Below are 54,173 nucleotides of genomic sequence, written 5' to 3' on the forward strand. Positions count from 1 at the left end.
GAGGGGAGACGGCATGACACCCGACCGACGGCGCGCCGCGCTGCGGGGCGTACCCGATCCCCGGTGGCTGGCCGCGGCGTTGCGCCGCGTCGCGACCGAACCCGCGGCGATCGCCCGGCTCTTCCCCGCCGCCGCGCGGCGCTGCGGGCGGGGGCCGCTGCCCGACCCGCCCGGCTGGACCGTGGACGAGGCCGTCCGGGCGCTGCTGCTCACCGCGCTCCCCGCCGACCGGGCGGCGACGACGGCCGAGACGCTCTACCGGCACGGCGACGCGGCCGAGAAGCGGGCCGTGCTGCGGGCGCTGCCGCTGCTGCCGATCGGCGCGGCCTGCGTACCGCTGCTGCACGACGCCGTCCGTACCAACGACACCCGGCTGGTCGCCGCCGCCCTCGGCCCGTACGCCCGGCACCTGGAGCAGTCGGCCTGGCGGCAGGCGGTGCTCAAGTGCGTCTTCACCGGCGTGCCGCTGGCCGTCGTCGACGACCTCGACGGCCGGGCCGACGGGGAGCTGGCGGCGATGCTGGTCGCGCTGGCCGCCGAGCGGCACGCGGCCGGCCGCACCATGCCCGCCGACGCTGCCGACCTGCTCGACCGGCTCGGCGCCGGCTCGGACCTGACCACCGCCAGGGAGGCGTGATGCGCATCTTCGACCCGCACGTCCACATGACCTCACGGACCACCGACGACTACGAGCGGATGGCCGCCGCCGGGGTGCGCGCGGTGGTCGAGCCGGCGTTCTGGCTGGGTCAGCCCCGCACCAGTGCCGCCACCTTCGTCGACTACTTCGACTCGCTGATCGGCTGGGAGCCGTTCCGGGCCGGGCAGTTCGGCGTCCGGCACCACGCCACGGTCGCGCTCAACCCGAAGGAGGCCAATGACCCGCGTTGCCACCCGGTGCTCGACCTGCTCCCGCGCTACCTGGACAAGGACGGCGTGGTGGCGGTCGGCGAGATCGGCTACGACTCGATGACCCCGGCCGAGGACGCCGCGTTCGCCGGCCAGCTCGCCCTGGCCGTCGGCCACGACCTGCCCGCCCTGGTGCATACCCCGCACCGGGACAAGGCGCGCGGCGTCGAGCGGAGCCTCGCGGTGGTCGCCGAGTCGGGCATCGAACCCGGGCGGGTGCTGGTCGACCACCTCAACGAGGTCACCGTGAAGCTGGTCCGGGACACCGGCTGCTGGCTGGGCTTCTCCATCTACCCGGACACCAAGATGACGCCGACCCGGATGGTCGAGCTGCTGCGGACGTACGGGACCGAGCGGATGCTGGTCAACTCGGCGGCCGACTGGGGGCGCTCCGACCCGCTGCTCACCCGGGCCACCGGCGAGGCGATGCTGCTCGCCGGCTTCACCGACGACGACGTCGACCGGGTGCTCTGGCGCAACCCGGTGGAGTTCTACGGCCAGTCGGGACGGCTTGACCTGACCGACCTGGACGCGCCCGCCCCCAGCTTCGCCGGCAACTCGATCCTGCGCGGGGGCGAGTGATGCGGCTCGGGCACGCCGACGGCAGCACCGTGCACCTCGGCTACTGCACCAACGTCCACCCGGCGGAGGACCTCGCCGGCATCCTCGCCCAGCTCGACCGCTACGCCGTGCCGGTCCGCCGGGCCCTCGACGCCGACCTGCTCGGCCTCGGGCTCTGGCTGGCCGCCCCGGTCGCCGCCGAGCTGGCCGCCGACCCGGCGCTGCGCCGGCGGTTGCGGGCCGAGCTGACCGTACGCGGGCTGGAGGTGGTCACCCTCAACGGCTTCCCGTACGCGTCATTCCAGGCGCCGGTCGTCAAGGGCGCGGTCTACCAGCCGGACTGGACCACCGCCGAGCGGCTGGCGTACACCCTGGACCTGGCCCGGGTGCTGGCCGACCTGCTCCCCCACGACGCGGCCCGCGGCTCGGTCTCCACCCTGCCGCTGGCCTGGCGGGAGCCGTGGGACGCCGACCGGGCCGACGCCGCGCGGCGGCGGCTGGCCGAGCTGGCGACCGGTCTCGCCACGGTCGAGCGGGAAACCGGCCGGCCGGTCCGGGTCGGCTTCGAGCCGGAGCCAGGGTGCATTGTGGAGTCCACCGGACAGGCAGGCGCGGTATTGTCAGCCATGGATACCGACCGGCTCGGGATCTGCCTCGATCTGGCGCACCTCGCGTGTGCCTGGGAGGAGCCGGTCGAGGCGCTCGGCCGGCTGGAGTCGGCCGGGCTGCCGGTGGTCAAGGTGCAGGTCTCCGCCGCCGTCGAGGCCGCCGACCCGGGCGGCTCGGCCGAGGCGCTGCGCCGCTGGGTCGAGCCCCGCTTCCTGCACCAGACCCGGGCCGCCGGCTGCGGGTCCGCCGCCGACCCGGCCGACCCGGCGTACGCGGCCGACGACCTCGACGTGGCCCTCGACGCGCGGCTGCCCGGGCCGTGGCGGGTGCACTACCACGTGCCCCTGCACGCGCCGCCTGAGCCGCCGCTGACGTCCACCCTGCCGGTGCTGCGGGCCGCCCTCGCCGGGCTCTTCGCCGGGCCGGCCGCCGGCTGCGACCACCTCGACGTGGAGACGTACACCTGGGGGGTGCTGCCGGCGGCGCGGCGGCCGCGCACCGACGCGGAGCTGGCCACCGGGATCGCCGCCGAGCTGGCCTTCGCCCGCGACGAGCTGGTCGCCGTCGGCCTCGCGACCCCGGCCGGGACGGGGGTCCGGCGGTGAGCCGGCGGCTGGTGGTGCTGGACGTGGTCGGGCTGACCCCGCGGCTGCTGGCGCACATGCCCCGGCTGCGGGCGGTCGCCGAGGCCGGCTTCGCCGCCGAGCTGGGCACCGTGCTCCCCGCCGTCACCTGCTCGGTCCAGGCCACCTTCCTCACCGGCGAGCAACCGTCCGGGCACGGGATCGTCGGTAACGGCTGGTACTTCCGGGACCTCGGCGAGGTGCTGCTGTGGCGGCAGCACCACGCGCTGGTCGGCGGGGAGAAGCTGTGGCAGGCGGCCCGCGGGGTCGAGCCCGGCTACCGGGTGGCGAACGTCTGCTGGTGGTACGCGATGGGCGCCGACGTGGACTGGACGGTCACCCCGCGCCCGGTCTACCACGCGGACGGTCGCAAGGAGCCGGACTGCTGGACCGACCCGCCCGAGCTGCACGACGTGCTCACCGACGCGCTCGGCACCTTCCCGCTCTTCACCTACTGGGGGCCGGGCGCCGGACTGCCCTCGTCGCGGTGGATCTGCCGGGCCGCCGAGCGGATCCTGGCCGACCACGCACCCGACCTGACCCTGGTCTACGTGCCGCACCTCGACTACGACCTGCAACGCTTCGGCCCGAACTCGCCGCGGGCCGCCGCGGCGGCGGCCGAGCTGGACGCGGTACTCGGCCCGCTGCTGGACGCGGCCCGCGACCGGGACGCGACGGTGGTGGCGCTGTCGGAGTACGGCATCACCGACGTCTCCCGGCCGGTGGACGTCAACCGGCTGCTGCGCGCCGAGGGGCTGCTGCGGGTCTACACCCAGGCCGGCATGGAGTACCTCGACCCGTGGACGTCCCGGGCCTTCGCGGTCGCCGACCACCAGGTGGCGCACGTCTACGTCCGGGACCCGGCCGACGTCCCGGTGGTGGCGAAGCTCTGCGCCGGGCTGCCCGGGGTGGCCGAGGTGCTCGACGCCGACGGGCAGGCCGGGTACGGCCTGGACCACGCCCGCTCCGGCGAGCTGGTGCTGGTGGCCGAGCCGGACGCCTGGTTCACCTACTACTACTGGCTCGACGACGCCCTCGCCCCCGACTTCGCCCGGCTGGTGGAGATCCACCGCAAGCCCGGCTACGACCCGGCCGAGCTCTTCTTCGACCCGGCGGCGCCCGCCGCTGCGAAGCGCCGGGCGGCGGTGGCGCTGGCCCGCAAGAAGCTCGGCCTGCGCTATCTGATGAGCGTGGTCGGGCTGGACGCCGGCGCCCGGGCGGTCCGCGGCTCGCACGGTCGACTGCCCACCGACCCGGCGGACGGGCCGGTGCTGCTCTGCTCGGACCCGTCAGCCGCCCGCGACCGGGTGGCCGCGACCGACGTGAAGGGACTGCTGCTCCAGCTCGCCGGACTGGCCCGGGAGGCGCCATGACCGTGACCGTCGTGCCGACCGACCCGACCCTGCTGCGGAAGCGCTTCGACGCGGAACTCGCCGCGTTCCTGGACCGGCAGGGGCCCGGTCGGTCGGACGCCGTTCCGGGGGCCGTCCACGCCGTTCTGCACCGGTTCGTCCTGGCCGGTGGCAAGCGGCTGCGGCCCCTGTTCTGCTACTGGGGTTGGCGGGGCTTCGGCGGCCCGGACGGGGAACCGATCGTGGCCGCGGCGGCCGCGCTGGAGCTCTTCCACGCCTTCGCGTTGATCCACGACGACATCCTGGACGGCAGTGACCGCCGGCGCGGCCGGCCCACGGTGCATCGGCACTTCGCCGACCTGCACGCCCGGTCGTCCTGGCGGGGGGACCCCGAGGCGTACGGGCGCGACGCCGCTCTGCTCTGCGGGGACCTCTGCGCCGCCTGGTCGCAGCAGATGTTCCACGGTTGCGGGCTGGGCGCCGAGCGGCTGCGCCGGGGGTACGCGGTCTTCGCGCTGATGCGCGCCGAGGTGATCGCGGGGGAGTACCTGGACCTGGTCTCGGCCGTCGGCGACGGCTCGGTGGCGGCCGCGTTGACCGTGATCCGGATGAAGACCGCCCGGTACACGGTGACCCGGCCGCTGCAGATCGGCGCCGCCCTGGCCGGCGCGGGCCCGGCCGCGGTGGACGCGCTGGCGGAGTTCGGCGACCCGCTCGGGGATGCCTTCCAGCTCCGCGACGACCTGCTCGGGGTCTTCGGCGACCCGACCGTCACCGGGAAGTCCATCGTGGACGACCTGCGTGAGGGCAAGCCGACGGTGTTGATCGCGTTGACCCGGGCCGCCGCCGGCCCGGAGGGGTCGGCCCGGCTGCGGGCCCACTTCGGCAACCCGGCGCTGGACGCGGCGGGCGCCGCCGAGCTGCGGGAGGTCATCGAGGCCACCGGGGCCCGGGGGCAGGTCGAGCGGATGATCCGGGTACGCGCGGCGCAGGCGCGGGCCGCGCTGGACCGGCAGCCCCTGGCGGAGCCGGCGCGGTCGGCGCTCGCGGCTCTGGCGGCCCGCGTGGTGTACCGCCGGCACTGACCGCTCGGTGCGGACCGCGCCTCCGAGGGCCGACACGCCGTACGTTCCCCACGGGTGCGCCAGTCCCGGGACCGGCCGGCTGCCGTACCTTGGGCCGCATGGGACGCCTCGCGCAGTGGCGCCGGATCGCCCGGGCGCACCCGGCGCTCGCCGACGCGCTGCTGGCCGCGGTGCTGTGCGTGCTCGGCGCGGCGGCGGTGCTCACCCTCGACGTGCCGTGGCTGGACGCGGCCGTCGTGGTGCTGCTGCTCTGGTTCGGCGTCGCGGTCGCCGTCGGCGACGCGGCCCACCACCTCGACCTGATCAAGACCGACGCGCCCACCGAGCCGGTGCCCAGCCTCAACCGGCTCGACGCCCTGGTGGAGGAGTTCGGCACCGGGCAGCCGGTGCGCTGGACCCTCGCCGGGCAGCCCCGGCCGCTGCCCAGCGCCGTCGACGTGGCGGCGTACCGGATCATCCAGGAGTCGCTGACCAACGCGCACAAGCACGCCCCGGGCGCGGCCGTCGCGGTCCGCCTGCGCTACGACCCCGAGGGCGTCACCATCGAGGTACGCGACGACGGCCCAGCCCGCCCGGAGGTGGTCGGCACGCGCGAGCGGGCCGAGAATGTCGGCGGCGTCTTCTCCGCCGGGCCGCGTCCGGACGGGGGCTGGCTGGTCCGGGCCGAACTGCCCGCCCCCGAGGAGGAGGCCGAGTGACCGTCCGGATGCCGGAACGCGGACCGGTGCGACTCCGCGCCGGTGCCGGGCCTTCCCCGAGGGTCCCCGCCGACCTAGAGTGAGGGCGGCGACCGCGAGGTGGCCGGTGACCCGACGGGAGGCGCAACCCGTCGGGCCCAGGCGCGGACCCGCGCCCACCGGTGCTCCGTCGGGGCCGCCCGTATACCCGGTCGCCCTCGCCCCGGTCCGCTACGGAATCCCCCAATCACGACAGGGGAGAAGGACAATGGCGCGACCCATCACGCTCTTCACCGGCCAGTGGGCCGACCTTCCGTTCGACGAGGTCTGCCGGCTCGCCGCCGAATGGGGCTACGACGGTCTGGAGATCGCCTGCTGGGGCGACCACTTCGAGGTCGACAAGGCTCTCGCCGACGAGTCGTACGTCGACCGGAAGCTGGCCACCCTCGCCAAGCACAACCTGCAGGTCTTCGCCATCTCCAACCACCTGGTCGGCCAGGCGGTCTGCGACCACCCGATCGACGAGCGGCACCAGGACATCCTGCCCGCGCGAATCTGGGGCGACGGCGAGCCCGAGGGGGTACGCCGGCGCGCAGCAGAGGAGATCAAGGACACCGCCCGCGCGGCGGCCAGGCTCGGCGTGAAGACGGTGGTCGGCTTCACCGGCTCGTCGATCTGGCACACCCTGGCGATGTTCCCGCCGGTACCCCCGGCGATGATCGAACGCGGCTACCAGGACTTCGCCGACCGGTGGAACCCGATCCTGGACGTCTTCGACGAGGTGGGGGTCCGCTTCGCCCACGAGGTGCACCCCAGCGAGATCGCGTACGACTACTGGACGACGAAGCGGACCCTGGAGGCGATCGGTCACCGCCCGGCGTTCGGGCTGAACTGGGACCCGTCGCACTTCGTCTGGCAGGAGCTGGACCCGGTCAACTTCATCTTCGACTTCGCTGATCGGATCTACCACGTCGACTGCAAGGACGCCAAGGTCCGTACCGGTGACGGCCGACGTGGCCGACTCTCCTCCCATCTGCCCTGGGCGGACCTGCGCCGCGGCTGGGACTTCGTCTCCACCGGCCACGGGGACGTGCCCTGGGAGGACTGCTTCCGGGCGTTGAACGCGATCGGCTACACCGGACCGATCTCGATCGAGTGGGAGGATGCCGGCATGGACCGGCTGGTCGGCGCGCCCGAGGCGCTCCAGTTCGTCCGCCGGCTCGCCTTCGACGCCCCGGCGGCCGCCTTCGACGCCGCGTTCAGCAGCAACCGGGACTGACCCGCGCCGACCCGAGCCGACCTCGCCGACTCCGGTCGGCGGCTATGAACCTGGTGACGTAGACGATTCACCGCGGGCCCGCCCGCCAACGACGCATGTGCCGCCCGGGGCGCGGGATGGCAGGGGCTGTCCGGCATGGTGATTCACTCACGTCATCAGGTTCATAGCGTCCGCGCCCGAGGTTGGTCGTCGAGGCCGGCCGGTGCCCGCTTCCGGCACCTGAGCGCCGTGGCGCACCCCAGGTCAGCGGGCCGCGAACACCTGATCGCTGATCAGGCGGGCCGCGCCGACCAGGCCGGCCCGGTCCTCGAGGTCGGACAGGACGATCGGCATGCTGCCGGTGGCGAGCGGGGTGGAGCGTCGGTAGACCACCCCGCGGATCTCGGCGAGGAGAATCGGACCGACGCCGGGGGCGGCGCCCCCGATGATCACGATGGCCGGGTTGAAGAAGCTGACCAGGCCGACCAGCACCTGCCCCAGCCGGCGGGCGCCGGCGCGGACCAGGGTCTGCGCGGTCGGATCCCCGCCCGTCGCCGCCCCCGCGACGTCGGCCGCGGTCAGCGTCCCGGCCTCCGCCACGCGGTCGCCGAGCGCCGCCGACCGGCCGGCATGCGCGGCGGCCAGCGCCTCCCGGACCAGGGCGCCGTCCCCGCAGTACGCCTCCACGCAGCCGGTGTTGCCGCAGCCGCAGAGCGGTCCGTCGTCGCTCAGCCGCAGGTGCCCGATGTCGCCGGCCCCGCTGGTCGCGCCCCGGTAGAGCGCGCCGCCCAGCACCAGCCCGCACCCGATGGCGCTGCCGAGCTTGACGAAGAGGAAGTCGTCGAACGCCCGGCCGGTGCCGGCGTGCAGCTCACCCAGCGCCATGACGTTGGCGTCGTTGTCCACCTGCACCGGACAGCCCAGCTCGGCGGCGATCGCGTCGCGGACCGGGAACTGGTGCCAGCCCGGCAGGGCGGGCGAGGAGACCGGGGCGCCCTCGCGCACCGCGACCGGCGCGGGCAGGGCCACGCCCACCCCGGTCAAGCGGGACAGCCCCGCCTCGGCGCGGAGCTTGTCGAGCAGCTCGACGGCGCGGCCGACGACCGCCTCCGGCCCGACCCGTACGTCGACCGGCTCGCCGACCCGGGAGAGCACGGTCAGCTCGCCGTCGGTCAGCGCGACGTCGAGCCGCCCGGCGCCGACGGCCACCGCGCCGAAGCGCAGCTGCCCGGCGAGCCGGAGCAGGGACGAGCGGCGCCCGCCCCGGGACGCGGCCGGCCCGGCCGTCTCCACCAGGCCCTGGGCGGTCAGCCGGTCCACCTCCGCGACGAACCGGGCCCGGTTGAGCCCCAGGGCGTCGGCCAGCTCGACCCGCGAGCGGGGGCCGTCGTCGCGCAGCAGGCGCAGCAGCCGCGCCTGGTCCGGGTTCTCCGGTCCGATCAACGTCATCGCGATCACCTCCCTCCGGAATCTGCCACACCGGCGTCACGACGCGTGACGCGAGGGGGCCGCGCCCGGTGCCCGGGCGCGGCCCCTGCGGTGCTTCGGTCGGGTCCGTCAGCCCCGCAGACCCGACATGTGCTGGTAGCTGATCTCCGCGTAGCGCAGGGACCGGCCCGGGTCGGCGGCACCGCCGGGCGCGTTGTCCTGCTCCCACATCGGGTTGTGGTAGCCCTTCGCGCCCATGTTGGCGAAGAAGGTGCCGTAGTCGATGTCGCCCTGGCCGAGCGGCACCATGTCGTAGCCGGCGGAGTTTGCCGGGTTGAACGCGCCGTCCTTGGCGTGGAACAGCGGGAATCGCGTGGTCCGGGTCGCCACCGTGGCCAGCGGGTCGAAGACGTTCGTCTGCGTCACGCCGTCCGGGTCGACGTAGCTGCGGTACCGGTACTGCGCCACATGGGCCCAGTAGATGTCCATCTCGAACCAGACCCACTCCGGGTTGGTCAGCCCGAAGAAGTACTCCAGCTTCCGGACCCCGGAGGACCGGGTCGGCCGGCCCAGCGCGTCCAGCGGGCCGCTGTCCAGCAGGAAGTTGTACGCCGCGTCGTGGTTGTGGGTGTAGAGCTTCAGCCCGCGGGCGGCGGCCATCTCGCCGAACGTGTTCCACCGGTCGGCGGCGGCGTCCCAGTCGGCCTTGTAGTTGCTGCCGGTCGGGTCGTTGCCGGTGCCGATGTGCGTCATGCCGAGGATCTCGGCGGTGTCCAGCGTCCGCTCGAAGGCGGCGATGGTGTCCGGGGTGACGGTGCTCGGGACCGAGGCGTGCGAGCCGTTCGCCCGCAGCCCGTTGTCGTCCAGGACCTTGCGGATCTCCTCGGGGGTGATCTGCCGGCCGAGGATCCCGGTGTTCTGGGTGTATCCGGCGAACTCGACCTCCTTGTAGCCGATCTCGGCGAGGCGGCCGAGCACCCGCTCGAAGCCGTACGGCACTCCGGAGGTGTCCGGCGCGGCGCCGATCCGGTCGCGGACGCTGTACAGGATGATGCCGCGCTTGCCGGTGGGGACGAGCAGGCCGTTGCCGGCCGCCGCGGCGGCGGAGGGCGCCCAGCCGGCGGCGCCGACGGCGACCGCGCCGGCGGCCCCGGCGACGGTGCCGAGCATCCGGCGACGGCTCATTCCGTGCTGTGTGTCGTTCATGTCCTGGCTGCCTTTCCGTGCTGGCTGGTGATGGACGGTGGTGCGGGGGCGCGGGTGGGGCCGCTGGCGGCGGCCCCACCCGGGCCGGTCGTCACGGGGTGACGCCGATGCCCTGCCCGGCGAACTCGACCCAGTTGAGGTTGCCGAAACCGCTGGCCGGCCCACCGGGAACGGTGGTGAAGACCAGGTAGAGCCGGTGCGTGCCGCCCGGGTCGGTGATCGGCACGGTGGTGCTGGTGAAGGCGTTGTTGCCGCTGGTCGCGTTGACGCCGGCGGTGGTCAGCAGCGGGCCGGTGGGGGAGTCGAGCCGGAACTCGACGCCGAACCGGGGCTGCCCGGCGGTGGCCGCGCTGCCACCGGAGGTCCGCAGCGTCACCGACTGCATGTTGGTCAGGTTCACGGTGTTGTTGATGGCGATCCAGTCGCCCGGGTCGAGGCTGCCGCGCTGCTGCCCGCCGCCGGTGTCGGCGCTGGTGCCCACCGTGGTGCCCGACTCGTCGGTGGCGAACTCGACCTCCTGCCGTTTGGCCTGGATGATCTGCTGGTCCACCGTGGTCAGCGCCGGCTGCCCATTCGCCCCGCCGTCCGTGTACGACGCGCTCACCACGCCGTAGATGTAGCCGCCGTGCGAGGCGTCGTCGGGGTCGGTGGACAGCACGCCGGAGCAGCCGAACTGGTTGGCCTCACCGTGACCGTGCTGGTCGTGGCCGAGGACGAAGGTCACCTCGACCTTGGCGCAGTCGACCGGCCCGTCCTCCGGGTCGGTGGCGGTCACCGACCACGGGATGTCGTCGCCCCAGCTGAAGAAGCCGCCCTCGAGCGGGGTGGTGACGGTGACGGTCGGCGCGGTGTTGCCGACGGTGATGGTGGTGTTCGCCGACGCGGTCTTGCCGCTGGAGTCGGTCACCGTCAGGCGGGCGGTGTAGACGCCGTTGGCGGTGTAGGTGTGCGTCGGGTTCGGGTCGATGGAATCGGTGGTGCCGTTGCCGTCGAGGTCCCAGGCGAACGAGATAGAGTCGGCCGGGTCCGGGTCCTTCGAGCCCTCGCTGGAGAAGGCGACGGTGAGCGGCGCGATGCCGTTGGTCGGGGTCGCGGTCAGCACGGCGCTGGGTGCCCGCAGGCCCTTGACGTAGCTGAACTTCAGCATCGCCGCGTCGGGGTTGATGTTGAAGAACCCATCGCCGTACGTGAGCAGGTAGAAGTTGCCGTCCGCGCCCCAGCGCATGTCCATCGGGTTGTCGCAGAGGAATGGCTTGGCCGGCGTGGTGGGCGCCTGACCGCAGTTCAGCACGTTGTTGATCTTCAGGATGTCACCCTTGTCGTCCAGTCGGATCTCCTTGAGGGTGTCCCGGGTGAACTCGCCGAAGAAGATCGCCCCGTCGTAGTACGCGGGGAACTTCGTCTCCGACTTCAGGTTCGGGTCGTAGTCGTACTTCGCCGCGCCGTGCGGGCCGACACCGCCGGTCCCCAGCTCGGGGAAGAGCACCGGGCAGGTCTGGGTGGGCGTCGACAGGTAGGACTCCGGGCACGGGGTGGGTGCCTGGAACGAGTACCACAGCTCGGACTTCTCCACCGCCGGCAGGTCGGTCAGGCCGGTGTTGTGCCGGGAGGTGTTCTTCGGCGCCGCGCAGTCGAACGGCGCGACGGGCGAGATCGGGTTGGTGGTCCAGTTCATCTCGATGTACGGCAGGTTCGGCTGCACGCACATCGGCCAGCCGTAGTTCGCCGGCTTGTCGACCACCATCATCCGGCCGGTGCCCGCCGGCCCCCGGCCCACCTGGGCCGTCGAGGAGTCGGGGGAGTAGTCGGTGATGTAGGCGACGTCGTTCTTGTCGAGGGTGATCCGGAACGGGTTCCGGAAGCCCATCGCGTAGATCTCCGGCCGGGTCTTCGCGGTGCCCGCCGGGAACATGTTGTCCACCGGCACGGAGTACGACCCGTCCGCGCCGACCGTGATGCGCAGGATCTTGCCGCGCAGGTCGTTGGTGTTGGCCGAGCTGCGCCGGGCGTCCACGAAGGGCGCCTGGTAGACACCGGTGGCGCTGACCGAATCGTTGTGCGGCGAGAATCCGCCGGAACCGCCGCCGCCGGCCGGGGTGTCGTCCCCGGTGACCAGCCACAGGTTGTTCTTCGAGTCGAAGGCGATGTCACCGGCCACGTGGCAGCAGGCGCCCCGGTCCACCGGCACCTGGAGGATCTTCTGTTCGGTGGCCGGGTCCAGCGAGGGCGTCTCCCCGTCGACGAACTTGAACCGGGAGAGTTGGAAGTAGCCCTTCCACTGGTCCCAGGCCGCCGGGTCGGTGCTGGTGGTCGGCGCGCTGCCGGCCGGGGTGCCCAGCGGCGGCGCGTAGTAGAGGTAGATCCACTTGTTGGTGGCGAAGTCGTTGTCGATCGCCGGGCCGTACATCCCGTCCTCGCTGTTTGTGTAGACCGGGATCTGCGCCAGCACGGTGGTCTCGTTGCTCTTCGGGTTGTGCAGGCGTACGCCGCCGCGCCGGTCGGTCTGGAGCACCCGGCCGTCGGGGAGGACGTCGAAGCCGATCGGCTCGCTGACGTTGGGCTGCGCCCCGACCACCGTCATCTGGTAGTTGGCCAGTACGGTCGCGCCGCAGTCGCCGTCGGTCACCCCGGCCGCCCACTGGATCGCGCCGCCGAGGTGGGCGCGCAGGTCGGTGCTGCCGTAGCTCTCCGCCGTGGCGCCGAGTCCGGTGTAGAACGACCGGCCGCCCTGGTAGTCCTTGCACCAGGTCACCGGGTGGTCGTAGCCCATCGTGCCGCCGGGGTACGTCTTCTCGTCCACCGTGGCCAGCACGTGCGACACGCCCCGGACGTTGGCCGCGAAGTTGTACCACCGGTCGGTGGTGGTCCACCGCTGCGGCAACGTCTCGGAGGCGGGGTGGACCCGGTCGGCGACGGTGACGGTGGCCCTGCTGACTGCGGAGGCGGCACCGGTGGCCCGGGTGCCCAGCACGTTGGTGAGGAAGGACCAGCTCGGCTCGGCCTCGATCGCGGAGTGGATGCCGACGAAGCCGCCGCCGTCGCGGTAGTACTGCTCGAAGGCGGCCTGCTGGGTGTCGGTCAGCACGTCGCCGGCGGTGTTCAGGAAGACCACCGCGCGGAACTGCTTCAGGTGGGGCTCGTCGAACTTGCGGGCGTCGTTGGTGACCTCGACGGTGAAGCGCCGCTCGCGCCCGAGTTGCTGGATGGCCTGTACGCCGGCCGCGGTGGCGGCGTTGCTGCCGCTGGCCGACCGGGTGAAGACGAGCACCTTGTACTCGATGCCGTTGCTGGCGGGCGCCGGTGCGGCGAGTGGCGGCGCCGCCTGCGCCGGGGTCGGCTGCCGCTCCGCCGTCGCGACGAGTGTCGCGCCGACGAGGGCGAGCAGGCTCAGGTGGATGGCGGCCCTGCGGCCGAATGGTCTGCGCATCGAACCTCGCTCTGGTCAGGCGGGTCCGCCTCAGCCGGGACGAGGCTGAGGAGGTCGCTGGGGAGGTGACGAGAGCCTGGCCAGGTTCTACGCAGGACGATATTGGCGTACGGGAAGAAAGAGAAGGGGTTCCGGGCGAAAGTTTTAGATGAACCGCTCCCACTTTTGTTCGTCATCAGCAAAAGTGATGGGATCCGGTCCGGACAGACGACAGCGGGCCGGCCACCCGAAGGTGGCCGGCCCGCTGTCGTCGGTGCGGGTCAGAGGGTGGTGGCGTTGGTGCCCGTGCTGGACGGCTTGATGCGCGGGGTGGTGGTGGTCGACGACCCGGAGGTCGAGCCCGTGCCGGTCGAACCGGCCTTGGCGCCCACCGTGGCCGGCGTGCCGGCGAACGGCTTGTCGGCCGCGGTCAGCTCCTGCGTGTTGCCGTTGCTGCCGAGCTTCTCGCCGAGCTTGGTCTGCCCCAGCTTGTCCTTGCCCTCGCTGTAGAGCCGGGTCGCCTGAGCCTGCGCGACACCCGCCGCCTCCTGGACGGTCGGGTGGTCGAGCACCTTGCGGCCCCGGACCACCAGCTCCTCGTACTTCTCCCGGCCGGCACGGGCGCCCAGGACGAATCCCGCAGCCAGCCCGCCAAGAAACATGATCTTTCCGCGCATGGCGGCTCCTCTCGTACCTGACGCGCTGCCGTTCCCGACCGGGTGGCCCCGACGGGAGCGACCAACTCGCGCCTGTGTCCTCTGTCGGCAGCTAACTACCCATCCTGCTCCATGCTCATACCTCATTGCGCCGGGATAACGATTTGTCCCGATTCTGGATGGCGCCCCGGGTGCCGAGCCGGTGGGGTAAACCCCCTGGACCAACACCCCCGGATGTCCTGTACTCTTGTCCCGTCGCACGGCGCCAGGGAGATCCGGAGTCGGGCGGTCTACGGTCCCCCGTAGCTCAATTGGCAGAGCAGCCGGCTGTTAACCGGCAGGTTTTTGGTTCGAGTCCAAACGGGGGAGCTTCGCTCCACAGCACGCCCGCCGGCCCCGCCGGCGGGCGTTTCTCGTTGCCGGAGTCCGGCGTCGGCCGGGTGGCCTCCCCCGACCCCTCGGCGCGCTCCTTTGCCCGGCCCTCACCCACGGAGCGACGGGTGGTTTCCGCCCCGAAGGGTCAGCCCGGCCGGCAGGATGGTCGATGTCGACCAAGCTCCCCTTGCGTCGATTGGTGCGTCGATTCCAAGGGGTGGAGATGTCCGGACGACGGGGTCGTTGGACGGCCACGCTGATCGCGATGGCGGTCGTGCTCGGGTGGCTCGTCGTCGGCGGCATCGCCGGGCCGTACTCGGGGAAGCTGGGCGACGTCGCCACCAACGACAACGCCGCGTTCCTGCCCACCGACGCGGAGGCCACCCGCGCGCAGGACCTCTCCGCCGGCTTCGTGGAGAAGGAGACGACGCCGGCCCTCGTCGTCTACGAGCGCACCTCCGGCATCACCCCGGCCGACGAGCAGCGGGTGCAGGCCGACGCCGCCCGGTTCGCCCAGCTGCCCGGCGTGGTGAGCCCGCTGCCGCCACCGATCGTCAGCCAGGACCGCCAAGCCGTCCAGGTGATCGTCCCGATCAACGCCGCCGAGGGCGAGCAGATCCGGCAGGTCGTCGACGAACTGCGCGACATCGCCGGCCCGGGCCGGGACGGACTGACCGTCAACGTGGCCGGACCGGCCGGGCTGCTCGGCGACCTGATCGAGGTCTTCACCGCCATCGACGGGCCGCTGCTGCTGGTCACCCTGGTCGTGGTCCTGATCATCCTGCTGATCGTCTACCGCAGCCCGGTGCTCTGGATCTTCCCGCTGCTCGCCGCCGGGATGTCGTACTCGCTGGCGTCGGTGTTCGTCTACCACCTGGCCAAGCACGACGTGATCAAGCTGAACGGGCAGGCGCAGGGCATCCTCACCGTGCTGGTCTTCGGCGCCGGCACCGACTACGCCCTGCTGCTGATCGCCCGCTATCGCGAGGAGCTGCACCGGCACCACCGGCCGTGGGACGCGATGAAGACCGCCTGGCGAGGCGCCGCCCCGGCGATCATCGCCTCCGGCACCACCGTCATCGTCAGCCTGCTCTGCCTGCTGCTGTCCAGCCTCAACTCCAACCGGGCGCTCGGCCCGGTCGCCGCCCTCGGCATCGTCGCCACGCTGCTGGTGATGCTCACCTTCCTGCCTGCGCTGCTGGTGCTCGGCGGACGCTGGGCGTTCTGGCCCCGTACGCCGCGGGAGGACCAGGCGGACCCGCAGACCGAGCACGGCATCTGGGGCCGGATCGCCGGTTTCGTCGCCCGCCGGGCCCGGACCGTCTGGCTGGTCACCGCCGTCGCGCTGGCCGCGCTCACCCTCGGCCTCAGCCAGCTGGGCGCCACCACCCTCGGCCAGTCCGACCTGTTCACCAACCGCACCGACTCGGTGGCCGGCCAGGAGGTGATCGCCCGGCACTACCCGGCGGGCACCGGCAGCCCGGCCACCATCTTCACCACCCAGGCGACCGGGCAGCAGGTGGCCCAGGTGGCCCAGGGCGTGCCCGGCGTGGCCTCGGTCCGCCCGGTCACCCAGCAGGGCCAGGCCGGCCCGCCCGACCCGAACGCGCAGCCCAAGGTGGTCGACGGTCGGGTGGAGCTGGAGGTGACGCTCGCCGACCCGCCGGACAGCAACGGCGCCGAACAGACCATCCGCGACCTGCGCGAGGCGGTGCACAAGGTGCCCGGCTCCGACTCCGTGGTCGGCGGCTTCACCGCCATCAACGTGGACACCGCCGCCGCCTCCACCCGGGACCGGAACGTCATCATCCCGGTGGTGCTGGTGGTCATCGCGGTCGTCCTGGCGCTGCTGCTGCGCGCCCCGCTCGCCCCGGTGCTGCTCATCGCCACAGTGGTGCTGTCGTTCCTGGCCACGCTGGGGCTCTGCGCGCTGATCTTCAAGTACCTGCTGGGCTTCCCCGGCGTCGACCAGTCCTTTCCGCTCTTCGCGTTCGTCTTCCTGGTCGCCCTCGGCATCGACTACAACATCTTCCTGATGAGCCGGGTCCGCGAGGAGTCGGTCAAGCGCGGCACCCGCGCCGGGGTGCTCCGCGGCCTCGCCGTCACCGGTGGCGTGATCACCTCCGCCGGCATCGTGCTCGCCGCGACCTTCTCCGCGCTCGCCGTGCTGCCGCTGGTGGTGCTGGTCGAGCTGGGCGTGGCGGTCGCCGTCGGGGTGCTGCTCGACACCATCGTCGTACGGTCTCTGCTGGTGCCCGCCCTGGCGTACGACATCGGGCCGAAGATCTGGTGGCCGAGCCGGCTGTCGCGGACGAGCCGCGAGGGGGACCGGGCCGGCGCGGAGGTCGGCCGTGCTCGCTGAGACCGACGTGGTCATGGTCGGCGGCGGCCTGGCCGGCCGTCGCGACCCGCTGCCCGCCGAGCTGGACGGGGGAGCCGAACCCCGCTCGTGATCACCTATGATCGCCGCCATGCCCGCACCCCTCCCGGCGATCGACTTCGACCCGGCCGCCGCCTTTCCTGAGGTCAACGACATGCGCGCGGCCCTCGCCACGCGCGACTGGCCCCGGGTACGGCAACTGCTCGACCCCCGCGACTGGGCGGGCCGGTCGCTGCTGGTGAGCGCCGCCGACGACGTCGAGGGGGTCGGCGACTTCCTCCGCGCGGTGCTGGCCCGGCACCCCGGGGACACCGTCGCCGCGACGATGCTCGCCGCGCACCTGGTCGACGCCGGCTGGAAGATCCGCACCAGCCTGCGCGCCGAACACGTCAGCCGGGAGCAGTTCGCCCAGCTTCACGACCACCTGCGGCAGGCCGAGCAGATCCTCATCGACGTCTGCGCCCGCGACCCCGGCAACGTCCTCGCCTGGCAGGAGCGGCTGACCACCGCGATGGGCCTGCAGCTGGGCCAGGCCGAGGCCCGCCGCCGCTACGACCGGCTGGCCCGGTACGCGCCGCACGACCGGCGGTCGCAGTCCGCTCTGCTCCAGCAGCTCTGCCCGAAGTGGAGCGGTAGCTGGGACAAGGTCTTCGCGTTCGCCCGGGAGCGGATGCTGGCCGCACCGGAGGGCGCGCAGAACGGCGTCCTGCTCGCCGACGCGCACTTCGAGCGGTACCACGACTTCGACACCGACGGGGAGCGGGCCGCGTACGTGCGGGACCCGCGGGTGGCGCAGGACATCTGGACCGCCGCCCAGCGGTCCGTGCTGCACCCGCACTTCCGGCACGAACCCGGCTGGGTCTCCACCCGGTCCGTCTTCGCCCTCTGGTTCGGCCTGCTGGACCAGTGGGCCGCCGCGGCGGCCCAGTTCGCCGCCCTGGGACACCTGGGCAGCGAGTACCCCTGGTCCTACCTGGGCGGGACCAGCACGCTCGACAAGTTCCGCACCGAGGCGTACGCGAAGGGTGGCCCCCGATGATCCGGCAGCTGGACGTGGACGGGGTGCCCACGCTGATGGCCGCCACCGCCGGGCCGATGCGGGCCGGGCTGACCTTCCGGGTCGGCACCGCCGACGAGACCCTGGGCCGCAGCGGCATCACCCACCTGCTGGAGCACTTGGCGCTCGCTCCGCTCGGGCTGACCGACTACCACTTCAACGGCGCCACCGCGCCGATCTTCACCTCCTTCTACATGCAGGGCTCCGAGTCCGACATCGCCGGCTTCCTCACCGCCGTCTGCCGCACCATCCACGACCTGCCAATGGCCCGGCTGGAGGTGGAGAAGGAGATCCTGCGCACCGAGTGGAGCAGCCGCGGCAACGCGGCCATCGACTCGGTGCCGCTCTGGCGGCACGGCGCCCGCGACCACGGCCTGACCAGCTACCCCGAGTTCGGGTTGCACGCGATCACCGAACACGACCTGCGGGCCTGGGCGGCCCGCTGGTTCACCCGGGAAAACGCGGTGCTCTGGATCGCCGGGGAGCGGGTGCCGGCCGGGCTGCGGCTGGCGCTGCCCGCCGGCGTACGGCAGCCGGTGCCGCCGGTGTCCTCGGCGCTGCCGCGCACCCCCGCGTACTTCGTCAACGGCTCGCGGGCCGTGGTGCTGGACTCGGTCGTGCGGCGCCGGACCGCCGCGGGCGTCTTCGCCGGGGTGCTGGAACGCGAGATGTACCGCTCGCTGCGCCAGGAGGACGGCCTCTCCTACACCATCAACACCGGGTACGAGCCGCGCGGCGACGGCCACGCCACGCTGCGCGCCCTCGCCGACGCGCTGCCCGAGAAGCAGGACGCGGTGCTCGGCGGCTTCATCGACGTGCTGGCCAAGCTGCGGGTCGGTCGGATCGAACAGGCCGACCTGGACGCCACCGTGGCCAAGCGGGAGGAAACCCTCGGGCTCGCCGAGGTGGACGCCGCCCGCCTGCCCAGCCAGGCGCTGGACCTGCTCACCGGCCAAAGGACCGTCACCGTCGACGAGCTCCGCGCGGAACTCAAGACCGTCACCCTCGGCGACCTGCACCAGGTGGCCCAGGAGGTCACCGCCACCGCGCTGCTGATGGTGCCCGACGGCACCACCGCAGACTGGGCCGGCTTCACCGAGGCGCCCACCTGCTCCACCCACACCCTGCCCGGCACCGCCTACCGGGAACGGGAGGGCGACGGCGAGCTGCGGGTCGGCATCGACGGCGTCAGCTACGTCGGCCCCGGCGGCCCGCTCACCGTCCGCTACGCCGAGTGCGCAGCCCTGCTCGCCTGGCCCGACGGTGCCCGCCGGCTGATCGGCCACGACGCCATCTCGATGCACATCGAGCCGACCCTGTTCGACCTGCACCCCGGCGCCATCGGGGTCATCGACCAGCGGGTCCCCGCCGACCGGCGGGTCCCCATGCCGGCCCGGCCGCCGGAGAAGATCCCCCAGCCGTACGCGGCCGCCAACCGGCCGCACCCGCCGCACCAGCAGCAGCGCCCGGCCCCGGCCACGCGCTCCTGGTGGGAGGTTCCGCTGATGGTGCTCAGCGGCCTCGCCACCCTCGGTGTCGGCGGGATCACCCTGCTGCTCACCTTCGGCCTCTTCATCGCCGACGAGTCGGACGGCGACATCGGCTGGCTGTGGGGCATGGTCGGGGTGGGTTGGCTGCTCACTGTTATCCTCGCGTTGCCCATCGTGCTGTTGAGGCGGCGGCGACGCTGAGACAACCGGCCGTTTTCGTGGTGGCCGATGATCGACCGGGCGGGTTACGATCCGGCGCGGTAGCGGGGCGGTAGCTCAGCGGGTTAGAGCAGGGGACTCATAAATCCCCGATGGAGCAGGGGGCGGTAGCTCAGCGGGTTAGAGCAGTCGACTCATAATCGATCGGTCACGGGTTCGAGTCCCGTCCGCCCCACCTGCGAAAAGGAGCCGGGGAGCTGATCCACACGGATCGGCTCCCCGGCTCCTTCCTTGCACCCCTCGCAAGATCAAGGGTGTACGTCAGGGTGTACTCGGTCTCCGCAGCAGCGACGCGCCCATACGGTCCGTAGCCTTCTTCGCCATCTCCGAGGCGATGTGCACGTAGCCGCGGGTCACGGTGATCGACGAGTGCCGCAGGATCTCCTGCACCACCTCGAGCTGCACGCCCTGCGCGATCAGGAGCGTCGCCGCGGTGTGTCGGCCGTCGTGCACCCGGATCGCCCGGACCCCGGCCGCCTTCAGTAGGTCCTTCCACTCCGCCCAGTCCCGCGCCGGGTCGATGGGGGAGCCGTCTAGGTCGGCGAAGACCAGGTCGTGCTTGGCGTACGCGCCCTCGGCCATGACCCGCTCGAGGTCCTGGACCTCCTTGTGGCGGCGCAGCTCGGCGACCAGCTCGGCCGGGATCGGCACGGTCGCCTTGCCGCTGCCCTTCGGCGCCTTCAGGATCAGCCCGCCGTCGAGCTGGTGCTCGCCGCTGCGCAGGCGCAGCACCTTGTCCGGGCAGTTCCCGGCACGCTTCCGGCGGCACGTCGGCGGCTTCCCGCAGCCGTGCTCGAACGGCCGGCGGTGCAGCTGCCAGAACACCTGCATCTCGCCGGCGTCGAGGTCCACGTACGACCAGCGCAGGCCGAGCGCCTCGCCCTGCCGCAGGCCGAGCGCCAGGCCGACGGACCAGCGGGCCGAGTTGCGGCGCCGCTCCGCCGCGGTGAGCACCCGGAGCGCCTCGGCCTCGGTGAAGGCGACCATCTCCCGCTTCTTCGCGGTCGGGTTGTCCTCCAGCAGCTTCGACACGTTCCGGGGTGTCATGCCTCGGCGGTACGCCACCTCGAGGGCTCGGGACAGGATCCGGTGGGTCTGCACGATGGTGGCGTCGGCGCGGCCGGCGCGCTGCATCTCGAGGTAGATCCGGTCGAGGTGCTCCGGGGTGAGCCGGTCGAGCCGTACCGTGCCGGCGATCGGGTAGACGTAGTTGCGCATCTTCGACCGGTAGCCGGTGATGGTCGTCGGGTCGCACCTTCGGGCGGCGACGGTGTCGAGGTACGTCTCCAGCCACTGCTGGAGGGTGGCGGCCCGCCCGGGCTTGACGACGGTGCCGGCCTTCCTCTGGTCGAGCAGCTCGTCGACGCGCTCTTCGACCTCGTCGCGGGTGGCCCGCTTGACGTGCCGCTGGTCGGGCCGCCCGTTGGCCTTGGTGCCGACGACGACCCAGGCGTGCCACTGGCCGTCGGCGCCCTGGCTGATGGCCGGCGCGCGGCGGCGGGCCATCAGTGGCCGCCTCGCTCGGCCCGCTCGGCGAGCATCTTCAGCATCTCCCGCAGGACCAGCTTGTCGCTGTCGGCGACGTTCGGGTCGGCGAGGGTGCGCAGGATCTTGCGGATCTCCGGCGGCAGCGGCGGCTCGGGCTGCGGGTTGTCGCGGACGGCGGGGTTGAGGCCGAGGGCGGTCATGGCGCCGACGACGCTGACGCCGAGGCCCTCGCAGAACGCCTGGACCTTCTCCAGCTCGGGCAGCTCGCGGCCCTGACCGCGGCGCCAGCGGTGGAAGGTCGACGCGCCGATGCCGGTCGCGCGGGCGATGTCCTTGTCGGTCATGCCCCGGTCGCGGGCGGAGTTGAGTGCGTTGGCCACGAACCGCGCGAAGCGGGCGCGGGCGACGTCGGGCGATGGGGCTGGGGAAGCTGCCACGTCGTCAAGGTAAGTGCCATTCGCGGGTCTGTTGTCGCGTGGACGGGTCTGCTGCCGTGGACGGCTGCGGCGGGTCCCGGGGCCTGTCGGCCAGAGAACCCGCGTTCTCGTGGTTTCCGCACTGTTCCGCATGGTCTACAGAGTAGGCCCCCGAGCGCAACCCGAAATCATCCGAACGGATGAGGTGGTGCCACGCAGGGCAGTGCGCTACGGTAGTGCCATGCGTGACAGTGCGGAACAGACAGATGCCACGGTCGGCACCGACGAACCGCTGGCTTGCACCGTCCGTGAGGCTGCGCGGCTGCTGTCCGTGGGCACGCGGAAGGTCGAATACATGGTCCAGTCCGGCGAGCTGAAGTCCATCAAGATCGGACGCGCCCGCCGGATTCCTCGCAGCGAGCTGCTCGCGTACCTCGAGAAGCTGCGGGCCGTCGCATGAGCTGGGGCAAGCCCAAGCCCCCGCCGCCACCCCGGCCATCGAAGCCGCCGAAGCAGCCCAAGCCCAGCAAGCCCGCCAAGCCGCCGAAGAGGAGGGGAGTCCTGTGAGCCACCCCCAACCGCAGCCCGGCCCGAGCCGCCACTACCGCGTCACGCCGGCCGCCTATCTCGACGTCGAGGGCCGGCGCGACCGCGCCAAGGCCGCCGCCATCGCCGGCTCGTACGGCCGCTCGGCGTCGCCGATGACCGGCACCCGCCGCCTCGCCGCCTATGTCCGGCAGTCCAACCGGGCGGCGTTCACGCCGCGCCAGTGGCGCCGGTACGTCCACAAGGCCAACCGGTCCGCGTCCGGCGCCGCCTGAGACTCCGGCCCACTTCCCCAGGCCGTGGGTGGGGGCGGCGGCCGCGCCGACCGCCGCGCCCCCCGCCCACCCACAGCACCTGAGAGCAGCAGCGCAATCCGATCAGCAAGGAGGGGCCACAGCTGCTGGAACAGCCGTGACCCCGGATCTCTACCCGCACCAAACCAGCCAGGAAAGGAACGGTCGAGATGAACAACGTACCTGCCGCCCCCGAGGTGGCGCAGCAGCAGACGGCCGGGATCGTGTCGGCGGCCGCCGCCGGCCAGCCGGCGCTGATCCGGATCGCCCGCGCGAACATGCTCCGGGCGATCTACCGGGAGTGCTTCGCCGTCGACCGGGACGCGCTCCCGGCGCCGCGGGCGGTCCGCTTCGATCCGCGCGGCTCGGCGCTGCAGCTGGACTTCGACACCCCGGTCCAGGCGCAGGCGTGGGCGGGGCGGCTCGGCGGGCTGCGCTCGGCCCGGAACTGGGCGATGGTCGGCGCGACCGGGTACCACGCGGTCGTCGTCTGGCGGGGTGTCCTGGTGGACCTGGTCGCCGTGGTCCCGGCCGCCGTCGAGCACCGCCACGTCGGTGGGGCGGGCGGTGCGCCCGGCGAGTGCAGCGCTGAGTGCGCCTGCGGCGTCACCTTCGACGGCTTCGACACGATCGCCGAGGCCAGCGCCCTGCTGGACGACCACATCGCCAAGGCGACCGGCGTGCAGACCAGCGCGGTGCCGGCGTGACCGGGCAGGCCGTCGAGCGCGGCGCCGAGCAGTTCCGCTCGCCGGAGGTGTCGGGCCGCTGGGCCGGCGCGAGTGACGCCGAGCAAGCGGTCCTGTTGCGGCAGGCCCACGCCGACGCGATCAAGGAAGACCGCGACCGCCAGGCGGTGTCGGCGTGACGGGCGCGCGGCGCATGAAGAGCGGCGACGGCGTGGTGGTCGACGCCCTGACCACCGACGGCCAGGCTGCGGTGGAGATCCTGGGTGGTGGGCCTGCGCGCTTGACCGTCCTACCGGCCCGGGGCACATTCCCGGCTTCCGTCGACCTCGACCCGGAGAGCGCCGGCGCGCTGGCCGCCGAGCTGCTCCGGCTCGTGGGCGGTGACGCCCTCCAGCCGGTCGCCTTCCCCAGCGGCGAGCAGCTGTACGTCCACCCCTGCAAGAACGTGGAGTGGTGGCACGAGCCGACGCAGGGCCCGATCAACAGCCAGGGCTGCGACGCCTGCGAGTCCGCGCCGGCCCCGGACGCCTGGCGGCCGGCCTTCACCCGCGCCGGCGGTGCGTCGTGATCGACGCGATCGTGCAGGGCGCCCGGGACGCAGCCGGCGAGGTGGCCGGCCTGGTGCTGCTCGTCGCCTTGGTGTGGCTGGCCTCGTGGGTCTGCCGTAGCTGGGACCGGGCCGTGGCGCGCCGCCGGCGGCGGGCGATCGCCGAGGCCCGGGTCCTCGCCGCCATGCCGGCGTGGGTGACCCCCGGGATGGTGTGGGTCCGCGACGGCGAGGTGATCGGCTACCGCTGGCTGGGCTACTGCCCGCCGAACCCGGGCGACGACATCGCGCAGCTGCGCGCCCTGGAGTCGATGATGGTGCGCTCGCGTCGGGCGGGTGTCCGGTGACCGCCGCGGTGCTGCCGGCGCGGGTGCCGGCCCAGGCCGGCCCGCCCGCCGCCGAGCAGCTCGACCGGGGCCCGTCGTGGGACCTGGTGGTCGCGGCGCAGGCCGGCGACCGGGACGCCTTCGGCGAGCTCTACGAGCGGTACGAGGGCAAGGTCTTCCGGTTCGTGTCCTTCCGGTGCGGCAACCGGCAGCTGGCCGAGGACCTGACCAGCGAGGTGTTCGTCCGCGCGCTGCGCCGCATCGACCAGTTCACCTGGCAGGGCCGGGACATCGGGGCGTGGTTCGTCACGATCGCCCGGAACCTGCTGGCCGACCACTTCAAGTCCGCCCGCTACCGGCTGGAGACCAGCGTCGCGGACTTCCTCGACCCGGCCTCCGGCGTCGACCGCACCGACCACACCCGTGAGGGCGACCCGGCCGGCGCTGTCGTCGACTACCTGACCAACGTCGAGCTGCTCACCGCCGTCCAGCAGCTCACCCCGCAGCAGCAGGAATGCATCGTCCTGCGCTTCCTCAACGGCCTCTCGGTGGCCGAGACCGCCCACGCCATGGGCAAGGAAGAGGGCGCGATCAAGGCCCTCCAGTACCGGGCGGTGCGCTCCCTCGAGCAGCGGCTGCCCGCCGGATTCAAGGAGACCCGATGATCAGCGACCCGTCCGCCCTCGCCGCAACCGTGTCCGCTGCCCTGCTCACCGGTGTGGCCGTCGGCGCGATCCTGACCGGCCTCGCCAACCGCGGCCGCGCCGCCGACGACGCCGAGCGCGCCGGCCGCGCGTTCCGCGAGCTGCGGGACCTCGCCCGGGCGTGCGCCGACCCGGTGCACCTGGCCCGGCTGATGCGCGGCGCCGGCGACATCTGGGACAACCTCCGCCCGGACGGCCTCGCCCTGGACGTCACCGCCCCGGCCCCACTCACCCCGGAGTACGCGCACCGGTTGGTCGACGCGTACGCCACCGGCCAGCCGCTGAACTTCGCCGGCTGCTGGGTGCCGCCCGACATCCAGGGCCGACTGCGCGCCATCATCACCGCCGCCCGGCCGGCCACCACGGCGAGCCGGCCGGCCACCGGCGGCCCGATCACCCAGCCGACGCCGCCGCTGTCCGTGGGCGGACTGCTCATCCGGCCGAGGACCAGCGATGGGTGACCCGCCGCCGGTCCTGTGCCTGGACTGCTCGACGCCGTGCCGCAGCCCGCTGTCCCGGGCCCGCCGGGTCGGCTCCGGCTGCTGGCGCAAGCGCCGCCGAAAGGCCCGCGCTCAGGCCGTCCCGGTCGCGCTGCCCGGCCTGTCCGGGCGAGGCGCCCGGGCCGGCCAGGACGGCCCGGACCTGCTCGACAGCCAGGCCGTCGACCCGGACCAGGACGGTGCGCTGTGACGAAGAGCCCGACGCCGCGCCTGTGCCCGGGATTCGACCCGGATCCGGAGCTGGGCACCGACTGGAACGGCCGGCAGATCTGCCGCCACTGCCAGCGGCCCGGCGAGCCCGGCGACCCCGGGCACACCCCGCCGCCGCCCCCCACCCCGAAGGAACTGCCGCCGGCGTTCGCCGCGGCGGCCCAGGCCCGCGACGCCGCGATCCTCGGCGAGCGCGACCGAGAGGACTACCGGTGACCCACCCAGACGAGATCGGACAGCAGGACGCCCACCGCGGCCCCTACGGCCACGCCATGCGGCTGACCTTCCCCCTCATCCCGCAGCTCTCCCAGACCGTCGACGGCTGGCTGCTCACCGCCCCGCCGTACCACCCGCTGTGGTCGCAGTACTCCATGGCCGTGGTCCGCCTCGACGACGACGCGCCCGGCTTCCCGCCGCCGTACCACCAGTTCCCGGGCACCACCCACGAACTGCTGGTGATGGCGCTCAACCCCGACCGCGGCACCCAGACCGCCGACACCATGGCCGGCTACGCCGAGACCGGCACCCTGCCGTACCTGACCCCGGTCAACCACGCCCACCAGTTCATCGCCGGCGACGAAGAGCTGCGCCAGCTCGCGTCCTGGGCCGCGTGGGGCGTCGTCAACGGCCACCTCAACCCGGAGACCGCTGACGCGCCGACCCTCATCCGGGAGGCCTGGCTGGCCAGCCTGACCCAGACCCTCGCGCACATCCGAGGGGAGGCGCACGCCCGATGACGAAGCGACTGCTGACCGACGCGGAGCTGCGAGCCGCCGCCGCACTCCGGCCCGGCTACGCCACCTACCCGGAGTACCGGCCGGGCCAGCCGGAACGGCTCGGCCTCCTGCCCGCCGTCGACGGCAGCCGGCGCGGGTCGACCGTCGCGCTGGGCTTCACGGCGGCGCCGGAGGTGCCGGCCGCGCCGGCGCCGGGGATCGTCGTCCTGGCGGCCCGCCTCGGCGTCGAGCACTGCGCCCACGTCGCCGCCACCGAGCTGAAGCGCGCCCAAGAGGTGCTCGATGCCCGCCCGCCGGTGCCCGCCGCCGAGCCGGTGGCGGTCACGCTGGTGGCGCTGCCGGAGTCGCCCGTCTTCGACTTCCAGCCGTGCCTGATCAGCGAGCGGCCGTGGTGGCGGCGCCGCTGGCACTGGGCCGTCATGGCCGTCGGCGCGCGCACCTACCACGGGTACGCGTGGACCGAGGCCGGCGCCCGCCGCCGGACCGCCCGCGCTGCCCGGCGGGCCGCCCGGTGACCGGGGACGTGGCGGAGCTGATCCCGTCGACCGAGCCGATCGCGCGGGCCCGGGCGGCCCGGATCCGCGAGGGCATCCACAACTACCTGGAGACCCTGGCCGAGATCGCCCTTGCGTGGGAGCGGCGGGACTGGCAGGTCCTCGGGTACGCCGACTGGCAGGCCTACGTGGACGGCGAGTTCGGCGCGGAGCGGCTGAAGCTGCCGACCGAGCACCGGCAGAAGGCGGTGGCCGAGCTGCGCCTGGCCGGCATGAGCCAGCGCGCGATCGGCACCGCCCTCGGCGTCGACGCCGCGACCGTGACCCGAGACCTGCGAGGTGTTGCAGATGCAACACCTGCCGAGGTGCGCGGCGTGGACGGCAAGACCTACGCCGCGACCCGGCCGGCCCCCGCGCCGGCCGCGCCGGCCGCCAGCCCGGAGCCGGGCGAGCAGGTGTGGATCGCGACCGCCCCCAAGGGCAGCGCGGCCCACGCCCTCAAGTCGGCGGCGTTCACGAGATGCGGCCGGGCGACCCGGACCGGGCTGACGCTGACCGCCCGGCAGTCCGTCGAGCGGTGGGAGGCGACCTGGTGCCGCCCCTGCTGGCCGGACCAGGAGACCACCCGTTTCGCGGCGGGTGACACGGCCCTCGCCGGGCCGGCGGACGAGGCCGACGACCCCCCGGCCTCCCGCGAAGCCGGGGCGGAGATTCGCGGCTCCGCCCCGGCAGGCACCACCCCCGAGACGGCCGCCGAGGCTTGTACCGACCCGGCGGATGGAGCGGCTACCGCATCCCCCCAAGACGCGGGTGACGTCGCTCCAGCTCCCGCCCCGCCGCCGGCTTCCCCCGGTGGCGGGGCGGGGGTAACCCCCGACGCCGAGGCGCTCACCGTGGAGCAGGTGCGCCGGCTGCGGGCCGTCTTCGAGTGGGCCCGGGCCAGCCTCGCCCGGCACCCCCGGTACGCCCACAACGGCCGGGGAAAGCCTCGGGCGCTCTGCAGGGAGTACGTCATGGGAGAGCCGCGCCCCCGGGCGCCGAGGGGCTTCTCCGCGACGGCGCAGGACCTGGTGGCGCACGTAGAGGTGTCCTGGTATCCCGACGGCGAGCTGGAGCTGGTCTACCGGTCCGACCGCTACGTCATGGCCGACCCGTCGCTGTACGTGCCCGGCGTCGACGAGGGCCTGGACATGCTCTGCGCGCTGGGCATCCTGCCGGCTCGCTTCTCCCGGCAGTACGCGCTGGGCGTCCAGGTCGGCATGCGGATCGGCGACGCGATCGACGGCGAGCTGGTGGCCACCGATGGCTGACCCGCAGCCGGGCCTGTGGCTCGTCGCGAGCACCGCGCTGGTCCGGCCCGTGCCGGCCGGCGGCCGCTACCCGCACATCTGCGGGAGCACGGTCTTCGCGACCAGGTCCGGCCAGCCGTACCGCTACCGCGGGCGCGACTGCGCCGCGTGCCCGCAGGCGCCCTCGGGCGCGGCGGGGTGAGAGGCCGTGACGAAGGACGAGCTGATCGCCGAGCTGATCGTGGAGCGGTACGCCCCGCTGCCGCCGGCGCCGGTGACACCGCAGCCGATGGTGCGCGCCCCGGCCGACCGGGCAGCCCCGCCGCCGCCCCCGCCCGTACGCCGCCGGCACCTGCGGGTGCTCGACGGCGGCCCGACCAAAACCGCGGCGGCGTGACCGCCGAGCAGGAACGGAGACACCCGATGGAGATCGCCCTGGACGCCGAGCAGGTGCTGCTGCTCGTGGCCGTCGACCAGAAGCGCGTCCACACCGACCCGCGGTACACCGCCCCGGACTTCGAGCGGGACCCGGGCCCGCCCCTGGTCCTGAAGCGAGCCACCCAGCGCCTCGCCCCGCTCAAGCGGATGCGGCTGGTGGAGCTGGTCGACGAGGCCGAGGCCGACCGGTACGGGGTGCGCCTCTACCGGCTGACCACGATCGGCGAGCAGGTCCTGGCCGAGGTCCGCGACCTGGAGACGGCCGCCCGCGCCGAGGCTGGCGCCTGATGCCCGCCGCCGCGCCTGTCCCCGCGATCACCAGCCGCACCCAGTACGACGTGCTGCGGCTGTTCGTGGAGGGCAAGACCGAGATCGAGATCGCCGACTTCACCACCCTGGCCCAGCGGGTGGTGACCCGGACCATCAACGAACTGTGCGCCGGCGACCTGGATCTGGCCCGCCAGATGGTGACCGCCCACGAGCGGCGGGCCAGCATGGTGGCCGCGGCCCAGGGCAGACCGGGCGTGCCCGGTATGCCACGCACCACCCAGGTGCCGCCGCTGCCCGGTCAGGCGTCCACCAACACCGCGGCGGACCCCCGACCGCCGGACGTCCTGGCCGCGCTGCTCGCCGCCGCCGCGGCCTCGCCGAACCGCCGCACCCAGACGCTGGGCACGAAGGTCCGGGCGCTGGTCGACGACCTGCGCGCCGAGCTGCGCCGGGAGTCGCAGGCCGCCGAGGCGCAGCGCCGCGTCGACGAGCTGGCCGCCGAGCTGGAGCGGGCCCGCGAGCGACTGCGGGCTGCCAGCGGCCGGCCGGCCCGGCCAGCCACCCCGCCCGCCGGCGAGCGGCCGACGGCGCCGGAGGTGCCGGCGAAGACCGTGCGGGCGTGGGCCCGCGATCACGGGGTGGACGTCCCGGCGCTCGGGAGGGTCCCGCGCGCCGTGATGGACGCCTACCTGAAGGCCAACCCCGGCCACGACAGCGGAGGGCAGTAGCCGATGGGAACGAAGATCAAGGGAACCTTGCCGCCCTGGGAGGTCAACGGCCTCGGGCAGATCCGGGAGCAGCTGCTGGAGAACCCGGAGGGCCAGCACGTCGCGATCGTGGTGCTCGACTGCGTGAGCATCAAGCACGACGTGGTGGAGGGTGACCTGATCCCTACCCCGACGATCCGGCTGCTGCGCATCGAGCCGGAGACCGACCCGGACGCCGCCGCGCGGCTGCTGGCGTGGGCGAAGAAGCTGACCGACTCCCGGATCCCGCCGCCGGCGCCGACGCTGCCCGGCATGGACCTGCGCGACGGCGCCGGCCTGCACGCGGTGGGAGGTGGCCAGCGTGGCTGACCTGCAACCCCAGCCCTTCGTGCAGCGGGAGCCGATGTCCGTCACCGCGATGCCGTGGCGTCCCGACGATCCCGCAGCGAGAGACGCCCTGATCGGATGGCTGACATCGATCGATGTCAGCTTCGACCTCGATCTCAAGACCCGGTCCGGAGAGCCGGCCACCCTGAAGATCAAAGGTCACCCGGTGGTTGCCCAGCCCGGCTGGTGGATCGTCCGACGTGACTCCGACGGCTTCACCTATCCGCTGGCGGCGGACCAGTTCGCCAGCTTCTACGCGGCGCTGTGTCCATGCGCGTCCGACCCGACCGCGGCGTGCGACTTTTCCCCAGCCGATCACCCCTCGGAGACGCGCTCGGCGCTGTGCGAGGACGTCGAGCGGGACCGGGACCAGCTCGCCGCGGTGTGCGCCGAGATCGGCGACCTGCTCAGCCCGACCGGCGAGCGACCGGAGGAGGCCCTCGGCACCCTCGCCGGCGACGTGGCGCGGCTGGCCGAGCAGCGGGACGCCGTGGCGGCGCTCGCCGGCGAGATCCTGCGCGAGTTCACCCAGCACGGGCACCCCGGCCGGCCGGCCACAAGGACGGGCTGGGTCTGGACCGAGACGGTCAACGGCTGGCGCAGTCGGCTGGCCGAGCTGTCCCCGCCGCCGGATCCACCGGCCGGGTAACGGCGGCCCGCCCGCCGCTCCGCCCTTCGCTCAACGCTCGGCGCGGCCACCGACCTGGTGGCCGCGCCGAGTGCTACCGGGAGAACCATCGATGTTGATCACTAAGGCGGTAGCCGGTTGACCTGGCTGAAGTCCAGCGACACGAGCGGGATGAACCCGCGCGTGCTGGCCCCGCTGGCGTGGCAGCGCGGCCCGGACGACGACGTGGACGGGTGGGACCTGCGCCTGCCCGCCATCGCCGGCCTGGCCTGGCTGTGCGCCACCTACTCCGCCGCCCAGGAGACCGACTACGTGGTGCCCGACGCCACCGTGGCCCTCTACGGCGGTCCCCAGTGGCAGCGGCTCGCCCAGTGGGTGGAGCGGGCCGGGATCTGGACCCGGGTCGACGGTGGCTGGCTGCTCGCCGACGACTCCGAACACCTGTTCCACATCCGGCTCAAAGCGGAGGTCGCCTGGGAGCGGCAGCGGAAGAACGACAACGGCAACCCCGCGCTGACCATCCCGGTCCGGATGCGCGACGGCGACGGCTGCCGCTACTGCGGCCGCGTCGTCAACTGGGACGCCCGCAAGGGCGGCCTGGCCGGCACCTACGACCACCGCAACCCCGGCCGCGGCGCCCAAGGCCCCGACGACCTGGTCGTCGCCTGCAACCAGTGCAACGGGCGGCGCGGCAAGGACCCGCACCCCGAGCGGTGGCACCTGCTCCCCGCCCCCGCCAAGCCGTACTACGGCGAGCTCAGCGTGGAGCACCTGGCCAAGCACGGCTACCAGGTGCCGCTGAGCACCAACCCGCGACCCGCCGGCCTGCCCGACGGCCCCCGCATCGACGACCCGCGACCCGGCGACCAGCCGGCCCCCGCACTCGCACCGCCCACCCGGCGACCCGGCACCCGGCCGGACCACGCCACCGGCGACCCGGCACCCGGCCGGACCACGCCCACCCGCCGCGACCCGGCCACCAGCCGGACCCCGCACCCGAGCGCGACCCCCGCCGAGGGACACCGCGCCGCCACCACCCGCGCGACCCCCACCCAGGGACACCGCGCCCAGCGCGACGGGACCACCGGCCCCACCCCGCGCCCCACACAAGATCAACACCGCGCGGTCGGCCGATCATCGGCCGATCCGGCAGAACCCAAGCCTCCAGGATCTGGAAAGGCCGGGTCGGGTCGGGACGGGTCGGGCGCTCCCACCCCCACCCCGACGAACCGCAAGCGAGGACGAAGAGGCCGCCGCGGTCGCAGCTCGCCCCCGCCCACTCCACCGCAACCCAAGGACCACCATGGCTGACCCCCCCGACGACCAGGACAAGACCAACCCCACGGAGGTGACCATCACCAGCCCCGGCATCACGGTCACCATCAAGTCCCACGCCCCGCTCGACGAGGTCACCACCACCGCCGAGCAGGTCCACCAGCGCACCGCCCAGCGGTGGGCCGACGGCCGCCGTCCGGCCGGATTCGGCGGGGCGCCGTGACCCGGCACCTGGTGGTCGCCGAGATTGCCGGGTACGCCCGCGAGCTGGCCGAGTCCTACTGGACGCAGACCCCCGCCTACTCGAAGACCCGAGGCGGCCGGACCAAGCTGACCGGCGTTCACCGGACCAAGCAGGACGGGCTGCTGGTCCAGCTGGCCGAGGTCGCCGCATATGGAGTGACGTCCACCGACGACGTCCACGGTGCCCGGCCGGTGCCGCAGTCCCGTCCCCCGGGCACCTGGGAGGCCCTGGCGCTGCACAGCACGATCAGCACCGACGCCGCCCGGTGGACGTGGAACCTGGAGCTGGCGGCCCGGGACACGGTGCAGGGTCACGTCCTGCAGCTGGCCGCGGCCGCCGGCGAGCCGCGAGTCCTCGACGACGACGTGACCGAGGCGTTGGCCGGGGCAATGCGCGGGTGGCACGTGCGGGCGCAGGCGCTCATCGGTTGGGTCACCGCCCCATACCAGCCGCGGGCGTCGTGCCCGGTGGTGACGTGCGGACGGCGGCACACGCTGCGCGTCGACGTCGCCCGGCGTGCGGCGTACTGCACCGGGTGCCAGTCGATCTGGGACGACCGCGACGGCAGCATCCGGATGCTGGCCAAGCACATCGAGGCCCAGACCAACAGCCGGGCGGTGCAGGCCGAGCGGGTCCGGTCCGGGTACGCCGGTCGTGGCGGTGCCTGGTCGGCTGAGGAAGGATCGAACCATGGATGAGCCGCACAACGAGATCGTGACCTCGTTCCGGATCATCGACATGGCGCGCGCCCTGGACTTCCCGCTGATGCCGTGGCAGGAGGACGTGATCATTCGCCATGGCGAAGCTCGGTACGCGCAGCAGGAGCGCCAGGCGCTGCCCAAGCCGCACGTCTGCGACACCCCCGACACCGGCCTGCCCGGCGACGAGTGGACGTGCCCGGAGTGCGGGCGGCTGTGGTGGGCCGACGAGGTGGAGTCAGACGGCGGCGTGTTCATCGAGTGGCGGCGAGTCCCCGACCGGCCCCGCGCTACCACGACGAGCGACGACCTGAGGAGCGAGCGTGAACGCAGATCGCCTGTCGGTGTTCGCCCGGTGGAGCTTCTGTGCCGGGTGGGCTCTGGGTATCGCCGCGGTCACCCTGGCTCGGCTGCTCGACTGGTCCGACCTGGTGGGCGCAGCTGTCGCCTTCGGCGTGCCGCTCTCTGCCTTCTGGGTCATTGATCGGATCGCCCGCCGACTTATCCGGCGAGCCCAGCTTGCCAAGATGTCCGATTCCGGTGCATGATCGCGGTGCAGGAGTATGCCTGCACCACGATCTACCGTTTGCACACAGGAGCCAGGGCACCAGCCCTGGCAGGCGAACGCCCCGGCCCCCCGTGCCGGGGCGTTCGTCGTACACGGAGGTGAAGCGGTGCGCTACAAGCTCGACTACTGACGCGTGCGACTCCGCGAAGCGCCAGAGGGGATCATCGGTCGTTTCCGTTGCCTGGTCCTCCACCGCCACAACATCACCTGCCGGGGGCGGACCTACCACTACTGGCGCAGCCGCACTCCACACCACTACAGCCATGGGCCAGGCCCGAATGGCTGCCGTCGCTGGAGGTAGCAGCGCCGAGAGGCGAGGCAGAGTGGCAGCGCGTACGGCGGGGCGCAAGGGCCGGCCGTGGCGGCGGATCCGGCAGCAGGTGCTGCAGGACCACCACGGGATCTGCCACATTTGCCTGCACCCGGGCGCCCTGCAGGTCGACCACACCCCGCCTCGCAAGACGCTGGTGCGCCTCGGCTTGGACCCAGGCAACCCGAGGTACCTGCGTCCCGCTCATGGCAGCGGAGGCAAGACGCCCAACCCCTGCCCGACCTGCAACCAGAACTGCAACCAACGCAAGGGTGCGAGGGCCAAGCCAGTGCCACAGACGCCGCTGATCACATCGCGTCGATGGTGATCGGTCAAGCAGAGGCCGCAGGCCTCTGACCTGCGGAAACAGGTGTCGATCTTTTTAGGATCGGGCCCCGGGAGACCCCACGCCTTCAGCTCCCTTTTTTTCTCCCCGAAGGGGCTCTGACCTGCGGAAATGGTCGATATGACGCAAGATCAGACCAGTGGGATCGCGTCGCTGATCAGCGACGTGATCGGCCAGCGGATCCGTGATCTGCGCGAGCGGGCCGGCATGTCCCGGGAGGACCTGGCGGCCGCGGCGTCCGAGGCCGGGGCGCCGGCCGGCCTGACCGGCACGGTGATCCGGTTCCTGGAGACCGGCCGGCCCGGCCGGGACGGGCAGCGCACCCGCTACTTCACGCTGGACGAGCTGGCCGCGCTGGCGGCCGGGCTCGAGGTCACGCCGATGGAGCTGCTCGGCGACCAGGCGGTGCTCTTCGTCGGCCAGGCGGGCCGACCGGCCGCGTGCCCGACGTGCGCAGCCGGTGTGGGCGAGATGACCCGGGTGGTCCGCGAGGACGTGGACAAGCTCGGCGAGCTCGGCGAGCTGGAGCCGACGCTGGTGGCCACGGCGCTGCGGCTGGCCGGGGCGATCGACGGCGCGACCGGTGAGGCCGCCGCCCGGCTGCACCTGCTCACCCGGGAGCTGCGCGCCACGGTGGAGCAGCTGACCGCCGCTCGCCGGCGGGACGAGCCGGACGACGACGATGAGGACGAGTTCGGCGACCTCGATGCCCCCGAGTGAACGGGACCGGGCGGAGATCTACGCCCGGTACGGCCTGACCTGCCCGCCCCGCTACGCGACCCTGCGGAACTTCGACAACCCGACCTACGGTGGGAAGGTCGCGAAGATCGCCCGGGCGCTCGGCACGCCGCTCATGCCGTGGCAGCGCTACACCGCGGACACCGGCCTGGAGATCGACCGCCGGACCGGGCTGTTCGTCTACCGCAAGCTGGGTGTGCGCGTGCCGCGCCAGTCGGGCAAGACGTCGCTGATCCTGCCGGTGGCCTGTCACCGCGGCATGGCGTGGCAGCGCCAGCGGATCCTCTACGCGGCGCAGAACGGCACCGCGGCCCGGGAGAAGTGGGAAGACGACCAGATCCCGCTGATCGAGGGCTCGCGGCTCGCGCCCCTGGTGCACATCCGCAAGGCCAACGCCCGCGAGGCGTTCATCTGGAAGAAGACCCGCTCCATCCACAGCCTGCAGGCCAACACGGAGAAGGCCGGGCACGGCAAGACCCTGCACCTGGGCAAGGCCGACGAATACTTCGCCCAGGTCGACTACCGCATCGAGGCCGCCTGGACCCCGGCGATGATCACCGTCCCGGACGCGCAGATGTGGTGGTACTCCACCGCCGGCACGTCCAAGTCGGTGCCGCTCAACGACGAAACTGAGCGCGGCCGGGCGATCGTCGAGTCGGGAGAGCCGTCCGGCACCGCCTACTTCGAGTGGGAGGGCGAGCCGGGCGCGGACTACACCGACCCACGGGTGTGGCTGTCGTGCATGCCGGCGCTGTGCCCGGAACCCGTCGACGGGCTGTGCCGATGCTCCAGCGAGTGGCGGCACACGGTCACCCCGGCGACGATGCGGGCCGAGTTGGAGGCCGCGCAGGAGAAGCCGGCGAAGCTGGCGGAGTGGCTGCGCGCCTTCATGAACTGGACGCGCGACGACGACGACGTGGCGGCCGACCCGAACCTGCCGTCGGTGGAGGCATGGGACCTGCTCGCCGACGCGAAGGGCGGCCCCGGGGACGTGGTCGCCTTCGCCATCGACATCACGCCCATGCGCGACCATGCGTCGATCTCGGTGGCGGGCGTCCGGCCGGACGGGATCCGGCGCACCGAGCTGGTCGCCCACGGAGAGGGCACCGACTGGATCGTCGGCCGGGTGCGGGAGCTCAAGGAGCGGCACAACCCGGTCGCGTGGGCGATCGACGAACGCTCGCCGGCGGCGACCCTGAAGACCCCGCTGCGGGACATCGGCATCAAGCCGATGGGCGCGGTGCCGCACCGCAGCGGGCTGTGGATCCTGTCGACAACCGACTACGGCGCGGCGTGCGCGTCGTGGGCCGACGCCGTCAAGCAGGGCACGCTGTCGCAGCCTGGCGAGCCGCGGACGAAGGCGGCGCTCGCCGGCGCCCGGACCCGGCCGCTGGGCGACGGGGCGTGGGGCTTCGGCCGCAAGCCGTCCGGCGGCGCGGACATCAGCCCGCTGGTGACCGACGCGATCGCCCTGGCCGCCTACGAGCGGTACAAGGACCTGGGCCAGGACTACGACCTGCTGGATTCCATCGGGTGACGGGAGGTGACCATGCCGATCAAGCTGCTGACCGACCTGCTGGACGTGCTCGGGCTGCTGCTGCTCGCGGCCGGCGCCGCCGCGGCGGTGTTCCCGTTCATCGGCTGGGTGGCGCTGCTGCTCGCCGGCGTGGTCGTGCTCGGAGGGTCGCAGCTGGCCGACGCCGCGCACACCGCCCGGAACCGAACCCGACGGCGGGGTGAGCAGCCGTGAGCCTGTTCCGCCGGCGGGAGGCCACGATCACCGGCCCCGACGGGGACATCCCGTCGCGGCCAGCTCGCAAGCCGGGCCACGTCCACGTCACCAACGACAGTGCCATGCGCCACTCGGCGGTCTGGGCGTGCCTGCGGCTGCGGGCCGACATGGTCTCGACCATGCCAGTCGACGTGTACCGCCGGGTCCAGGGCGTACAGGTGGAGGTGCCCAAGCCGCCCGTGCTGGTGAACCCGGGCGGCGAACGGGTGGACATGCCGGAGTGGCTGTACTCCAGCCAGGTCGACCTGGACCGGGCCGGCAACGTCTTCGGCGTGATCACCGACCGAACCGGCGTCGTGGGCCCGGACGGCCGCGGCCTGCCGGGGCGCATCGAGCTGGTGTCGCTCGCCGACGTCGTGGTCCGGGCCAAGGGCTCGCAGATCACCGAGATCCGCATCGGCGGCGAGGTGTACAAGGGCGACCGGCTGGCGGACATCTGGCACGAGAAGCAGTTCACCCTGGCCGGTCTGCCGCTCGGGCTGTCGCCGGTGGCCTACGGCGCCGGCGCGATCGAAGAGTCGCTGTCCGCGCAGCAGTTCGCGCTGGATTGGTTCGGCGGGTCCGCGATCCCGGCGGGGGAGCTGAAGAACGTCGAGAAGGTGGTGCCGCCAAAGGAATCCGCCGCTATCAAAGAGCGGTTCCGGGCCACGGTGTCCGCCGGCGACGTCTTCGTGCACGGCAAGGATTGGGAGTACAAGCCGATCCAGGCGGTGGCCGCGCAGACCGCGTTCATCGAGTCCCGCCAGTTCGGGCTGACGGACATCTCGCGGTACTTCGGCTGCCCGGCGGACCTGATCGACGCCGCGGTGGCCACCGGGTCGATCACGTACGGGACGATCACCCAGCGGAACCTGCAGTTCCTCATCATGAACCTGGACCCGCCGGTGACCCGCCGGGAGACCGCGCTCGGCAAGCTCACCCCGCGGCCCCGGTACGTGAAGCTCAACCGGGGCAAGCTGCTGGCGATGGACCCGGAGACCCGGTCGCGCACCATCAAGACCCGGCTGGACTCGAGGGTCCTCACGCCCACCGAGGCCCGGGCACTGGACGACCTGCCGCCGCTGACCGATGCGGACCTGGCCGAGTTCGATCGGGTGTACGGCGTACCCCGCACACAGCCGACGGAGGCGAAAGCATGACCACCACCACCCGGGACGTCGCCGCCGCGGCGGCGGAGCGCGCCCAGCACGTCCGCCAGCGCGCCGACCGCCCGTCGCAGCGCCGCTCGGCCGAGCACCAGGGCGCCCGGGCCGTAGTCCGGGCGCAGCTGGTGGAACCGCAGCTGCGCGACGCCGCCGGCGACGGCGGGATGCTGGAGTTCACCGGGCACGCCTCGGTGACCGAGCGGGCCTACGAGATGTGGGACTGGTACGGCCCCTACACCGAGGTCATCTCCGCCACGGCGTTCGATGACACCCTCGCCCGCGCCGACCTGGACGTACCGCTGGTGCTCGGCCACGACCAGCTGCGCCGCATCGCCCGCACGACCACCGGCACCCTGGACCTGGCCATGGACGACACCGGCCTGCTGGTGGTCGCCCGGCTGGACCCGACCGACGTCGACGTGGCGTACATCGCCCCGAAGCTGCGCGCCCGCCTGGTCGACGAGATGTCCTTCGCCTTCCGCATCGAGAGCGGCACCTGGTCGCCGGACTGGACCCAGTTCCGCATCGACCAGGTCGACATCCACCGCGGCGACACCGCGATCGTCGGGTACGGCGCCAACCCCGCCACCGACGCCGGACTGCGCCACGCCCGCTCGGACGCGTCGCGCGCCCGTGCGCTGCTCGAGCTGGCCATCGCCGGCGCCTGAGAGACCACCACTGACCACCCCGCGCACCCGCACGGGGCATTCCGCCCTGCTCTGCCTCGCACGAGTCCACCCGGCGCCGCGGCCTCGGGTAGCCGTCTGACCTGGACGGGCGTCCACCGATCACCTCACCGAAACGGAGAAGAGCGATGACTCTTGCCGAGCTGATCGCCCGGGCGCAGGAGACGCTGCGTACCGCGATCGCCACCCGCCAGGCCGCGCAGGACCAGCTGACGGCCCTGCGGTCGGACCCGAACCTCACCGAGGACGCCGTCACCGAGCGCCGGCAGGCGCGTGACACCGCCGACGCCGAGGTCACCCGCGCCCAGAAGTCGCTGGACGAGCTGCTGGAGGAGCAGCGCCGCGAAGAGGAGATCGCGGCCCTGTCGGCCCGCACCGAGCCGACCGGCACCCGAGCGCCGGCGTACGACCGGGTTGCCCGGGTCGGTGCTGAGGAGCGCACCTACCGGCAGGACCAGGATCCGCGCGGCGGAGCATTCGAGCGTGACGTCGCCGCGGCGTTCCTCGGCGACTACGAGGCCCGCGACCGGCTGTCCCGGCACATGCAGGAAGAGCGCACCATCCGCGGTGACCAGCTGCGCGCGGTCGGCACCGGTGCGTTCTCCGGCCTGGTGGTGCCGCAGTACCTGACCGACATGTACGCCCCGGCGGTGGCGGCGAACCGGCCATTCGCCGACGCCATCCGCGGGCACGAACTGCCGGCGCAGGGCATGACGGTCAACATCTCTCGGATCACCACGTCCTCGAGCGTGGCGAGTCAGGCTTCCGAGAACACCAACGTGTCCGAGACCGACATGGACGACACCCTGCTGACCATCCCGGTGCAGACCGCGGCCGGCCAGCAGACCATGTCCCGGCAGTCGATCGAGCGGGGCGCGGGCACGGAGCCGATCGTCATCGACGACCTGTTCCGCCGCTACGCCACCAACCTGGACGGCACCCTGATCAACCAGGCCAGCACCGGCCTGTCGGCGGCCGCCACCGCGGTGACCTACACCGACGCGACCCCGACCACCGCCGAGCTGTACCCGAAGGTGATCGAGGGCCTGTCCGGGGTGGAGGCGGCGCTGCTCGACCAGGCGTCCGGGGACAACCTCGCGGTCATGCATTCCCGGCGCTGGTACTGGATGCAGAACGCGATGGGCAACACCTACCCGCTCATCACCCAGCCCGGCGTGGTGGCGCAGACCCTCGGCGCGAACTACGCGGAGGCGTACGGCCGCGGCGTGCGCGGCATCCTGCCCAACGGCACCCCGGTCATCGTCGACAACAACATCGCGACGAACCTCGGCGCCGGCACCAACGAGGACGAGATCTACCTCGGTGACCGCAACGAGTTCCACCTGTGGGAGGACCCCAACGCGCCGATGTACATCCGCGCGGAGCAGGCCAAGGCGGCCAGCCTCGGCGTGCTGCTGGTGGTCTACGGCTACTTCGCCTACACCCACTCGCGGTACCCGCACGCCCGCAAGATCTCGGGCACCGGCCTGATCACGCCGACGTTCACCGGCGTCTGATCCACCCGGCAGGCATCCGGCCGGTCAACGGTCGGATGCCTGCCGGACCGATCGACGGCAACCCGCCTACGTCAACCCGAGCAACTGCCGCGGCCAGCGGCACCCGACACCGATCCGAGCGGAAGGACGTCGCGATGAGCAGCGACAAGAAGATCAACGACCCGAACCCGGCCGGCACCGCGGAGGCGCTGGTGCACGAGCGCGCCGGCCTCGCCCGCCGGGCGGACGCCGCCGGCGACGACGCGGCCAAGAAGCGGTTCACCGACCGCGTCGCCCAGGTGGACGAGCAGCTCAAGCTGCGCGGCTACAACTCCAAGGGCGAAGCCCTGAAGGCCCCGCAGGGCCGGCAGAACCCGCCGCAGCAGACCACCTGACGGCGCGCGCCGGCAACGAACCTGTCTGGACCCGAACCGCTGGAGGTGGGCCGTGACCGTGACCGACATCGTGACGGTCGATGAGGTGAAGAAGCACCTCAACATCGAGCTGACGAACACCACGCAGGATGACGAGCTGCTCGGGTTTATCGAGTCGGTCACCGACGTGATCGAGCACGTGACCGGCCCGGTCGTGCCCCGGTCGATCACGGAGGTCCACGACGGCGGGGTGGAGGCGCTGGTGCTCCGCCGTCGGCCGGTGCTGTCGGTGACGTCGGTAACGGAAGACGGCTCTGCGGTGGGCGTGGACGGGTACAAGCCGTCGCTGGCGGCGGGAGTGCTGTACCGGTCGTCGGGCCGCTGGTCCGGTGGCCGGTGCGCGGTCACGGTCGTCTACCAGGCGGGGCGGGCGTCGACGCCGGCGAGCATCAAGCAGGCCGCGAAGGAGCTGGTGGCCTTCAACTTCCGGCCGCAGCAGGGCGGCAACAGCAGCGTGTTCGATGCCGACGGCGCCGCCGCGCCGGAGGTCATCCTGGGCTTCCTGGTGCCCAACCGGGTGATGCAGATGCTGACCCCGAACGATCAGTTGGACGGATTCGCCTGATGGCCACCTCCAGCATTCCCGCCGCCGTCGACTACCTGGTGGCCACCGCCCGGGCGCTGACCGGCCTGCCACAGCCGCTGGCGGAGGCGCTCGTCGTCTCCGACGGTTTTCCCGCCGGCGCCGGCGCTACGGCGTTCGCGGTCGGCATCATCCCGTACGACGACGGCGACACCCCCAACGAGGTGGTGCACGGCCAGCTCGGTGCGCAGATGGAGCGGGAGTTCTACGAGGTCCCGTGCGAGATCGGCGTCCTCGTGGGCGGCGGCGAAGAGGCCACGAAGGCGGCCCGCGATCAGGCGTTCGCGATCTACAACGCGTTCGTCACGGCCGTGCGCGCCGACCGGACGCTCGGCGGGGCGCTGCATTCCGGTGCCGGGCTCGTCACGCGTATGCGCATGGAGCAGACCGCCACGCCGGAGGAAGCCGGCAAGGGCCGGATCTGCTCAATCAAGTTCGTGGTCCGCTGCGAGAACCGGTTCTAGGAGGGGCGTTGTGGCGAGGGTAAAGCAGCCGTTCGGCGAAGAGCGGTTCGTGCCGTGGATCGGCCGGATCGTCGAGCCGGGCGAGACCGTCGAGGTGCCTGACGGGGACCTCGTGAACTACCTGGAGGCCGGCTGGCAGCCGGGCCAGGACAAGGAGACCAAGGCGCTGGTCGACGCGCTCCGCAAGGAGCAGGACCAGGCCGATGAGCAGCAGCCGCAGGGCGAGACGCCCGCCGCGACCGGTAAGGAGTCCTGATCGTGGGAATCGGATCTGGGCTGGGCCACTCCTTCGGCATGGTGGCCGAATCGACGTACGGCACCTATGTGGCGCCGACGCGGTTCGTCGAGGGGACCGCGAAGCTGCAGAAGCAGAAGCAGACCTACCAGGGTGGCGGCATGGCCGCCGGCCGGATGGTGCAGCCGGGCGGCCGGCGGTACGTCACCACGAAGGGCGCGTCGGGCACCATCGAGGGCGCCGTCTACAGCAAGGGCATGGGCCTGCTGCTGAACGGTCTGCTCGGCGGGACGGTCGCGCCGGTGCAGCAGGGCGCGACCGCGGCGTATCTGCAGACGCACGCGCTGGCGGACCCGTTCGGCAAGTTCTACACCATGCAGGCCGCGGTGCCGGACCTCGGCGGCACGGCCCGCCCGTACACGATGCTCGGCGCGCAGGTCACCTCGCTGGAGCTGTCGTGCGAGAAGGGCGGGGGGCTGGCGGCGTCGTGGTCGGTGGTGGGCCGGGACCTGTCGGAGGCGCAGACCCTCGCCGCCCCGTCGTACCCGACGTGCAACGAGTTCCACTTCGGCCAGGCGGCGCTGAAGCTGGGCACGTTCAGCTCTGAGGCGACCGTCGACGGGGTGCGGAAGGTCAGCGTGACCATCGACCGGTCCCGGCACGACGGCGGCCCGTACATGGGAAACCAGGGCCTGCGGTCGCAGGGCGTCATCAACGACTGGGCGAAGATCAGCGGCACGATCGAGGCGGACTACCTCGACAAGACCGTCTTCGCGGACCGGTTCGCCTCCGACGCGCCGACGGCGCTGGTGTGGGAGTTCGTGGGCCCGCTGATCGCGTCGACGTACTTCGAGACGTTCCGCGTCAAAATCCCGATGATCTTCTTCGATGGGGACACGCCGACCGTGGACGGCCCGGACGTGGTCAAGGGCTCCTTCCCGTTCGCCGGCCAGTTCGACGGGACCAACGCAGCCGTGAGCGTCGAGTACATCTCGACCGATCTGGCCCTCTAGGTCATGGCGGTGGAGGTGCGCGGCGCCGACCGGTTCCGGGTGGTCGCCCGCCGGCTACGCACCGCGGCGGACCGCAAGGACCTGACGCGGGAGCTGCGCAAGGGGATCCTCGACGCGGTGCCGGAGCTGAAGGACGCCGTCAAGAGCGAGGCGCACGCGTATCTGCCGGATCGGTACGCGGGCGAGCTGGTGCCGTCGCTGCGCATGACCACCTCGTCGACCTTGACCGGCGACCAGGTGACGGTGCGGATCTCGGTGACGGCGAAGGGGAAGGGCGGGCACGCTCGGCAGGTCGGCGCCCTGGAGGACGGGGACCTGCGCCACCCGGTGTTCGGCCGGACGCGGGCACTGAAACGCCACGCCGTGCACAAGGCGACGTCGCGGGTGAACCCGTGGGTGAACCAGAACGTGCGGGCCGGGTGGGTGTCCAAGCCGATGCTGGCCAGGCAGCCGGCGGTACGTAAGCAGATCGAGGCGGCGGTGGACCGGGTCCTCGACAAGATCACGGGAGCGTGAGTATGACGACCATCCGGGTGCGCCTCGACGACGAGGACCGCAAGCGGTACGGCGACGGCGACCCGCTGCCCGAGCAGCTGGTGTTCGACACCGAGAAGCTCAAGGACCTGCCGTTCGCGGAGCTCTACGAGCTGGAACGCGAGATGGACCTGGCGATCGCGTCGGTCACGCCGCTGTTCGAGGCGCCACTGAGCAAGCAGGCGATCGTGCGGCAGGTGGTCGCGTACCTGGCGGTGCGGCAGGCCGGCCAGAAGGTCACGTTCGAGGACTTCCAGCCGCGGCTGCTGCGCGCCGAGTTCGTCCACGAGGAGGCCGAGGCCGGCCCCCCGGCTGGCCCCTCGGGGGGTTCCTCCGAGGGCTGACCGTCGGCGGGTTTCTGGGCACCGTGGAGCCGTGGTTCACGTTCGAGGCGCGGGTGCCTCCGGCGGAGCTGCGCCGCCTGACGGTGCGGCAGATCCGCGCCCACCTGCTGTGGTGGGAGTCCAACCGGGGCCCCCTGGAATGGGCCAAGTCTGATCGGGGGTGACGCGGTGGCAAAGGAGCGGGTCGAGTTCGATGTCGTCGGCCGTGACGCCGGCGGCAGCAAGGCGTTCAAGCAGGTTGGGGACGCGGCGGAGAAGGCCGCCGATCAGGTCGATGACCTCGGCAAGGCGTCGGCGAAGGCCGGCGACGAGACCGAGAAGCTGGGCGACAAGGTCAAGGCGTCCGGGGACAAGACCGACGACGCAGCCGGCCAGTACCGCGGGCTGGCGCACGAGATCGAGCAGGTTGAGGGCAACGTCCGCCGGCTGGCCTCCGAGATCGACCGGACCGGCAACAAGGACCTGTTCAAGGATCTCCGCAAGCAGCAGTCGGAGCTGCGGAAGCTGACCAAAGCGAAGGATCTGCTCGACGTCGACAGGCTGGGCGACGAGGCGGCGCACGGCTTCGCGGCCCGGTTCGGGGCCCGCCTCGGGCCGGTGATGGCGTCGATGCCGCTCGAGGGAGCCGGGGCGGCTGGCGCCGCGCTGGGTGTCGCGATGGCTCCCACCCTGCTGGCCGGACTGTCCGGCGCGGTGGTCGGTGGTGCCGGCATCGGCGGCATCGTCGGCGGTGCCATCCTCGCGGCGCGCGATCCCCGGGTGAAGGCTGCCGGCGCGGATCTCGGTGAGTTCATCCTTGCCGATCTGGAGCAGCGTGCGGCCGGCTTCGTGCCGGTGATGTTGTCCGGCATCGACAAGGTCCGCGCCGGGTGGATGGACGCCGGGTCGGACATCAGCCGGATCTTTGAATCCTCACGGCTCGTGGACCCGCTCGTGGACGGCATGGTGTCCGGTGGCAAGAAGTTCATCCATGGCGTGGCGGACGCGGTAGATAAGTCGGAGCCGGTGGTGGCCGCCTTCGGTCGCAGCTTCGACGCTATCGGGCAGTCCGCCGGTGATTTCTTCACCAAGCTTTCCGGTGACGCGGACGAAGGCGCGTCCGCGATCGATGATCTCACCGCATCCGTGAGCAAGTTCATTGAGACCGCCGGGGTGATCATCCACGCGGGCGCGGCCGTCAAGGGGTGGGGCAACGAAGTAGACGTAGCGATCGACAAGGGTCGTTACTGGATGGAGGACAGCAGCGGTTTCGCGGACATCTTCCACCGCCTCGGCGGTCAGCTCGACCTGACGGCGGACGGGTTCAAGAAGGGCAGCAAGGAAGCCGAGGCGTACCGCCAGGCCACGCTCGGCACGGCTACTGTGGCCGACTTCGCCACGCTCAAGCTCGCCGGGAAGACGGACGCCGAGATCGCCGCCGCGGACGCCTCCGGCACCTACCGGGGCAAGATTGACGAGGTCAACAACGCGCTGGGTCGCACGGGGCCGGCAGTGCAACCCGCCATCGAAGGTGTCCGGTCGCTGAAGGACATCCTCGACGGCTTCGCCAACGAGACCGTCGGCCTGCGTGAGGCAAACCGCGGCTTCGAAGAGGCCGTCGACAATGCCACGGAGTCCGTGAAGCGCAACGGTCACGCGTTGAGCGACGGCACCGCGAAGGGCCGCGCCAACCAGGAAGCCCTCGACGGGATCTTCAAGGCCACCCAGCGGAAATCGGCAGCGACCCTCAAGGCGACGGGCGACCAGGAGCAGGCGAACGCGGTCACCCTGGCCGGGCGCACGGCGTTCCTGAAGGCCGCCGCCGCGATGCACATGGAGGCGGGGAAGGCGCAGGCACTGGCCGACTCGCTGTTCGGCATCCCCAACATCACCCGAACCGTCAAGATCAATGTCGTCACCAAGTATGAGACGCACGGCTCCGCCCAGGGTGAGCACCACATTGGGCAGGGGACGCTACTCAAGGGGCTTAGCTCCGGCGGCATGGTCCTCGGGCCCGGCCCGAAGGGCGTCGACTCCGAGCCGCGAATGCTCGCCCCGGGCGAGGGTGTCCTGACGGCCAAAGAGGTGGACGCGCTCGGCGGCCCAGCCGGGTTCGAGCAGCTGCGCGCCGCGGTGCGTGGTGGGCGGACCGCTCTGCCGGCGACTGCCGCGGCCAGCCGATCCGGCGGTGCCCGGGCGGGCGGCGGTGACGCCGCGCTGGCCGCCCAGATCGGTGCCGAGGTCCGCCGGGCGCTCGCAGCTCTGCCGATCGTGCGCATCGACGCGGGTCGCACCGCGGACATCTACTCACGGACGGGGTGAGCTGTGCCGGACCTGCTCCAATTCGTGGATGCGATCGGCGGGTCGCCGACGGTGCGCCTGGACCTCAACGACGACGCCACATGGTCGGTGCAGTACGAGGGCACGGACTTCTCGCCGCCGCAGCTGCGGCAGGCGTGGGCGTCGACGCTGCTCGCTGACGGCGAGCAGCTCGCCGCGGCGGCGTACGGCAACCGGACGATCCGGCTGCGCCTGGACTTGCAAACCGCGTCGCTGGACGCGGCGTGGACCCAGTTGCAGGCGCTGCACCGGGAGTTGGACCGGGAGAGCAACCTGCTCAGGTGGCGGCCGCAGGGCACCACCAATCCGGTGTTCTTCCGCACCATCCGGTCGATGGCGAACCGGGTGACCGAATTTCCGGGGCCAGGCCTGCTGCGCACCGTCGATGTGGAGATCGAGGCGGAGCCGTTCGCCCTGGGCTTGAAGGAGACGCTGGGTCCGTTCACGGTCACCAACAACCCGGCCGCCGGCTCCAACGGCATGTACCTCGACCTCACCGGCGTCAAGGGGGACGTGGAGACCCCACTGAAGATCACGATCCCGTATTCGGGAACCGCGACGACGTGGATGTTCGCGGTCCGCCGGCGGGGCACACCGGGCAGCTCGCCGTTCGTATTGCAGTGCGAGTCGATGACACAGGGCAGCGACACGTCCACCCAGCCGAACGACGCGGCAATGTCCGGGGCGGGTAACAACTTCTCTCGGACGAGCTTCGCGACGAACGCGGCTATGGCGCAGCGGCTGTCCACGTCGTGGCCTCCGCCGGGGGTTGATGTGCGCGGCCGGTATCGGGTGTTCGTGCTGGTGCGGCGTAGCAGCGGCACCGGTGCGATCAACGCGAAGCTGGGATGGGGGCCGAAGGGTGGTACGGCTTCGGTGTTCGGGGCGCCGGCATCGGCGGCGACCATCAATTCCGCCTTCTTCGATCTGGGGCTGGTCTCGTATCCGGGTGGTACGGACCCGGTCGCCGACGGCTACTCGGGAACCGCCCTGTCGGTGCTCGATCAGACCGTCGCAATCTGGGCCGAGCGCATCTCCGGCACTTCGACGATCGACTGGGACTACCTGCTGTTCGTGCCGGCCGACGACCGGCTCACGTTCGTTACCCGCCCCCTCAGCATCACCGATTATGTGTCCACGCCGAACGGGGAGAAGGTGGTGGTCGATGGCGCGACGGAGAGCCTGTACGCGCTGTGGGGGACGGGTGAGATCATCGGCGGCTGGGCCGGGCCGACCATCTCGGGCAAACTTGTGGGTGGGTGGCCGGCGGCGTCGCCGGGGGTCACGAATCGTCTCTACGCGGTGCAGACCGGCGTCCCGGTCTCGCCTGCCACTACCGCGCAGGTGACCATTGAGTACTGGCCGCGGTATCTGTACGCGCGTCCCGCGTCGAGCTGAGGTGGCCGGATGAGTCTGCCTGTGCCGTTGACGGTCCGGCTGTCTACCTCCCGCGGGGATGTGCACATCACCCGCCGGTTGCGTGACCTGACCATCCGGTCGGTGGCCCCGGGCGGGTTCGCGTCCATCGCCATGTCCTTCGACGTGCCGTTGACGGACATGCCTGACGAGATCGCCTACTACGGCAAGGCGTATGTCTACGACGCCCGCACCGGAGCGACGGTGTGTGAGGGCCGTTTGGAGGATCCCGGCCGGTCGGCCGGCCAGGACGGCCAGGTGTGGGATCTGGTCGCGGTCGGCCCGGCCGCCCACGCCAAGGACCGCAACGTGCCGCTGATCTACGTCGACCGCAGCATCGAGTCGTCGGCGTGGGTGCAGACCGAGACCGCGACCACCATGCCCAAGGGTGATGTGACCGCCGGGTCGCCTGGCACGGACGCGGCGGTGGCCGCGCTGAAGCTGGCCTGGGACTCCGGCCTGAGCATCCCCGTCGACAGCCGCATCGCCGCCCAGTACGTCCGGCTGCGCGACTCGGGCCAGTGGGTGGCCAGGGTCGGCGCCGACCACGTCGAGGGCGCCCCATCGACGGTGCTGAAGGTGCAGTACGTCAACCGGCACAGCGCCGACTACCCCGGCACGGACACGGTGTTGGAGTCCGACAACTGGACCACCTCGACGGCGGCGATCCTGCAGCAGATCGGCGTCGGCAGCATGGACAAGCACGCCGCCCCGGAGCTGCGGCTGCTGCAGACCAACGCGACGCCGGTCACCAGCGGCTCCAACTACTGGACGAGCCTGTCCAACCTGTACGTGGTGGGGTCGCGGGTCGACAAGGCCGGCAGCGACGTGATGTCCGGCTACGGGGCGACGGCGCTGGCCTCGGATGTGGTCGCCGACCTGCTCGGCCGGCTGCTCCCCCAGTACGACGGCGCTGGGGCCCGCATCGACACCACCAGCTACGGCATCGACCAGCTGGCGTACCCGGACGGCATCGACCCGGCGGGGGTGCTGGATGACCTGATGGCGCTGGAGCCGGGTTACCTGTGGGAGGCGTTGGAGTCCAACCCTGCCGGCAAGCACCGGTTCAACTGGCGGGCCTGGCCCGCCAGCGTGCGGTACGAGGCCGACGTCACCGACGGGTACGCCAGCACCGGCTCGGCGACGGACCTCTACAATGCGGCCACCGTCCGGTACCGGACGCCCAACGGGCAGATCCGCTCCGTGCGGGTCACCCAGTCGGTGCCGGAGCTGACCAACGCCGGCCTCACCCGCGAGCCGAAGCCGCTGGACCTGGGCGACAACGTGGGCAGCGCCGCGGCGGCCACCCAGTACGGCCAGGCGTTCCTCGCCGAACATGGGGCGCCACGCAACGCTGGCCGCCTCACGGTCGTTCGGCCGATCTTGGACCTGGACGCGGGGGCGATGGTGATGCCGTGGGAGATCCGCCCCGGCTACCTGATCCGGGTGCGGGGGATCCTGCCCCGGGTCGACGCGTTGAACGCATCCGCCAGGGACGGTGTGACTGTCTTCCGGATCGTGTCCAGCGAGTACCGGGTCAGCTCGGCGGCGGCAACACTGGAGCTGGACTCGTGGGCGGTATCCACCGCCCGCTCGCTGGCCACACTGCTGGGCCGCGCTGAGACCCGGCGCCGATAGGCGCGTAGATAGGGTGCACCCCCCGGCTCGTTCGAAGCCGGGGGGTGCGTTCGCACCCCCTGCCCATCCGTTGGCCGGGGGTGCGGCTCGCGCAGGGTCAACGGGGAGTCAACCCCCGCGCGAGGGTTCAGCGGCCGAAGCGCAGCCAGGCGTACTGGCGGTGCGTGTTCTTGCCGCAGTGCTTCGGGGCGGACGGCTGGGGGGCGCCGCGCGGCACGACCGGCATGGTCGTGAAGCAGTGCGAGCGCATCGGGTGGGCGTACGCCGCGGTGCCGCCACCGAGGACGGCGAGGCCGCCGCCGAGCGCCATCGCCGCAGCGAACGTCGCGATCTTGCGCATGTGCTCCTCCTGTCGTCAGTGGACCACCGTACGACATCGACGCAACACCCACCGCCCTCTATCCAATATCAGACCGACCAGGAGGTCCAATGACGCGGATCGGTTGGTGTCCCGGTGGCCGGACGGTCGCGGACATGCTGGCCCGCTACCCGCTCACGTCGGCCGTCCGGATCTTCTTCGGCCCGGGAGACGGGCTGCCGGCGTCGGCGTGGACGGACCCTCGGCAGGCGCTCGCGCAGGTGCCCGCCGGCGCGGACGTGATCGCGTCGCACAAGGACCAGGGCGTGGACGCGGCCGCGTTCGTCACCGCGTGGGAGGCGACCGGCCGGACCGGGCAGCTGATCCTGGTGCCCCACCACGAGCCGGAGCAGCAGGAGGGCGGCGACCCGCCGCCGGCGCAGTTCCGGGCGAGCTGGACCCGCACCCGGGAGCAGGTCGGCGACCACCCGGCCCGCCGGGACGGCCGGCTGCAGCTCGCCGTCTGCTACACCCTCCAGTGGATCCGCGGCGGCGGGAACTGGCGGACGTGGTGGCCGGAGCATGAGGCCGATGCCGTGGACCTGGTGCTCTTCGACTGGTACCAGTACGAGCCGGGCGCCCCGAACCCGTTCCGGCCACGCAGCTACGAGGACCCGGCGTCGGCGATCGCGCCCATGACGGCGATCGCTGCGGCGGTCGGCAAGGACTGGGGCATCGCCGAGATCGACCACCTGCGCATCACCCGGGAGAACGGCTTCGCGGTCGACCTCGACCCGACCGGCGAGATGTGTGCGGCCTGGTACCGGCGGATGTTCGCCGCAGCGAAGGCGGCCGGCTGCCAGCTGTGGTGTCACTTCCACCGCGGCCATGGTGACCTGACCAGCAGGCTGCCGGAGCAGCTGGCCCTACGAGAGCTGATCGGACAGGAGGCGGCCGACGTGGGCGCTCAGAGACGACTCGACTGGATCCGCCGGGGCAGCCCGTTCCGGCTCATGACGCCGGCGACGGACCTGCGGGACCGGCTGCGCGGCTACGGATACACCGTCTACGACATCGGCAATCGGTCGCACCTCGAGCACGACCCGCCCGAGGACCACACCCCGTACTCGGCGACCGGCTACCCGGGCGCCGCCGACTACGGCGTCGGCTACGCGATCGACATCATGTCGCCGCCGGCCGGCTCCGGCCTGCCGTCGCTTCAGCAGCTCGGCGCCCAGCTGCTCGCCGACCGCAAGGCCGGCGCCGGCGGGATCCGCTGGCTCAAGTACATGAACTGGGAGCCGGAGCGGGACAACGGCGGGGACTGCTGGCACGAGTCGTGGCAGCCCGCGTACGCCCGCTGGTCGTCCAGCGACCGCGGGCACATCCACCTGTCCGGCCTGACCGGCTACGAGACCAGCACCATCGCCGCCGGCTACGACCCGGTGGCCCGCATCCGAGGAGAGGACGACATGGCCCTGTTCGAACAGAAGCACGCCGACGCGATCGAGTACATGGATGGGCGGGTGGAGGCACTGGCCTACGGGCGCACCACCGTCCGGACAGGGCTGCGCGGGGCGGGCAACCCGGTCTGGGCCGTCCAGGCGATCAAGGCCCTCACGGACGCGGTGGGCAAGCTGGACGACCAGGTCGCGGCGCAGCTCGCCGACGACCTCGCCAAGATCGAGGCGGCCGTGGCCGCCACCGGCGAGTCCGACAAGCAGCGCGACCAGGCCGCCGCCGCCCAGCTGACCACGCTGGCCGAGCAGCTCGGCCAGCTGGCCGAGCTGGTGCGCGCCGGCCAGTCCGGGTATCTGGCCGCCGACGAGGTGCTGCGCCGGATGGGCGAGGTGCTCACCGCCGGCACGTCCGCCCAGGGGTGACCGTGCCGTCCCAGCCGCGGCGCTGGTCCCGGCTCGCCGGCTACGCCATGATGACCGCCGCCGGTGTCGGCGCGGCCGCCGTACCCACGCCCAGCGTGGTGGACGCCACCGGACCGCTGGTGTACCTCTGGGCCGGCTTCCTGGTGCTGGGTGGGCTGCTGTCCGCGTACGGGGCCGCGACGGACCGGTGGATCGGCGAGCACGTCGGCCTGCCGCTGCTGTGGGCCGCGTTCGGCGTGTACGCCGTCATCCTCGCGTCCTTGCTGGCGCCGGCCTCGGTCGTCGCCAGCCTGGCCCTGGCCGCGTTCGGCCTGCTGCTCTACGGGCGGTGGCGGGACGTAGCGGCGGTACGGCGGGAGGCCACCCGTCAGGCACACAACTTGCAGTAGGAGCGCCCGTGAAATCCTCCGACGTGATCACCGCCGTGATCGGGGCGCTGCTCGGCGGTGGTGGCCTCGCGTTCATTCAGGCCCTGTTCTCCGGCATCGGCTCGCTGCGGCAGGGCGCCCGGGCGCACGAGCGGGAGTCGGTGCAGGACCTCGCCCGCGCCCGCGACAAGGCCGACGAGCGGGCGGCGTCGGCCGAGACGGACCGGGACTACTGGCGGCGGATCGCCGGCGGGTACGCCTACCAGCTGACCCGAGCCGGTGTGGAGCCGATCCCTGCGGATCCAGTCCCGCCGTCGGCGCGGGCGCGTACCGCCGAGCTCTGACCCGGCGTCCTACTCGTGGTCGTAGCGGGTGCCCTGCGATTCCAGCCGTGCCCGTACCTCGGCGGCGTGCTGCGCGGCCACGTCCATGTCGGCGCCGGCGGCGCGCAGCAGCTCGACAGTCGGCCCGCTGATGCCGTGCGGGTCCGCCATCGCCACGCCCGCCTGGATGCCGAGCAGCTCCGGGTCGGTGGTCACGTCGCATACCGCGGCCACCGCCTGGTCGCGGGGGGCGTCTCTGTCCGTGCCGTTGCCGTAGCGGCGGGCCACCCCGGAGAGCTCGGCCAGCACCAACCGCTGTGCCTGCGGCAGCTTGCTCACCTGCACCATCCGACGAACGTACAAGGAGGAGCTGTCGTGTTCACCAAGAAGTTCTGGAAGGCCGCCGCCGAGAGGGCAGCGAAGAGCGCCGCGCAGGCCCTGCTGGGTCTGTGGGCCCTGGACGGGTTCAACGTGCTCAACGCCGACTTCAAGCTGGGCGGTGGCGTCGCCGCCGGCGCCGCGGTGCTGTCGCTGCTGACCTCGGTGGTGTCGGCCGCCGGCGGCGACCCGGACTCGCCGAGCCTGGTCGCCGGCGAGCTGTAGCCGACGGCCTGCAGCAAGAAGCCCCGCCGCTTCCCTCGAGGGAAGCGGCGGGGCTCTTCGTCGTGCGGTCCTCGGCCGCCGCATGCGAGCCCGGCCAGCGGGACAGCGCGTGGCGCGTCGTGCGCGACACGGGGATGTGCGCCTTGCAAAGAAATGCGATGATGCCGGCAAGAATTGATTTTGCAATGGCACCGAAGGGGGGCGTTTCGGGTGGCGTACTCGTCCTCGCTGGCGGCCGCACTCGGTGGGGTGAGCGAGGGCCAGTTGACCCACTGGCGGCGCCAGCCCAACCCGGTCCTCGTTCCTGAGTACGGCAGCGCGCCTCGCGTCAGCTACAGCTTCCGAGACCTGCTGGCCATCCGCACCGTCGCTCGGATCCGCACCCAGCTTTCGCTCCAAAAGATCCGCAAGGCGATTCAGAACATCAAAAACCTGGACAACTTCGAGCATCTCTCGAACTACAAGCTCGTGGCCAAGGGAAACACGATCGTCTGGATCCAATCCGAAGATCAGATGGTCGACGTGCTGAAGCAGCCCGGCCAGCACCTCATCGCCACGATGCAGGACATCCTGGGCGAGTTCGTCGGCTGGACCGGCGAGACGGTGGTACCGCTGTTGCGGCCGAAGCCCGGCATCCGGATCAACCCGGGGGTGCTTCGCGGCTATCCGGTGATCGACAACACGCGGGTGCCGTACGACACGATCGCGTCTCTGGCTGCCGACGGTCTCGACGCCGCCCACATCCAATACTTCTACCCCTCGGTGACAGACATTGGTGTAGAGGGGGCGGTAGCCCTTGATCGGTACGTGAGCGAGTACCCGCGCCGGGCTGCGTGAGCCTGTGAAAATCTTGCTCGACGAGCAGGTGCCCGAGCCTGCCCTTGACCCGCTCCGGTTCATGCTTCCCGGCCACCAGGTCGACCACGTCCAACGGATCAGGTGGAAGGGCAAGCAGGACCTGCAGCTGATCCCCGACATGGCCACGCGGGGCTACCTCATGCTGGTCACTGCCGACACCGGTCAACTCGAAGACCATGAGGAGTGCGCTGCCATCAAGAAGGCAGGGATCCACCACGTCCGCTTCGAGCGTCACGGCCGGGGCATCGCGTCCACCGCCAGCGCGATCGCGACCGTGGTGGCCGGCGTGCCCATCATCGTGCCGCTGCTCGAAGACCAGCCGCAGCGCCTCGTCGAGCTGGGCGTCGTCAAATGCGGCCAGACCAGGTACAAGATCGTGGATCCGGAACGGGAGCCTCCCACCCAGTACTGGCCAGGCCGCAAGACGGTACGGCGCCGCCGGCCACCCCGCGAGACCGAGGCAGGCTGACGACGCGCCGGTAGAGTGGTCGGTGTGCCCGGCACAGTACGCCCAGGCGGTAACCCCGGAGGGGCGTCGTAAGTTGGGGGCCCCGGCGACAACGCCGGGCAGGTTCGAATCCTGACGGGTACACGATGAAGCGCCCCGCTCTCCTTCGGGAGGGCGGGGCGCTTCCGTGCGTTCCGGGGTCAGCGCGTGATGGTCCTCGCGTCGATCGTGACCCACCTGCCGTCGTCCTCGTGCCGCAGAGGCTGGGTCTGCGCGCTGCTGACCTGCTGCGGGATGCTCGCTCGGTCGTCCCGCGGATCGGTGGGGAGGGTCATGCCGGCACCGTACTCTCCGCCGTCAATGCGCGCCGACCTGCTGGCTCGACTTTCTTCGCCTCAGGTCCACACCCCGGCCGGTCGCACCCGCACCGGCCGCCGTACGGCCGCAGCTCCCCGGCGCACCGGTGCACCATCCCGCCGGCGGCGGTTTGTTCGGGCATCGCGCAGCCGAGGCACCGCCCGGGCGCGGTCATCGCGCGGCGGGCGGGCCGAGGTGCCAGCGGTCGGTGGCCACCAGCGCGGCGAACGCTTCAGCCCGCGGCCAGCACCGCTTGTGGGTTTCGCAGTGCGGGCAGCGGCCGTCGACCTGCTGGTGCTGGGCGAGGGTCCGCCACCACCGCCGCTCCTGCTCGTCGACGGCGGTCGCCACGGTCATCGGGCGCCCCGCTGGTTGTGGCCGGCCCATGGGTCGCAGGCCCGGTCGACGGCGGTCGGCCGGTGGCTGCCGGCCCGGTGCCGGGCCTCGATCTCGCGGACCGCAGCGGGGCTGAGTGCGCCCGCGTGGCCGGCGTAGTTGGTGGCGGGTCCGGTGGCGTCGATGCGCTCTTCCGGGCGGTGGTGGAATGGCCAGATCATGGCGCTGCTCCTCAACCGGGGAGATCGGGAACCGGGCGGGCCACGGGGAGCAACCCGCCCGGTTGTGGCCCGACGATTCCCGTCGCCGAACGGAGAAACCCTGGGGCCATGCCCTAGGCTAGTTGCCATTAACACCAAACGCAACGAAGAGGTTGAAGGGAGGTCACCGGGCGTGATCGAATCGGGGTGCCGAACGGAGAACACAATGCCCATCCCGATGGGGTATCGGCGCATCGCCGATGACCT

67 protein-coding genes and 2 tRNA genes (1 of these 69 running past the window's edge) are annotated in these 54,173 nt (G+C 72.3%); 58 read left to right on the forward strand and 11 right to left on the reverse strand.

Features of this window, described 5'->3' with window-relative positions; all coding sequences use genetic code 11:
- Positions 1–13: 13 nt before the first annotated feature.
- From SLP03_RS08855 to SLP03_RS08885, 7 genes are all read left to right on the forward strand, one after another.
- On the forward strand, positions 14–637 hold the full coding sequence (locus SLP03_RS08855) for an EboA domain-containing protein (protein ID WP_319460040.1): 624 nt from the start codon (positions 14–16) through the stop codon (positions 635–637).
- The gene (locus tag SLP03_RS08860) at positions 637–1,488 is read left to right on the forward strand and encodes a TatD family hydrolase (RefSeq protein ID WP_319460041.1); all 852 of its coding nucleotides are present in this window, start codon (positions 637–639) and stop codon (positions 1,486–1,488) included. Before SLP03_RS08855 ends, SLP03_RS08860 begins: the two co-directional genes overlap by 1 nt.
- A complete protein-coding gene (gene eboE / locus SLP03_RS08865; RefSeq protein WP_319460042.1) occupies positions 1,488–2,681 on the forward strand; it encodes a metabolite traffic protein EboE in 1,194 nt (397 codons plus the stop codon). The genes SLP03_RS08860 and eboE overlap by 1 nt, the downstream gene beginning before the upstream one ends.
- The gene (locus tag SLP03_RS08870) at positions 2,678–4,072 is read left to right on the forward strand and encodes an alkaline phosphatase family protein (RefSeq protein ID WP_319460043.1); all 1,395 of its coding nucleotides are present in this window, start codon (positions 2,678–2,680) and stop codon (positions 4,070–4,072) included. The genes eboE and SLP03_RS08870 overlap by 4 nt, the downstream gene beginning before the upstream one ends.
- Positions 4,069–5,136 carry a polyprenyl synthetase family protein gene (locus SLP03_RS08875; protein WP_319460044.1) on the forward strand — a complete coding sequence of 356 codons (1,068 nt, stop codon included), beginning with the start codon at positions 4,069–4,071 and terminating at the stop codon, positions 5,134–5,136. Before SLP03_RS08870 ends, SLP03_RS08875 begins: the two co-directional genes overlap by 4 nt.
- Positions 5,137–5,234: 98 nt before the next feature.
- Positions 5,235–5,834: a sensor histidine kinase gene (locus SLP03_RS08880; RefSeq protein WP_319460045.1), complete on the forward strand. Its 600-nt coding sequence runs from the start codon at positions 5,235–5,237 to the stop codon at positions 5,832–5,834.
- A gap of 247 nt (positions 5,835–6,081) precedes the next feature.
- Entirely contained in the window at positions 6,082–7,092 is a 1,011-nt protein-coding gene (locus SLP03_RS08885) for a sugar phosphate isomerase/epimerase family protein (protein ID WP_319460046.1), read from the forward strand.
- 243 nt (positions 7,093–7,335) lie between these two features.
- Here SLP03_RS08885 and SLP03_RS08890 read toward each other — a convergent pair whose 3' ends face one another.
- From SLP03_RS08890 to SLP03_RS08905, 4 genes are all read right to left on the reverse strand, one after another.
- Positions 7,336–8,520 (reverse strand): ROK family transcriptional regulator, encoded by a 1,185-nt coding sequence (locus SLP03_RS08890; protein WP_319460047.1) that lies wholly within the window; start codon positions 8,518–8,520, stop codon positions 7,336–7,338.
- Between the two features lie 108 nt (positions 8,521–8,628).
- The gene (locus SLP03_RS08895; protein WP_319460048.1) at positions 8,629–9,705 is read right to left on the reverse strand and encodes a sugar phosphate isomerase/epimerase family protein; all 1,077 of its coding nucleotides are present in this window, start codon (positions 9,703–9,705) and stop codon (positions 8,629–8,631) included.
- Between the two features lie 91 nt (positions 9,706–9,796).
- On the reverse strand, positions 9,797–13,132 hold the full coding sequence (locus SLP03_RS08900; RefSeq protein WP_319460049.1) for a ThuA domain-containing protein: 3,336 nt from the start codon (positions 13,130–13,132) through the stop codon (positions 9,797–9,799).
- Positions 13,133–13,392: 260 nt separating this feature from the next.
- The gene (locus SLP03_RS08905; protein WP_319460050.1) at positions 13,393–13,788 is read right to left on the reverse strand and encodes a hypothetical protein; all 396 of its coding nucleotides are present in this window, start codon (positions 13,786–13,788) and stop codon (positions 13,393–13,395) included.
- Positions 13,789–14,063: 275 nt separating this feature from the next.
- Here SLP03_RS08905 and SLP03_RS08910 point away from each other — a divergent pair.
- From SLP03_RS08910 to SLP03_RS08930, 5 genes are all read left to right on the forward strand, one after another.
- A tRNA-Asn gene (locus tag SLP03_RS08910) sits at positions 14,064–14,136 on the forward strand.
- Positions 14,137–14,365: 229 nt separating this feature from the next.
- Positions 14,366–16,504 (forward strand): MMPL family transporter, encoded by a 2,139-nt coding sequence (locus SLP03_RS08915; RefSeq protein ID WP_319460051.1) that lies wholly within the window; start codon positions 14,366–14,368, stop codon positions 16,502–16,504.
- 109 nt (positions 16,505–16,613) lie between these two features.
- Entirely contained in the window at positions 16,614–17,561 is a 948-nt protein-coding gene (locus SLP03_RS08920) for a hypothetical protein (RefSeq protein WP_319460052.1), read from the forward strand.
- A complete protein-coding gene (locus SLP03_RS08925) occupies positions 17,558–19,270 on the forward strand; it encodes an insulinase family protein (protein ID WP_319460053.1) in 1,713 nt (570 codons plus the stop codon). Before SLP03_RS08920 ends, SLP03_RS08925 begins: the two co-directional genes overlap by 4 nt.
- A gap of 119 nt (positions 19,271–19,389) precedes the next feature.
- A tRNA-Ile gene (locus SLP03_RS08930) sits at positions 19,390–19,463 on the forward strand.
- Positions 19,464–19,549: 86 nt separating this feature from the next.
- Here the strand turns inward: SLP03_RS08930 and SLP03_RS08935 are convergent.
- The gene (locus tag SLP03_RS08935; RefSeq protein WP_319460054.1) at positions 19,550–20,794 is read right to left on the reverse strand and encodes a site-specific integrase; all 1,245 of its coding nucleotides are present in this window, start codon (positions 20,792–20,794) and stop codon (positions 19,550–19,552) included.
- Positions 20,794–21,213, reverse strand: coding sequence for a helix-turn-helix transcriptional regulator (locus tag SLP03_RS08940; protein ID WP_319460055.1), 420 nt, complete (start codon positions 21,211–21,213; stop codon positions 20,794–20,796). The genes SLP03_RS08935 and SLP03_RS08940 overlap by 1 nt, the downstream gene beginning before the upstream one ends.
- Positions 21,214–21,433: 220 nt before the next feature.
- Here SLP03_RS08940 and SLP03_RS08945 point away from each other — a divergent pair, with 220 nt between their 5' ends.
- The 39 genes from SLP03_RS08945 (at position 21,434) to SLP03_RS09140 (ending at position 48,232) form a co-directional block, all read left to right on the forward strand.
- On the forward strand, positions 21,434–21,652 hold the full coding sequence (locus SLP03_RS08945; protein WP_319460056.1) for a helix-turn-helix domain-containing protein: 219 nt from the start codon (positions 21,434–21,436) through the stop codon (positions 21,650–21,652).
- 103 nt (positions 21,653–21,755) lie between these two features.
- On the forward strand, positions 21,756–22,013 hold the full coding sequence (locus tag SLP03_RS08950; protein WP_319460057.1) for a hypothetical protein: 258 nt from the start codon (positions 21,756–21,758) through the stop codon (positions 22,011–22,013).
- A 188-nt stretch (positions 22,014–22,201) separates the two neighbouring features.
- A complete protein-coding gene (locus tag SLP03_RS08955; RefSeq protein ID WP_319460058.1) occupies positions 22,202–22,738 on the forward strand; it encodes a hypothetical protein in 537 nt (178 codons plus the stop codon).
- Positions 22,735–22,896, forward strand: a complete 162-nt coding sequence (locus SLP03_RS08960; protein WP_319460059.1) for a hypothetical protein — start codon at positions 22,735–22,737, stop codon at positions 22,894–22,896. Before SLP03_RS08955 ends, SLP03_RS08960 begins: the two co-directional genes overlap by 4 nt.
- Entirely contained in the window at positions 22,893–23,285 is a 393-nt protein-coding gene (locus SLP03_RS08965) for a hypothetical protein (RefSeq protein WP_319460060.1), read from the forward strand. Before SLP03_RS08960 ends, SLP03_RS08965 begins: the two co-directional genes overlap by 4 nt.
- A gap of 100 nt (positions 23,286–23,385) precedes the next feature.
- Complete coding sequence (locus SLP03_RS08975; RefSeq protein WP_413644491.1) at positions 23,386–24,255, forward strand: sigma-70 family RNA polymerase sigma factor; 870 nt, start codon at positions 23,386–23,388, stop codon at positions 24,253–24,255.
- Positions 24,252–24,755, forward strand: coding sequence for a hypothetical protein (locus tag SLP03_RS08980; protein WP_319460062.1), 504 nt, complete (start codon positions 24,252–24,254; stop codon positions 24,753–24,755). Before SLP03_RS08975 ends, SLP03_RS08980 begins: the two co-directional genes overlap by 4 nt.
- Positions 24,748–24,984 (forward strand): hypothetical protein, encoded by a 237-nt coding sequence (locus tag SLP03_RS08985; RefSeq protein WP_319460063.1) that lies wholly within the window; start codon positions 24,748–24,750, stop codon positions 24,982–24,984. The genes SLP03_RS08980 and SLP03_RS08985 overlap by 8 nt, the downstream gene beginning before the upstream one ends.
- Complete coding sequence (locus SLP03_RS08990; protein ID WP_319460064.1) at positions 24,981–25,220, forward strand: hypothetical protein; 240 nt, start codon at positions 24,981–24,983, stop codon at positions 25,218–25,220. Before SLP03_RS08985 ends, SLP03_RS08990 begins: the two co-directional genes overlap by 4 nt.
- Entirely contained in the window at positions 25,217–25,741 is a 525-nt protein-coding gene (locus tag SLP03_RS08995; protein WP_319460065.1) for a hypothetical protein, read from the forward strand. The genes SLP03_RS08990 and SLP03_RS08995 overlap by 4 nt, the downstream gene beginning before the upstream one ends.
- Complete coding sequence (locus SLP03_RS09000; protein WP_319460066.1) at positions 25,738–26,256, forward strand: hypothetical protein; 519 nt, start codon at positions 25,738–25,740, stop codon at positions 26,254–26,256. The genes SLP03_RS08995 and SLP03_RS09000 overlap by 4 nt, the downstream gene beginning before the upstream one ends.
- On the forward strand, positions 26,253–27,545 hold the full coding sequence (locus SLP03_RS09005) for a helix-turn-helix domain-containing protein (RefSeq protein WP_319460067.1): 1,293 nt from the start codon (positions 26,253–26,255) through the stop codon (positions 27,543–27,545). The genes SLP03_RS09000 and SLP03_RS09005 overlap by 4 nt, the downstream gene beginning before the upstream one ends.
- The gene (locus tag SLP03_RS09010) at positions 27,538–27,726 is read left to right on the forward strand and encodes a hypothetical protein (RefSeq protein ID WP_319460068.1); all 189 of its coding nucleotides are present in this window, start codon (positions 27,538–27,540) and stop codon (positions 27,724–27,726) included. The genes SLP03_RS09005 and SLP03_RS09010 overlap by 8 nt, the downstream gene beginning before the upstream one ends.
- A 6-nt stretch (positions 27,727–27,732) precedes the next feature.
- Positions 27,733–27,921: a hypothetical protein gene (locus SLP03_RS09015; RefSeq protein ID WP_319460069.1), complete on the forward strand. Its 189-nt coding sequence runs from the start codon at positions 27,733–27,735 to the stop codon at positions 27,919–27,921.
- A gap of 26 nt (positions 27,922–27,947) precedes the next feature.
- Positions 27,948–28,250, forward strand: coding sequence for a hypothetical protein (locus SLP03_RS09020; RefSeq protein ID WP_319460070.1), 303 nt, complete (start codon positions 27,948–27,950; stop codon positions 28,248–28,250).
- Positions 28,250–28,960 (forward strand): histone-like nucleoid-structuring protein Lsr2, encoded by a 711-nt coding sequence (locus SLP03_RS09025; RefSeq protein WP_319460071.1) that lies wholly within the window; start codon positions 28,250–28,252, stop codon positions 28,958–28,960. The genes SLP03_RS09020 and SLP03_RS09025 overlap by 1 nt, the downstream gene beginning before the upstream one ends.
- Before the next feature lie 3 nt (positions 28,961–28,963).
- Entirely contained in the window at positions 28,964–29,308 is a 345-nt protein-coding gene (locus SLP03_RS09030) for a hypothetical protein (RefSeq protein ID WP_319460072.1), read from the forward strand.
- Positions 29,301–29,975, forward strand: coding sequence for a hypothetical protein (locus tag SLP03_RS09035; RefSeq protein ID WP_319460073.1), 675 nt, complete (start codon positions 29,301–29,303; stop codon positions 29,973–29,975). Before SLP03_RS09030 ends, SLP03_RS09035 begins: the two co-directional genes overlap by 8 nt.
- A 117-nt stretch (positions 29,976–30,092) precedes the next feature.
- Complete coding sequence (locus tag SLP03_RS09040; protein ID WP_319460074.1) at positions 30,093–31,265, forward strand: hypothetical protein; 1,173 nt, start codon at positions 30,093–30,095, stop codon at positions 31,263–31,265.
- A complete protein-coding gene (locus tag SLP03_RS09045) occupies positions 31,258–31,452 on the forward strand; it encodes a hypothetical protein (protein ID WP_319460075.1) in 195 nt (64 codons plus the stop codon). The genes SLP03_RS09040 and SLP03_RS09045 overlap by 8 nt, the downstream gene beginning before the upstream one ends.
- Positions 31,449–32,171 carry a hypothetical protein gene (locus tag SLP03_RS09050; RefSeq protein ID WP_319460076.1) on the forward strand — a complete coding sequence of 241 codons (723 nt, stop codon included), beginning with the start codon at positions 31,449–31,451 and terminating at the stop codon, positions 32,169–32,171. Before SLP03_RS09045 ends, SLP03_RS09050 begins: the two co-directional genes overlap by 4 nt.
- On the forward strand, positions 32,164–32,655 hold the full coding sequence (locus tag SLP03_RS09055; protein ID WP_319460077.1) for a hypothetical protein: 492 nt from the start codon (positions 32,164–32,166) through the stop codon (positions 32,653–32,655). The genes SLP03_RS09050 and SLP03_RS09055 overlap by 8 nt, the downstream gene beginning before the upstream one ends.
- 860 nt (positions 32,656–33,515) lie before the next feature.
- A complete protein-coding gene (locus SLP03_RS09060) occupies positions 33,516–34,115 on the forward strand; it encodes a helix-turn-helix transcriptional regulator (RefSeq protein ID WP_319460078.1) in 600 nt (199 codons plus the stop codon).
- Entirely contained in the window at positions 34,102–35,670 is a 1,569-nt protein-coding gene (locus SLP03_RS09065) for a hypothetical protein (RefSeq protein WP_319460079.1), read from the forward strand. The genes SLP03_RS09060 and SLP03_RS09065 overlap by 14 nt, the downstream gene beginning before the upstream one ends.
- Positions 35,671–35,682: 12 nt before the next feature.
- Positions 35,683–35,883, forward strand: coding sequence for a hypothetical protein (locus SLP03_RS09070; protein ID WP_319460080.1), 201 nt, complete (start codon positions 35,683–35,685; stop codon positions 35,881–35,883).
- The gene (locus SLP03_RS09075) at positions 35,880–37,064 is read left to right on the forward strand and encodes a phage portal protein (RefSeq protein WP_319460081.1); all 1,185 of its coding nucleotides are present in this window, start codon (positions 35,880–35,882) and stop codon (positions 37,062–37,064) included. Before SLP03_RS09070 ends, SLP03_RS09075 begins: the two co-directional genes overlap by 4 nt.
- A complete protein-coding gene (locus tag SLP03_RS09080) occupies positions 37,061–37,738 on the forward strand; it encodes an HK97 family phage prohead protease (RefSeq protein ID WP_319460082.1) in 678 nt (225 codons plus the stop codon). Before SLP03_RS09075 ends, SLP03_RS09080 begins: the two co-directional genes overlap by 4 nt.
- Before the next feature lie 146 nt (positions 37,739–37,884).
- Positions 37,885–39,273 carry a hypothetical protein gene (locus SLP03_RS09085; RefSeq protein WP_319460083.1) on the forward strand — a complete coding sequence of 463 codons (1,389 nt, stop codon included), beginning with the start codon at positions 37,885–37,887 and terminating at the stop codon, positions 39,271–39,273.
- 134 nt (positions 39,274–39,407) lie between these two features.
- Positions 39,408–39,647, forward strand: coding sequence for a hypothetical protein (locus SLP03_RS09090; protein ID WP_319460084.1), 240 nt, complete (start codon positions 39,408–39,410; stop codon positions 39,645–39,647).
- Between the two features lie 58 nt (positions 39,648–39,705).
- Positions 39,706–40,251, forward strand: a complete 546-nt coding sequence (locus tag SLP03_RS09095; protein WP_319460085.1) for a head-tail connector protein — start codon at positions 39,706–39,708, stop codon at positions 40,249–40,251.
- Entirely contained in the window at positions 40,251–40,733 is a 483-nt protein-coding gene (locus SLP03_RS09100) for a hypothetical protein (RefSeq protein WP_319460086.1), read from the forward strand. The genes SLP03_RS09095 and SLP03_RS09100 overlap by 1 nt, the downstream gene beginning before the upstream one ends.
- Before the next feature lie 10 nt (positions 40,734–40,743).
- On the forward strand, positions 40,744–40,989 hold the full coding sequence (locus SLP03_RS09105; protein ID WP_319460087.1) for a hypothetical protein: 246 nt from the start codon (positions 40,744–40,746) through the stop codon (positions 40,987–40,989).
- A 2-nt stretch (positions 40,990–40,991) separates the two neighbouring features.
- Positions 40,992–41,981: a phage tail tube protein gene (locus SLP03_RS09110; protein ID WP_319460088.1), complete on the forward strand. Its 990-nt coding sequence runs from the start codon at positions 40,992–40,994 to the stop codon at positions 41,979–41,981.
- Between the two features lie 3 nt (positions 41,982–41,984).
- Positions 41,985–42,497, forward strand: a complete 513-nt coding sequence (locus tag SLP03_RS09115) for a hypothetical protein (protein WP_319460089.1) — start codon at positions 41,985–41,987, stop codon at positions 42,495–42,497.
- Positions 42,494–42,859 carry a hypothetical protein gene (locus SLP03_RS09120; RefSeq protein ID WP_319460090.1) on the forward strand — a complete coding sequence of 122 codons (366 nt, stop codon included), beginning with the start codon at positions 42,494–42,496 and terminating at the stop codon, positions 42,857–42,859. The genes SLP03_RS09115 and SLP03_RS09120 overlap by 4 nt, the downstream gene beginning before the upstream one ends.
- 23 nt (positions 42,860–42,882) lie before the next feature.
- Positions 42,883–43,023, forward strand: coding sequence for a hypothetical protein (locus SLP03_RS09125; RefSeq protein WP_319460091.1), 141 nt, complete (start codon positions 42,883–42,885; stop codon positions 43,021–43,023).
- Positions 43,024–43,027: 4 nt separating this feature from the next.
- A complete protein-coding gene (locus tag SLP03_RS09130; protein WP_319460092.1) occupies positions 43,028–45,160 on the forward strand; it encodes a hypothetical protein in 2,133 nt (710 codons plus the stop codon).
- Between the two features lie 3 nt (positions 45,161–45,163).
- Positions 45,164–46,576, forward strand: coding sequence for a hypothetical protein (locus SLP03_RS09135; protein ID WP_319460093.1), 1,413 nt, complete (start codon positions 45,164–45,166; stop codon positions 46,574–46,576).
- A gap of 9 nt (positions 46,577–46,585) precedes the next feature.
- Positions 46,586–48,232 carry a hypothetical protein gene (locus tag SLP03_RS09140; RefSeq protein ID WP_319460094.1) on the forward strand — a complete coding sequence of 549 codons (1,647 nt, stop codon included), beginning with the start codon at positions 46,586–46,588 and terminating at the stop codon, positions 48,230–48,232.
- Positions 48,233–48,359: 127 nt separating this feature from the next.
- Here the strand turns inward: SLP03_RS09140 and SLP03_RS09145 are convergent, their stop codons facing one another.
- Positions 48,360–48,572 carry a hypothetical protein gene (locus SLP03_RS09145; protein ID WP_319460095.1) on the reverse strand — a complete coding sequence of 71 codons (213 nt, stop codon included), beginning with the start codon at positions 48,570–48,572 and terminating at the stop codon, positions 48,360–48,362.
- An 89-nt stretch (positions 48,573–48,661) separates the two neighbouring features.
- Here SLP03_RS09145 and SLP03_RS09150 point away from each other — a divergent pair, with 89 nt between their 5' ends.
- The 3 genes from SLP03_RS09150 to SLP03_RS09160 are packed head-to-tail and all read left to right on the forward strand — an operon-like array spanning position 48,662 to position 51,125.
- Positions 48,662–50,413 carry a hypothetical protein gene (locus SLP03_RS09150; protein WP_319460096.1) on the forward strand — a complete coding sequence of 584 codons (1,752 nt, stop codon included), beginning with the start codon at positions 48,662–48,664 and terminating at the stop codon, positions 50,411–50,413.
- A gap of 2 nt (positions 50,414–50,415) precedes the next feature.
- Complete coding sequence (locus SLP03_RS09155; RefSeq protein WP_319460097.1) at positions 50,416–50,802, forward strand: hypothetical protein; 387 nt, start codon at positions 50,416–50,418, stop codon at positions 50,800–50,802.
- An 8-nt stretch (positions 50,803–50,810) separates the two neighbouring features.
- A complete protein-coding gene (locus SLP03_RS09160) occupies positions 50,811–51,125 on the forward strand; it encodes a hypothetical protein (protein ID WP_319460098.1) in 315 nt (104 codons plus the stop codon).
- A 9-nt stretch (positions 51,126–51,134) separates the two neighbouring features.
- On the opposite strand, the gene SLP03_RS09165 is transcribed toward SLP03_RS09160, so the two are convergent.
- Positions 51,135–51,452 carry a hypothetical protein gene (locus SLP03_RS09165; protein WP_319460099.1) on the reverse strand — a complete coding sequence of 106 codons (318 nt, stop codon included), beginning with the start codon at positions 51,450–51,452 and terminating at the stop codon, positions 51,135–51,137.
- 27 nt (positions 51,453–51,479) lie between these two features.
- Between SLP03_RS09165 and SLP03_RS09170 the strand changes: the two genes are divergently transcribed.
- The 3 genes from SLP03_RS09170 (at position 51,480) to SLP03_RS09180 (ending at position 53,034) form a co-directional block, all read left to right on the forward strand.
- Positions 51,480–51,707 carry a holin gene (locus tag SLP03_RS09170; RefSeq protein WP_319460100.1) on the forward strand — a complete coding sequence of 76 codons (228 nt, stop codon included), beginning with the start codon at positions 51,480–51,482 and terminating at the stop codon, positions 51,705–51,707.
- Positions 51,708–51,917: 210 nt separating this feature from the next.
- The gene (locus tag SLP03_RS09175; RefSeq protein WP_319460101.1) at positions 51,918–52,544 is read left to right on the forward strand and encodes a DUF433 domain-containing protein; all 627 of its coding nucleotides are present in this window, start codon (positions 51,918–51,920) and stop codon (positions 52,542–52,544) included.
- 13 nt (positions 52,545–52,557) lie between these two features.
- Positions 52,558–53,034 carry a hypothetical protein gene (locus tag SLP03_RS09180; RefSeq protein ID WP_319460102.1) on the forward strand — a complete coding sequence of 159 codons (477 nt, stop codon included), beginning with the start codon at positions 52,558–52,560 and terminating at the stop codon, positions 53,032–53,034.
- Between the two features lie 179 nt (positions 53,035–53,213).
- Here the strand turns inward: SLP03_RS09180 and SLP03_RS09185 are convergent, their stop codons facing one another.
- The 3 genes from SLP03_RS09185 to SLP03_RS09195 form a co-directional block, all read right to left on the reverse strand.
- On the reverse strand, positions 53,214–53,348 hold the full coding sequence (locus SLP03_RS09185; RefSeq protein WP_319460103.1) for a hypothetical protein: 135 nt from the start codon (positions 53,346–53,348) through the stop codon (positions 53,214–53,216).
- A gap of 193 nt (positions 53,349–53,541) precedes the next feature.
- The gene (locus SLP03_RS09190; protein ID WP_319460104.1) at positions 53,542–53,727 is read right to left on the reverse strand and encodes a hypothetical protein; all 186 of its coding nucleotides are present in this window, start codon (positions 53,725–53,727) and stop codon (positions 53,542–53,544) included.
- On the reverse strand, positions 53,724–53,927 hold the full coding sequence (locus tag SLP03_RS09195; protein WP_319460105.1) for a hypothetical protein: 204 nt from the start codon (positions 53,925–53,927) through the stop codon (positions 53,724–53,726). Before SLP03_RS09195 ends, SLP03_RS09190 begins: the two co-directional genes overlap by 4 nt.
- 205 nt (positions 53,928–54,132) lie before the next feature.
- Between SLP03_RS09195 and SLP03_RS09200 the strand changes: the two genes are divergently transcribed.
- On the forward strand, positions 54,133–54,173 hold the beginning of the coding sequence (locus SLP03_RS09200) for a winged helix-turn-helix domain-containing protein (RefSeq protein WP_319460106.1). The gene runs 187 nt beyond the window's last position; the window shows 41 of its 228 coding nt (coding positions 1–41); its start codon is at positions 54,133–54,135; its stop codon lies beyond the right edge, outside the window.

Source organism: Micromonospora sp. RTP1Z1 (genome assembly GCF_033804685.1).
Taxonomy (GTDB): domain Bacteria; phylum Actinomycetota; class Actinomycetes; order Mycobacteriales; family Micromonosporaceae; genus Micromonospora.

What these genes read in the sequence shown, in the direction of transcription:
- SLP03_RS08895 (WP_319460048.1), bottom strand. Translation starts at nt 9,705, where the DNA reads ATGAACGACACACAGCACGGAATGAGCCGTCGCCGGATGCTCGGCACC.
- SLP03_RS09000 (WP_319460066.1), top strand. Translation starts at nt 25,738, where the DNA reads ATGACGAAGCGACTGCTGACCGACGCGGAGCTGCGAGCCGCCGCCGCA.
- SLP03_RS08900 (WP_319460049.1), bottom strand. Translation starts at nt 13,132, where the DNA reads ATGCGCAGACCATTCGGCCGCAGGGCCGCCATCCACCTGAGCCTGCTC.
- SLP03_RS08935 (WP_319460054.1), bottom strand. Translation starts at nt 20,794, where the DNA reads ATGGCCCGCCGCCGCGCGCCGGCCATCAGCCAGGGCGCCGACGGCCAG.
- SLP03_RS08905 (WP_319460050.1), bottom strand. Translation starts at nt 13,788, where the DNA reads ATGCGCGGAAAGATCATGTTTCTTGGCGGGCTGGCTGCGGGATTCGTC.
- SLP03_RS09020 (WP_319460070.1), top strand. Translation starts at nt 27,948, where the DNA reads ATGGAGATCGCCCTGGACGCCGAGCAGGTGCTGCTGCTCGTGGCCGTC.
- SLP03_RS09010 (WP_319460068.1), top strand. Translation starts at nt 27,538, where the DNA reads ATGGCTGACCCGCAGCCGGGCCTGTGGCTCGTCGCGAGCACCGCGCTG.
- SLP03_RS09115 (WP_319460089.1), top strand. Translation starts at nt 41,985, where the DNA reads ATGGCGGTGGAGGTGCGCGGCGCCGACCGGTTCCGGGTGGTCGCCCGC.
- SLP03_RS08860 (WP_319460041.1), top strand. Translation starts at nt 637, where the DNA reads ATGCGCATCTTCGACCCGCACGTCCACATGACCTCACGGACCACCGAC.
- SLP03_RS09055 (WP_319460077.1), top strand. Translation starts at nt 32,164, where the DNA reads ATGGATGAGCCGCACAACGAGATCGTGACCTCGTTCCGGATCATCGAC.
- SLP03_RS09150 (WP_319460096.1), top strand. Translation starts at nt 48,662, where the DNA reads ATGACGCGGATCGGTTGGTGTCCCGGTGGCCGGACGGTCGCGGACATG.
- SLP03_RS09060 (WP_319460078.1), top strand. Translation starts at nt 33,516, where the DNA reads ATGACGCAAGATCAGACCAGTGGGATCGCGTCGCTGATCAGCGACGTG.
- SLP03_RS09065 (WP_319460079.1), top strand. Translation starts at nt 34,102, where the DNA reads ATGCCCCCGAGTGAACGGGACCGGGCGGAGATCTACGCCCGGTACGGC.
- eboE (WP_319460042.1), top strand. Translation starts at nt 1,488, where the DNA reads ATGCGGCTCGGGCACGCCGACGGCAGCACCGTGCACCTCGGCTACTGC.
- SLP03_RS08980 (WP_319460062.1), top strand. Translation starts at nt 24,252, where the DNA reads ATGATCAGCGACCCGTCCGCCCTCGCCGCAACCGTGTCCGCTGCCCTG.
- SLP03_RS08875 (WP_319460044.1), top strand. Translation starts at nt 4,069, where the DNA reads ATGACCGTGACCGTCGTGCCGACCGACCCGACCCTGCTGCGGAAGCGC.
- SLP03_RS08885 (WP_319460046.1), top strand. Translation starts at nt 6,082, where the DNA reads ATGGCGCGACCCATCACGCTCTTCACCGGCCAGTGGGCCGACCTTCCG.
- SLP03_RS09140 (WP_319460094.1), top strand. Translation starts at nt 46,586, where the DNA reads ATGAGTCTGCCTGTGCCGTTGACGGTCCGGCTGTCTACCTCCCGCGGG.
- SLP03_RS09030 (WP_319460072.1), top strand. Translation starts at nt 28,964, where the DNA reads ATGGGAACGAAGATCAAGGGAACCTTGCCGCCCTGGGAGGTCAACGGC.
- SLP03_RS08890 (WP_319460047.1), bottom strand. Translation starts at nt 8,520, where the DNA reads ATGACGTTGATCGGACCGGAGAACCCGGACCAGGCGCGGCTGCTGCGC.
- SLP03_RS08915 (WP_319460051.1), top strand. Translation starts at nt 14,366, where the DNA reads ATGTCCGGACGACGGGGTCGTTGGACGGCCACGCTGATCGCGATGGCG.
- SLP03_RS08880 (WP_319460045.1), top strand. Translation starts at nt 5,235, where the DNA reads ATGGGACGCCTCGCGCAGTGGCGCCGGATCGCCCGGGCGCACCCGGCG.
- SLP03_RS09145 (WP_319460095.1), bottom strand. Translation starts at nt 48,572, where the DNA reads ATGCGCAAGATCGCGACGTTCGCTGCGGCGATGGCGCTCGGCGGCGGC.
- SLP03_RS09070 (WP_319460080.1), top strand. Translation starts at nt 35,683, where the DNA reads ATGCCGATCAAGCTGCTGACCGACCTGCTGGACGTGCTCGGGCTGCTG.
- SLP03_RS09090 (WP_319460084.1), top strand. Translation starts at nt 39,408, where the DNA reads ATGAGCAGCGACAAGAAGATCAACGACCCGAACCCGGCCGGCACCGCG.
- SLP03_RS09025 (WP_319460071.1), top strand. Translation starts at nt 28,250, where the DNA reads ATGCCCGCCGCCGCGCCTGTCCCCGCGATCACCAGCCGCACCCAGTAC.
- SLP03_RS09195 (WP_319460105.1), bottom strand. Translation starts at nt 53,927, where the DNA reads ATGATCTGGCCATTCCACCACCGCCCGGAAGAGCGCATCGACGCCACC.
- SLP03_RS08945 (WP_319460056.1), top strand. Translation starts at nt 21,434, where the DNA reads ATGCGTGACAGTGCGGAACAGACAGATGCCACGGTCGGCACCGACGAA.
- SLP03_RS08985 (WP_319460063.1), top strand. Translation starts at nt 24,748, where the DNA reads ATGGGTGACCCGCCGCCGGTCCTGTGCCTGGACTGCTCGACGCCGTGC.
- SLP03_RS09045 (WP_319460075.1), top strand. Translation starts at nt 31,258, where the DNA reads ATGGCTGACCCCCCCGACGACCAGGACAAGACCAACCCCACGGAGGTG.
- SLP03_RS09080 (WP_319460082.1), top strand. Translation starts at nt 37,061, where the DNA reads ATGACCACCACCACCCGGGACGTCGCCGCCGCGGCGGCGGAGCGCGCC.
- SLP03_RS08925 (WP_319460053.1), top strand. Translation starts at nt 17,558, where the DNA reads ATGATCCGGCAGCTGGACGTGGACGGGGTGCCCACGCTGATGGCCGCC.
- SLP03_RS09185 (WP_319460103.1), bottom strand. Translation starts at nt 53,348, where the DNA reads ATGACCCTCCCCACCGATCCGCGGGACGACCGAGCGAGCATCCCGCAG.
- SLP03_RS08955 (WP_319460058.1), top strand. Translation starts at nt 22,202, where the DNA reads ATGAACAACGTACCTGCCGCCCCCGAGGTGGCGCAGCAGCAGACGGCC.
- SLP03_RS09165 (WP_319460099.1), bottom strand. Translation starts at nt 51,452, where the DNA reads ATGGTGCAGGTGAGCAAGCTGCCGCAGGCACAGCGGTTGGTGCTGGCC.
- SLP03_RS08920 (WP_319460052.1), top strand. Translation starts at nt 16,614, where the DNA reads ATGCCCGCACCCCTCCCGGCGATCGACTTCGACCCGGCCGCCGCCTTT.
- SLP03_RS09190 (WP_319460104.1), bottom strand. Translation starts at nt 53,727, where the DNA reads ATGACCGTGGCGACCGCCGTCGACGAGCAGGAGCGGCGGTGGTGGCGG.
- SLP03_RS09085 (WP_319460083.1), top strand. Translation starts at nt 37,885, where the DNA reads ATGACTCTTGCCGAGCTGATCGCCCGGGCGCAGGAGACGCTGCGTACC.
- SLP03_RS09100 (WP_319460086.1), top strand. Translation starts at nt 40,251, where the DNA reads ATGGCCACCTCCAGCATTCCCGCCGCCGTCGACTACCTGGTGGCCACC.
- SLP03_RS08855 (WP_319460040.1), top strand. Translation starts at nt 14, where the DNA reads ATGACACCCGACCGACGGCGCGCCGCGCTGCGGGGCGTACCCGATCCC.